The sequence below is a fragment of the Streptomyces sp. NPDC002867 genome, assembly GCF_053591895.1.
The window spans coordinates 113,993-171,663 of record NZ_JBSFUR010000006.1; the positions used below are offsets into that span (position 1 = coordinate 113,993).

The 57,671-nt window shown below is 73.2% G+C and carries 42 protein-coding genes and 1 pseudogene (2 of these 43 running past the window's edge); 11 read left to right on the forward strand and 32 right to left on the reverse strand.

What is annotated here, in order from left to right; genetic code table 11:
* The 3 genes and pseudogenes from ACWD0A_RS08000 to ACWD0A_RS08010 all read right to left on the reverse strand — a co-directional run.
* Positions 1-1,255 carry the 5' end (the start) of an ABC transporter permease gene (locus tag ACWD0A_RS08000; protein WP_451295730.1) on the reverse strand. It extends 1,562 nt beyond the left edge of the window, so the window shows 1,255 of its 2,817 coding nt (coding positions 1-1,255); the start codon lies at positions 1,253-1,255; its stop codon lies off the left edge, out of view.
* Position 1,256: 1 nt separating this feature from the next.
* A pseudogene (locus tag ACWD0A_RS08005) lies at positions 1,257-4,610 on the reverse strand (FtsX-like permease family protein).
* 167 nt (positions 4,611-4,777) lie between these two features.
* A complete protein-coding gene (locus ACWD0A_RS08010; protein WP_451295732.1) occupies positions 4,778-5,185 on the reverse strand; it encodes a globin in 408 nt (135 codons plus the stop codon).
* 294 nt (positions 5,186-5,479) lie between these two features.
* Between ACWD0A_RS08010 and ACWD0A_RS08015 the strand changes: the two genes are divergently transcribed.
* The gene (locus ACWD0A_RS08015; protein ID WP_451295734.1) at positions 5,480-6,463 is read left to right on the forward strand and encodes a methyltransferase domain-containing protein; all 984 of its coding nucleotides are present in this window, start codon (positions 5,480-5,482) and stop codon (positions 6,461-6,463) included.
* A gap of 71 nt (positions 6,464-6,534) precedes the next feature.
* Here ACWD0A_RS08015 and ACWD0A_RS08020 read toward each other — a convergent pair whose 3' ends face one another.
* The 14 genes from ACWD0A_RS08020 to ACWD0A_RS08085 all read right to left on the reverse strand — a co-directional run bounded on the left by ACWD0A_RS08020 (position 6,535) and on the right by ACWD0A_RS08085 (position 25,729).
* Positions 6,535-7,740, reverse strand: coding sequence for an FHA domain-containing protein (locus ACWD0A_RS08020; RefSeq protein ID WP_451295736.1), 1,206 nt, complete (start codon positions 7,738-7,740; stop codon positions 6,535-6,537).
* Between the two features lie 69 nt (positions 7,741-7,809).
* Positions 7,810-9,171, reverse strand: coding sequence for a vWA domain-containing protein (locus tag ACWD0A_RS08025; protein ID WP_451295738.1), 1,362 nt, complete (start codon positions 9,169-9,171; stop codon positions 7,810-7,812).
* Between the two features lie 185 nt (positions 9,172-9,356).
* Positions 9,357-10,679, reverse strand: a complete 1,323-nt coding sequence (locus tag ACWD0A_RS08030) for a PP2C family serine/threonine-protein phosphatase (protein ID WP_451295740.1) — start codon at positions 10,677-10,679, stop codon at positions 9,357-9,359.
* A 3-nt stretch (positions 10,680-10,682) separates the two neighbouring features.
* On the reverse strand, positions 10,683-13,337 hold the full coding sequence (locus ACWD0A_RS08035; protein WP_451295742.1) for a tetratricopeptide repeat protein: 2,655 nt from the start codon (positions 13,335-13,337) through the stop codon (positions 10,683-10,685).
* Positions 13,334-14,671, reverse strand: coding sequence for a hypothetical protein (locus ACWD0A_RS08040; RefSeq protein WP_451295744.1), 1,338 nt, complete (start codon positions 14,669-14,671; stop codon positions 13,334-13,336). Before ACWD0A_RS08040 ends, ACWD0A_RS08035 begins: the two co-directional genes overlap by 4 nt.
* Before the next feature lie 157 nt (positions 14,672-14,828).
* Complete coding sequence (locus tag ACWD0A_RS08045; RefSeq protein WP_451295746.1) at positions 14,829-15,947, reverse strand: glutamate ABC transporter substrate-binding protein; 1,119 nt, start codon at positions 15,945-15,947, stop codon at positions 14,829-14,831.
* 11 nt (positions 15,948-15,958) lie between these two features.
* Positions 15,959-17,347 carry a hypothetical protein gene (locus ACWD0A_RS08050; RefSeq protein ID WP_451295748.1) on the reverse strand — a complete coding sequence of 463 codons (1,389 nt, stop codon included), beginning with the start codon at positions 17,345-17,347 and terminating at the stop codon, positions 15,959-15,961.
* A gap of 320 nt (positions 17,348-17,667) precedes the next feature.
* The gene (locus ACWD0A_RS08055; protein ID WP_451295750.1) at positions 17,668-18,639 is read right to left on the reverse strand and encodes an N-acetylglucosamine kinase; all 972 of its coding nucleotides are present in this window, start codon (positions 18,637-18,639) and stop codon (positions 17,668-17,670) included.
* A gap of 92 nt (positions 18,640-18,731) precedes the next feature.
* Positions 18,732-19,997 carry a 6-phospho-beta-glucosidase gene (locus tag ACWD0A_RS08060; protein ID WP_451295752.1) on the reverse strand — a complete coding sequence of 422 codons (1,266 nt, stop codon included), beginning with the start codon at positions 19,995-19,997 and terminating at the stop codon, positions 18,732-18,734.
* Between the two features lie 3 nt (positions 19,998-20,000).
* Positions 20,001-20,912 (reverse strand): carbohydrate ABC transporter permease, encoded by a 912-nt coding sequence (locus tag ACWD0A_RS08065; RefSeq protein ID WP_451295754.1) that lies wholly within the window; start codon positions 20,910-20,912, stop codon positions 20,001-20,003.
* Between the two features lie 3 nt (positions 20,913-20,915).
* Entirely contained in the window at positions 20,916-21,869 is a 954-nt protein-coding gene (locus tag ACWD0A_RS08070) for a carbohydrate ABC transporter permease (RefSeq protein WP_451295756.1), read from the reverse strand.
* On the reverse strand, positions 21,869-23,206 hold the full coding sequence (locus ACWD0A_RS08075; protein ID WP_451295758.1) for an ABC transporter substrate-binding protein: 1,338 nt from the start codon (positions 23,204-23,206) through the stop codon (positions 21,869-21,871). Before ACWD0A_RS08075 ends, ACWD0A_RS08070 begins: the two co-directional genes overlap by 1 nt.
* A gap of 76 nt (positions 23,207-23,282) precedes the next feature.
* Positions 23,283-24,443: an ROK family transcriptional regulator gene (locus tag ACWD0A_RS08080; protein WP_451295760.1), complete on the reverse strand. Its 1,161-nt coding sequence runs from the start codon at positions 24,441-24,443 to the stop codon at positions 23,283-23,285.
* Positions 24,444-24,658: 215 nt separating this feature from the next.
* A complete protein-coding gene (locus tag ACWD0A_RS08085; protein ID WP_451295762.1) occupies positions 24,659-25,729 on the reverse strand; it encodes a mechanosensitive ion channel family protein in 1,071 nt (356 codons plus the stop codon).
* A gap of 258 nt (positions 25,730-25,987) precedes the next feature.
* Between ACWD0A_RS08085 and ACWD0A_RS08090 the strand changes: the two genes are divergently transcribed.
* On the forward strand, positions 25,988-26,524 hold the full coding sequence (locus ACWD0A_RS08090) for an HNH endonuclease (RefSeq protein WP_177150873.1): 537 nt from the start codon (positions 25,988-25,990) through the stop codon (positions 26,522-26,524).
* Positions 26,525-26,626: 102 nt separating this feature from the next.
* Here ACWD0A_RS08090 and ACWD0A_RS08095 read toward each other — a convergent pair whose 3' ends face one another.
* Positions 26,627-29,539, reverse strand: a complete 2,913-nt coding sequence (locus ACWD0A_RS08095) for a beta-N-acetylglucosaminidase domain-containing protein (RefSeq protein ID WP_451295764.1) — start codon at positions 29,537-29,539, stop codon at positions 26,627-26,629.
* 295 nt (positions 29,540-29,834) lie between these two features.
* Here ACWD0A_RS08095 and ACWD0A_RS08100 point away from each other — a divergent pair, with 295 nt between their 5' ends.
* The 5 genes from ACWD0A_RS08100 (at position 29,835) to ACWD0A_RS08120 (ending at position 34,640) form a co-directional block, all read left to right on the forward strand.
* Complete coding sequence (locus ACWD0A_RS08100; protein WP_307715463.1) at positions 29,835-30,104, forward strand: hypothetical protein; 270 nt, start codon at positions 29,835-29,837, stop codon at positions 30,102-30,104.
* Positions 30,105-30,114: 10 nt separating this feature from the next.
* Positions 30,115-32,262 (forward strand): 4-alpha-glucanotransferase, encoded by a 2,148-nt coding sequence (gene malQ, locus ACWD0A_RS08105; RefSeq protein WP_451295767.1) that lies wholly within the window; start codon positions 30,115-30,117, stop codon positions 32,260-32,262.
* A 23-nt stretch (positions 32,263-32,285) separates the two neighbouring features.
* Positions 32,286-32,516 (forward strand): hypothetical protein, encoded by a 231-nt coding sequence (locus ACWD0A_RS08110; RefSeq protein WP_177150869.1) that lies wholly within the window; start codon positions 32,286-32,288, stop codon positions 32,514-32,516.
* A 200-nt stretch (positions 32,517-32,716) separates the two neighbouring features.
* Positions 32,717-33,664, forward strand: coding sequence for a DMT family transporter (locus ACWD0A_RS08115; RefSeq protein WP_451295769.1), 948 nt, complete (start codon positions 32,717-32,719; stop codon positions 33,662-33,664).
* A gap of 67 nt (positions 33,665-33,731) precedes the next feature.
* Positions 33,732-34,640, forward strand: a complete 909-nt coding sequence (locus ACWD0A_RS08120) for a LysR family transcriptional regulator (RefSeq protein WP_451295771.1) — start codon at positions 33,732-33,734, stop codon at positions 34,638-34,640.
* A 41-nt stretch (positions 34,641-34,681) separates the two neighbouring features.
* Here ACWD0A_RS08120 and ACWD0A_RS08125 read toward each other — a convergent pair whose 3' ends face one another.
* From ACWD0A_RS08125 to ACWD0A_RS08165, 9 genes are all read right to left on the reverse strand, one after another.
* Positions 34,682-35,827 carry a selina-4(15),7(11)-diene synthase gene (locus tag ACWD0A_RS08125; RefSeq protein WP_451295955.1) on the reverse strand — a complete coding sequence of 382 codons (1,146 nt, stop codon included), beginning with the start codon at positions 35,825-35,827 and terminating at the stop codon, positions 34,682-34,684.
* A gap of 246 nt (positions 35,828-36,073) precedes the next feature.
* Entirely contained in the window at positions 36,074-36,694 is a 621-nt protein-coding gene (locus ACWD0A_RS08130) for a GTP-binding protein (protein WP_451295773.1), read from the reverse strand.
* Positions 36,675-37,034, reverse strand: coding sequence for a DUF742 domain-containing protein (locus ACWD0A_RS08135; protein ID WP_451295775.1), 360 nt, complete (start codon positions 37,032-37,034; stop codon positions 36,675-36,677). Before ACWD0A_RS08135 ends, ACWD0A_RS08130 begins: the two co-directional genes overlap by 20 nt.
* The gene (locus ACWD0A_RS08140) at positions 37,031-37,447 is read right to left on the reverse strand and encodes a roadblock/LC7 domain-containing protein (protein WP_451295777.1); all 417 of its coding nucleotides are present in this window, start codon (positions 37,445-37,447) and stop codon (positions 37,031-37,033) included. Before ACWD0A_RS08140 ends, ACWD0A_RS08135 begins: the two co-directional genes overlap by 4 nt.
* Positions 37,444-38,913 carry a sensor histidine kinase gene (locus ACWD0A_RS08145; protein ID WP_451295779.1) on the reverse strand — a complete coding sequence of 490 codons (1,470 nt, stop codon included), beginning with the start codon at positions 38,911-38,913 and terminating at the stop codon, positions 37,444-37,446. The genes ACWD0A_RS08140 and ACWD0A_RS08145 overlap by 4 nt, the downstream gene beginning before the upstream one ends.
* A 190-nt stretch (positions 38,914-39,103) precedes the next feature.
* Entirely contained in the window at positions 39,104-41,716 is a 2,613-nt protein-coding gene (gene pepN / locus ACWD0A_RS08150; protein ID WP_451295781.1) for an aminopeptidase N, read from the reverse strand.
* A gap of 240 nt (positions 41,717-41,956) precedes the next feature.
* Positions 41,957-42,985, reverse strand: a complete 1,029-nt coding sequence (locus ACWD0A_RS08155) for an aspartate-semialdehyde dehydrogenase (protein ID WP_451295783.1) — start codon at positions 42,983-42,985, stop codon at positions 41,957-41,959.
* A 171-nt stretch (positions 42,986-43,156) separates the two neighbouring features.
* Positions 43,157-46,477, reverse strand: coding sequence for a S8 family serine peptidase (locus ACWD0A_RS08160; protein WP_451295785.1), 3,321 nt, complete (start codon positions 46,475-46,477; stop codon positions 43,157-43,159).
* A 170-nt stretch (positions 46,478-46,647) separates the two neighbouring features.
* Positions 46,648-47,187, reverse strand: a complete 540-nt coding sequence (locus tag ACWD0A_RS08165) for a CGNR zinc finger domain-containing protein (RefSeq protein WP_451295787.1) — start codon at positions 47,185-47,187, stop codon at positions 46,648-46,650.
* A gap of 133 nt (positions 47,188-47,320) precedes the next feature.
* On the opposite strand from ACWD0A_RS08165, the gene ACWD0A_RS08170 reads away from it, so the two are divergent.
* From ACWD0A_RS08170 to ACWD0A_RS08180, 3 genes are read left to right on the forward strand one after another with little or no spacing between them, the layout of a single operon-like run.
* A complete protein-coding gene (locus ACWD0A_RS08170; protein ID WP_451295789.1) occupies positions 47,321-47,776 on the forward strand; it encodes a VOC family protein in 456 nt (151 codons plus the stop codon).
* A gap of 33 nt (positions 47,777-47,809) precedes the next feature.
* Positions 47,810-48,778: a pyridoxamine 5'-phosphate oxidase family protein gene (locus ACWD0A_RS08175; RefSeq protein ID WP_451295791.1), complete on the forward strand. Its 969-nt coding sequence runs from the start codon at positions 47,810-47,812 to the stop codon at positions 48,776-48,778.
* The gene (locus ACWD0A_RS08180; protein WP_451295793.1) at positions 48,729-49,196 is read left to right on the forward strand and encodes an NUDIX hydrolase; all 468 of its coding nucleotides are present in this window, start codon (positions 48,729-48,731) and stop codon (positions 49,194-49,196) included. The genes ACWD0A_RS08175 and ACWD0A_RS08180 overlap by 50 nt, the downstream gene beginning before the upstream one ends.
* Here ACWD0A_RS08180 and ACWD0A_RS08185 read toward each other — a convergent pair.
* Entirely contained in the window at positions 49,172-50,176 is a 1,005-nt protein-coding gene (locus tag ACWD0A_RS08185) for a hypothetical protein (protein ID WP_451295795.1), read from the reverse strand. The two genes, ACWD0A_RS08180 and ACWD0A_RS08185, sit on opposite strands and share 25 nt — an antisense overlap.
* A 389-nt stretch (positions 50,177-50,565) precedes the next feature.
* Positions 50,566-53,157, reverse strand: coding sequence for an aminopeptidase N (gene pepN / locus ACWD0A_RS08190; RefSeq protein WP_451295797.1), 2,592 nt, complete (start codon positions 53,155-53,157; stop codon positions 50,566-50,568).
* A gap of 134 nt (positions 53,158-53,291) precedes the next feature.
* On the opposite strand from pepN (ACWD0A_RS08190), the gene ACWD0A_RS08195 reads away from it, so the two are divergent.
* A complete protein-coding gene (locus ACWD0A_RS08195; protein WP_451295799.1) occupies positions 53,292-53,930 on the forward strand; it encodes a mycothiol-dependent nitroreductase Rv2466c family protein in 639 nt (212 codons plus the stop codon).
* A 111-nt stretch (positions 53,931-54,041) separates the two neighbouring features.
* Here the strand turns inward: ACWD0A_RS08195 and ACWD0A_RS08200 are convergent, their stop codons facing one another.
* From ACWD0A_RS08200 to ACWD0A_RS08210, 3 genes are all read right to left on the reverse strand, one after another.
* Entirely contained in the window at positions 54,042-55,124 is a 1,083-nt protein-coding gene (locus ACWD0A_RS08200; RefSeq protein ID WP_451295801.1) for a glycerophosphodiester phosphodiesterase family protein, read from the reverse strand.
* Positions 55,125-55,232: 108 nt separating this feature from the next.
* On the reverse strand, positions 55,233-56,639 hold the full coding sequence (locus ACWD0A_RS08205) for an FGGY family carbohydrate kinase (protein WP_451295957.1): 1,407 nt from the start codon (positions 56,637-56,639) through the stop codon (positions 55,233-55,235).
* A gap of 31 nt (positions 56,640-56,670) precedes the next feature.
* On the reverse strand, positions 56,671-57,671 hold the 3' portion of the coding sequence (locus tag ACWD0A_RS08210; RefSeq protein ID WP_451295803.1) for a 2-hydroxyacid dehydrogenase. It continues 13 nt past the right edge of the window; only the last 1,001 of its 1,014 coding nucleotides appear in the window; its start codon lies beyond the right edge, outside the window — the gene reads right to left on this strand; it ends in the stop codon at positions 56,671-56,673.

Genomic DNA, 57,671 nt, shown 5'->3' on the forward strand with positions numbered 1-57,671 from the left:
CGGCCAGGAGTCCGGCGGCCGCGGCGGGCACGGTGACGACGGCGGTCTCGGCGAGCAGCCGGCCGCCGATGCCCCGCAGCGATCCGCCGCGCGAGCGCAGCAGGGCGATCTCACTGCGTCGGCGGGCGGCGAACAGCCCGCCCGTCATGAGCACCACGACCGTGGCGACGGCGCCGACGCCGATCGCGGCGACGGCGACCACCGGCGCGATGGCGGACCGCATCGAGCCGTAGGACGCGAGGATGCCGTCCAGGTCCGTCGTCAGCTCGGCGTTCTCGTCCACGGCCTCCTTGAGTCTCAGCAGGTCGGGGCCGTCCTCCAGGGAGGCCACACGGCTGGTCAGCCGGGGCAGGTCGGCGGCGGTGAGATGCGCGGTGGCGGGCGCGATTCGCCAGTAGGGCTGCGGATCGCCGGTGGTGCCGAGCAGCGCGGGCGCCGCCTCGGGGGCGATCAGGAGCGCGCCCTTCCAGTAGACCTGGGGCAGGGTGGTCGGCGTGGAGTCGAGTCCGGGGGTGCGCAGCAGCGAGTCGTGGGACCAGTAACCGCCCCCGGGCTCACGGGGTTCGACGATTCCGGTCACCCGTGCCGACAGGACCGCCCCGGCCGGGTCGCCGAGGTGGACGACCGAACCGGTCCTGATGTTCAGCGTCTTCGCCGTCTGGGCCGTGACGACAGCCTCGACCTCCCTCGTCGTGGCGGTCACCTTGCCCGTGACGCGGGGCAGCCGGCCCTCGCGCACAGTGGCGTGCTCGGCGACGCCGCTGTGCGCGGCCAGCGTGAACTCCGGGTCCTTGGTGTCGGGCCGCGGCAGCCACCGGTCGCGGGCGACCAGAGTCTTCGTGGTCCGCACCCCGTACGCCGACTGGCCGGGATCGGCGCGCAGCGGATCGGGGAGCAGACCGAGCACCCGGCGATGGAGGGGGCCGAGCCGAGCGGGCAGCAGTGACGCCTCCCGCGCGGCCTCGGGCAGTTCGACGGGAGGCGGGGGCGTGGTCAGTTCCAGTCCGCTCCGGGACGGCGCCGCCGCGGTGACGTCGTGGCGCAGGCCGCGGTTCTCGTAGGCGTCCACGGTACGGGGAAACGCGGCGGCCAGGAACGACGTGAGCAGCACGAGGAGGCCGAAGGCGAGGGCCGCCACGGGCGCCGTGCGCAGCCGGGTCCTGACCCAGGGGGCGACGAAGCGGCGGTGCGGGCCCACGGGGGGTCTCTCCTTCGGCTGCGTCCCGGGCGGCCGGCCGGCGGGGTTCGTGGTCATGTCAGTTGTCCCCCTGGTGGCGCAGCGACACCGCGGGATCGGCGCGGCGCAGGGCGATGAGGGCGACCGTCACCAGCGGCAGCGCGGCGACGGCGGCGAGCAGCAGACCCACCCGGTCCGCCGGCAACTCCACCAGGACCCGCGGAACGGGCTGCGTGGCCTGCGCGGTCAGGACCAGAAGGGGCACCACCGCCCGGGTCAGCACCGTGCCGAGGGCCAGGCCCACCAGCAGCGCGATGCCGATCAGCACGCTCTGCTCGGCGGCCACCAGCCGGGCCAGCCGGCGCCGCGGCGTGCCGAGTGCGCGGAGCACGGCGAACTCCGCCGCCCGCTCGCGCAGCGACCCCGCCGCGCTCACCGCGAAACCGACCGCGGCCAGCGCCACCGCCCCCACGGCGACCGCGAGCAGCGCCGAGCGCGGCCCGGCCCCGAGCGGGTCGCCCAGCAGTTCACCGGCCGTGTCGTCGCGTTCCAGCACCCGGCCCGGCTCCGCGTCGGGGCGGGCCCGCAGCTCCGCGGCCGCCGGGGCTGCCTTGCCCGCGGCGGTGCTCAGCCACCACTCGGTGGGCCGCAGCGACGTGCCCGAGAGCCGGGCGAGCGCCTCGTTGACCGTACGGAGGTCGAGCAGCAGCCCGCCGCCGTCCGCGGCCCGGTCACCGTCCTGCCCGGACGGGACCCGGCCGCCGGCCGTCACGGCCGCGGGTCCGGTCGTCGGCAGCTGCCGCACGGCCCGGACGATCGTCACGCGGACTTCCTCACCGCCCAGGGTGACGTCGACGCTGTCGCCGCGTTTCGCACCCGACGCGTCGAGGAAGGCGTCCGTTGCCACCGCCGGGATCCGCTGCGGCGCCGCCGGGCGCACCGCGCCGACCTGGACGGCGAATGCGGCCACGGGACTCCACGGGGCGTCGTTCACCGGTTCCGGGCCGGCCCCGTACACCACGCTCAGTGGCGTCGCCCCCGGCTCCTCGGCGCGCACCGGAACCGGCTTCTGCGCCTCGCCGCCCCATGTCTCGGTGTACGTGCCCGCCCAGCGCAGCCCCGAGGGGACCTCGACGGGGCGGAAGCCCCCTTCCGGGCCCGCCGCCAGGACCCGTTCGACGCTCAGGCGGTGCCGCTCGGCCTGTGTCGGGACCGGGGCGTCGAGCAGCCGCAGGCCGGTCAGCGCGAGCGGCCCGGCGGGAGCGGCCCGCCCGCCGGAGGCTGTCGCGTCCAGGTCCAGGGTCACCGGATGGACGCGGCCGTCGACGGGCAGTTCGCCGGCGGACGTCCGGTAGGCCGTCCCGTGACGGTCCTCGAAGACCGCGACGGCCCTGAGCGAGAGACCGCCGGGCGACGTCCCGGACGGCGTGTCCTCGTTCGTGAGACGCAGGTCCAGCGTGACGCGGCGGGTGTCGTCCGGCAGGAGCAGGCCCGCCCTGGCGCTCTTCGCCGGGGCGAGGGCGGCCAGCAGCGCGGCCGGTTCCTCCTCCGCCAGGTCGCCGCGCATCAACAGCCCCTCGTCCGCGCCGGCCGTGTCCAGCGCGAGCACGGTGGCCGTGCGGTCGCCGGACAGCGGGAGCGCCGCGCGGTGCGCCGGAGCGGCCGTACGCACACCGGCCAGGGATACGTACCGGCCGGCGTCCCCCGGCCCGCCCGTCCCGTCGTCCGTCACACGGACCGACGCGCCCGCCCGGAAGTCGGCCTGGTCGCGCTGCGAACGGTCCCACGACGCGCTCTGCCCGACCGCCAGCATGCCCATCGCGACCGCCAGCACCAGCAGCAGGACAGGGCCCGCGCCGCGCAGTGGCCTGCGGCTGAACTGCCAGCCCGCCAGCGCCACGGACAGACCCCGGCCGCCGGCCGCCCGGCGTTCGGCGAGCTTCGCCACGGGCGGCAGCAGACGCAGCGTCAGCACCGTGCCCGCGAGGAGCGCGAGGGCGGGCGCCGCCACCAGCAGCGGGTCGACGCCGAGGTCGCCCTCACGGTCGCCGCTGAGCGCGCCCCCGCCGGCGGCGCCGGTCCGGCGGTCGAGCTGCCAGTACGCCACCACCGCGACGGCCAGCAGCGCCACATCGGCTCCGGCCCTGACCGGCGCCGGCAGGGCGCGGCCGCGCCCGCGCCGCGGCCCGTCACCCGTCGCGGCCAGAGCGGGGGCGACCACCGCCGCGGCACAGCACACCGCGACCGCACCGGCCACCAGCCAGACCTGCGCGGTCGGCGCCTCGCCGAGGCGCAGTCCGGCACGCGTCAGCGCCGAGTGCTCGGCCAGCAGCCGCGTCAAGGGGCCCGCCAGCAGCGGCGCAGATTGCGGCGGGCAGCGCCAGCAGCGCCGCCTCGATCGCGGCGAGCGCCGTGATCCGGCCCCGGGACGCGCCCCGGGCGCGCAACAGGCCCGTCTCGCCCGCGCGTTCGCTGCTCAGCATCCGGGCCACCAGCAGCAGGGTGTACGCGGCGAGCACCACCAGCTGCACGGCGACGATCAGCAGGGTGGAACGCGCCACCAGCAGTGCGCGCTCGCTCTGTGCCAGGACGGTCGGCAGCTCCGTCCGCACGGTCGGCGCGCCCCCGAACGCCGGGTCGTGGGCGAGCCGTTCGGGTCCGCGCTCGGCCGCCGAGCGCAGAGCGCGGATCCGGTCGGTGCCGACCGTGCGGAAGTCCGCGGTGGCCAGCCACGCCGTCTCCCCGGCAGTGGCGCGGCCGGAGCGAGCACCGACGGATCGGCGAGCAGAGGCCCGTAGGTCGTGAAGACGACGGTGCGCACGCCGCGCCCGCCGAGCGAGTCGAGCTGCCAGTACGGATCGGCCGGGTCCGTTGCCCGGTACACGCCGGTGACCCCGACCTTCAGCGGCTTCTCCGTGAGCCGGTCGGTGAGGGTGAGCAGCGCCCCCGGCCGCACATCCAGCAGCTCGGCGGCCGTCTCGGGCAGCGCCACCGGGACGGAGCCGTCGCCGGCGGGGCCGGGCAGCGCACCGGCCACCGCCCTGACGCGGGTCGCGTCGAGGGTGGCGAAGTGCGTCAGGTCCGGTTCGCCCTTGCGGGCCTCGGGCGCCTGGAGCGAGCGCGGCAGCGCGTACGGCCCCGAACGCTCCAGCTTCCGTACGGTCACCGGCAGCCCGCCGAACGACGTCCGCGCGCCGCGGACGACGGCCTCGTGGGCGGACGCGCGCCGTTCGCCGGGGACCTGGGCGGTGACGACGAGCGAGGCGTTCGCCGCTTGCCGGCCGCCGAGCGTGTGGCGCAGCGCGGCGTCGCCGACCGAGCCGGAGAACGCGGTGAGCGCGGCGAGGACGCAGGTCGTCAGGACGACCGCGAGCAGGGCCGCGGCGAGAAGCAGGCGGTGTGCTCCGACGCGCAGTAGTACGAACCCCGTCACACGTCCCCCACCCAGCCGGATTCCCCCGAAGCCACCCTTGGCGAAATGCTTTCAGAGGACACCGGCCCGTGGAAACCGCTTGCAGCCCGACCTTGATCTGATCGTGACCGTTATCCGGCGACGGACGATCGGATTCCGCGCGGATGGGACCCCGGTGGCTCGGTGGGTTACTGGTCCGGCGTGTTGACCATGGAGGCCGCGGCGTAGGCGAGGTAGCCCCAGAGCTGCTGCTCGTGCTCCTCGGACAGGCCGAGCTCGTCGACCGCCACCCGCATGTGCCGCAGCCACGCGTCGTGCGCCGCCCGGTCGACGGTGAACGGGGCGTGCCGCATCCGCAGCCGGGGATGGCCGCGGTTGTCGCTGTAGGTGCGCGGTCCGCCCCAGTACTGGATCAGGAAGAGCGCGAGCCGTTCCTCGGCGGGACCGAGGTCCTCCTCCGGGTACATCGGACGCAGCAGCGGGTCCTCGGCGACGCCCTGGTAGAACCGGTGGACGAGGCGCCGGAAGGTCTCCTCGCCGCCGACCTGCTCGTAGAAGGTCTGCTCCTGAAGCGTCCCGCGCGGAATCTCGTTCACCTGGATGAGCCTCGCAATGTGTCTCTGGCACGCCCCGAGTGGTGTCGGCCGGGGGCCGGGGGGCCGTCCCCCGGAGAATGCGGCACCGTCCATGCTCTCAGACGCACCGGCCGAGGACGGAGGCCCTAGGTCCGCCCCTTCCGGCCCGCTCGCCCGTGCCGGACCCGCCGCGGCCCGCCCGTGCCGGGTCCGGTCCGGTCCGGTCCTTCCGGGCAGCGCGAACGCGCCGGGGCCGCGACGCCGCGCCCGGCCGGGACGCTCGCCTCGCCGCCACGGGCGCAGGAGAGTGGAGGCATGGCTGCACACGCGGACCGATTCGCCGAGCCGGGCGCCGAGGCGCGCTCCGCTCTCGTGCGCCGCATCGTGGCCGCCGGCGAGCTGACCGATCCCGCCTGGCGGACCGCGTTCGAGGAGGTGCCGAGGCATCTGTTCGTGCCGTACTACTTCATCGGCCGGACCGGCACGTACGAACGCCTGTGGTGCGAGGACCCCGACCCCGAGCAGCAGGCCCGCTGGCTCCGCGGGGCCTACGCGGACCAGCCGCTCGCCACCCGGGTCCGGGACGGCGAACTGGTCTCCTCCTCCAGCCAGCCCTCGCTGATGGCCGAGATGCTCCAGGCCCTCGGCGTACGCGACGGGGACAGGGCCCTGGAGATCGGCGCGGGCACCGGCTACAACGCGGCCCTGCTCGCGCACCGCCTCGGCGACGAGGCGGTCACCACCGTCGACCTGGACCCCGAGATCACCGAGGCCGCCCGCACGCATCTCGCCGCGGCCGGCTACCGGCCCACCGTGGTCACCGGCGACGGAGCGAGGGGGTGCCCGGAGCGCGCGCCCTTCGACTGCGTCATCGCGACCTGCACGCTGCCGTCGGTGCCGCGCGAGTGGCTGCCGCAGTGCAACCCCGGCGCCCGGATCGTCGCTCCGCTGTCGACCGGGGTCATCAGGCTGCGAGTGCGCGAAGGTCCGGAGGGGCGCAGCGCCGAGGGGCGCTTCCTGCGGACGTCGGCCTTCTTCGTACCGCTGCGCGGCGGGGCGGCGCCGCCGGAGACGCGAGCGGGCGGACTGCCCCGGCGCGCGATCGAGAACGACCTGTTCCGCTTCCTGCTCAGTCTGACCGCGAACAGCCTGGACCCCCGCGAGGCCATGTCGCTGTGGGAGCGTGAACGCCGCCCCGAGCGCAACCGCTTCGGGATCACCGTCACCGCCGACCACCAGTGGGCCTGGCTGGACGACCCCGAGGGCCCGTACGTCTGGCCGCTCGGCCCGTCCGCCTGACGACAGGGGGGCGGGGACCGGCAGCACGTGGCCGCCCCCGGACCGGTGGCCCGGTCGGGGGCGGGGGGACTTCAGCCGCGGTGGACCGTGATCGTCGTCCAGGCGCCGACGTGGACCCGGTCACCGTCGTTCAGCGGGACCGGGACATAGGGCTGGATCGGGTCCTCGGCGCCGTTGAGCGTCGTGCCGTTCGTCGAGTTCTGGTCGACGACGGCCCAGGAGCCGTCCGGCTGCTGGACCAGCACCGCGTGCTGGTGCGAGACGCCCGGGTCCTCCGGCGGCACGGACAGGTCGATGTCCGGGGACTCGCCCGTCGAGTGCCTGCGGCGGCCGATGGTGACCTGCGTGCCGCTGAGCGGCAGGCGCTGCTCGGGGGAGTACGCGGGCAGGTTGAGCCCCGTGGCCTCCGGGCCGCTGCGCTGCATCATCGCCATGAAGTACTCGCGGTCGGGCCCGATCACGGCCGTCCAGCCCATCGGGGCCGGCCCGCCCGGGAACTGCGGAGAGGACCCGCCCTGCTGCTGGAACGGCGCCGGCCCCGGTGACCCCTGGGGTGGCTGTGGGCTCGGGGGCGCCGGCGGCGGGGGCGACTGCGTGCGCGACGGCGGCGGCAGCATCCAGTCGTCGCCCCCGCCCGTGTGCTGAGGCTGCGGCGGCGCGGGCGGAGCGGGGGGACCGGACTGCTGGAACGCGGGCGGAGCGGGGGGACCGGACTGCTGGAACGCGGGCGGCGGGGGCGGACCGCCCTGCTGGAACGCCTGCGGAGGCTGCTGCGGCCCGGACGGCTCCTGGCCCAGCGGCTCGGCGGGCCGGTTCATCTGCGACGGCCGCGAGCCCTGGTACTCGAACGGGTCACGCTGCTGCGGCGGAGGAGGCGGCCCCTGGTGCGGCGGCGGACCTTGATGCGGCGGCGGCCCCTGGTGCGGCGGCGGCGCGGGCGGCCCGGGCTGCGACTGGAAGCCGGGCGGGAGGTTCAGTCCGGGCTGCTGAGGCGGCGACAGCGGCGTGTACGACGTGGCCGTGTTCGTGAGGAAGTTGTACCGGCACTCCTCGCAGAACGGGGCCATGGCCTCACGGGGCGTACGGCACTGCGGGCAGAGCTCGGCCTGGGCCGTGGCGTTCGGATCGCCGCCCGGGCCCGGGTAGCCGTAGGACGGCGGTGGCGTAGGCGGTGGCGGAACGGCTCCCGGGGGAGCGCCAGGACCGGCCATGCGGTGGCCACAGACCTCGCACCAGTCGTCGGAACCCGACTGGTGTCCGTTCGGGCAGGTCGGCATGTCGGCGCGTCCCCCTCTCCCTCTCCGGCCCCAGGGCCGATCACGTCTGCTCGTGCGTGCTGTTCGTGTCTACTTCTTCACGCGAACCGTCTTGGTGGAGCGCGTCTCGAGAGTCATCTCGTCCGCCTCCGCGACCTTCGCCTTCAGTCGCACAGTACCCGTCGCCGCGTCGACGACGTCCACCACCTTCGAAAGCAGTTTCGCAGTGTCCTCGTTTCCCGAATGCGCCGCGAGCTGCACGGCACGCCCCAGTTTCGCCGTCGCGCCGTCGACGTCGCCCGCCTTGCGGGCGTCCAGACCCTGCTGGATGACCTGGGCCAGTTCCGCCTGGCCGGTGTAGTGCGCGACCTGCGGGTTGATCGAGGTCGACGCCGCCATGTCGTCCGTCCAGACCGCCCGTACGAGCCCCTGGGACAGGACCTCGGGAGCGCCGCCGTCCGCCGCCGGGACGATCAGCGAGACGCGGGCCGCCAGCATCTCCTGGCCGATTCCCGCCTCCGGGACTCTCACGCACACGTGGTAGTCGCGCGACTCGTCGCCCCAGGAACCGGTCGGATAGTCGCCGGCCCGGGGCCCGGCCTCGGTACGCCGCCCGGTGAGGTCCTCGACCGTCGGCGCGACCTGCTTGACGAAAGCGATCTCCACACCGACGGGCGTCCACAGCCGCAGCGCCACGTCCGCGACCCCCTTGCCCATCGCGTTCTCCATCATCCGCGTGAAGTCGGCGGTCAGGCCGCTGGGATCGGCGACGATGTCGGCCGTGCCGAGCAGCGCGGAGGCGATGCCGGTGACCTCCTTGACCTCCCAGTCGGTGCCGACGCCGCGGGCGTCGCAGGTGAACCGTCCCGCGCACGCCTCCAGCGCGGCCCGCAGGTCCTGGGGCGACTCGTGCTCGTTGCGGCCGTCGGTGAGCAGGATGCCGTGGCGGATGGCCAGGTCCGCGGAGGAGAGCAGCCGGTCGGTCAGCCGCAGCCAGGTGCCGATCGCGGTGCCGCCGCCCGCGCTCAGCCGGCGCAGCGCCTCCTTGGCCTGGGCCCGGGTGGCCGGATCGGCGACGGCGAGCCGCCCGCCGCCCGGGTAGACATCGACGGCCTTGTGGGTGCCCGCGACCACGGCGAACGCGACGCCGTCGCGCAGCGTGTCGACGGCGGCGGCCGTGGCGTCGCGGGCGTTGCGCATCTTCGTCGGCGGGTAGTCCATGGAGCCGGAGCAGTCGACCATGATCACGACCCCGGCGGCCGGCGCCGCCCGGTCCGGCACGGACGAGGGCGTCGGCGTCGCCCGGGGCAGCGGCACGCCGCCGGTGGTGCCGCCACCGGTCGCGGTCACGGTGACGATCGCGTTGACCTCGCGGCCGCCCTCCGGAAGGTATTCGTTCTGGTAGACGTCGACCGAGAACTGCGGCACCTGGGACTTGGAGAAAACGGCCATCTGTATCGGCTCCTCGGGGCTCCACCTGGGCAGAGAGTCGGGACAGGTCAGGACGGTCGGGACAGGTCGGGCCGGGGCGCGAGGCGCGGCCCGGTGGACCGTTGCGGCCTGGTCGTGAGGACGGGAGGGCGGAGCGGTCAGGGCGTGGTCGACGGGGGAGCGGGCAGGGCCCGGGCGGCCACCGCTCAGGCCGGTGCCGCCCCTTCGGCCGGGACCGCGAACGGCAGCACCGCCACGGTGACGTTGTCGTGGCCGCCGCCGTCGAGGGCGTGGCCGACCAGCACCTGGGCGCTGCGCAACGGCCGTTCGGCCGCGTCGGCGGGGACGGCCCGGGCCATCTCGTCCGCGCCCTCCGCGTAGTTCCACAGGCCGTCCGTGCAGACCACGACCACGCCGGAGCGGTCCGGCTTGAACGACGCGGTGTGCGGCTCCAGTTCGTACGCGTCGGCGCCCAGCCAGCCCGTGATCGCGTGCGCGCGCTCGTCCGCGTACGCCTCGGCCTCGTTCATCAGGCCGGCGGCGACCATCTGCGCCGCCCACGAGTCGTCCTCGGTGAGCCGCGCGGGCGGGCCGCTGCGGTCGTCGGGCACCCAGTAGGCGCGGCTGTCGCCGACCCAGCCGACGACCAGCAGTTCGCCGGCCGCGACGGCGCTGACGATCGTGCACGCCGGCGCGTTCTGCCGGCTGCCCTGGTCGGGCTCCTCGCTTCCGGCGTCCGCGGCAAGGGAGTTGACCGCCGTGGCGGCGGCGACGATCGCCTCGTGCATGGCCTGCTGCGGATGGGTGCCGCGCGGCAGCGAGTCGAGCAGCTGCTCGCTTGCCGTGCGGGCGGCCGCCGCCGACGCCTCGTCCGGGCGGGTCGCCGACGAGACGCCGTCGCAGACGACCGCGACGACGGCGGGCGAACCGTCCGGCAGGGAGGTGGCGGCGACCGCGAACGCGTCCTCGTTGCGGTGGTGGCGCAGACCGCGGTCGCTGACGGCGGCGACCGACTCGAGCTCCTGCTCCATGTGGTCGCGTTCCCGCGGCTGGGCGTGGCCGCAGTGCTCGCAGTAGCCGTCGGGATCGACGTGGCCCGACCGGCAGGCCACGCACAGCTTGCCGCCCGACGCCCCCGACGCCCCAGGGGTCCCCGAGGCCGGCGGGAGCTCGGCGGCGCGCGGGTCGGCCGGCGCGGCCCTGGCAGGGTCCGGGGCCGCCAGCTCGAAGTCGCCCGAGGGCGGGGTGTCGTAGCGGACGCCGGGGCCCGACAGCTCACCGCCGTCGGAGTCGGTGCCGGGCAGGTCCCCGGGCTGCTGTGTGCGCGGTGACAGGCCCGACGTGTCGGCGCCGGTGGCGGCCGGCCACTCCACCGGTGTCCCGATGGCCAGGGTGGGGCGGTCCGGCGACGGTACGGGAACGGCCGACAGGTCGTACCCGCAGGCTCCGCAGAACCGGTCGCCGGGCTCCACCGGCTCCTCGCAGCTGGGGCAGGCCGTGGCGTCGGCCGGCTGGTGCATCTGCGCCATCAATCACACCCACGTCCGGGGGCGGTAGCGGTTGGCCCGCTCCACCAGCTCTATCCGCTCCTCACCGCGCTGGGCGAGCCGGGCCAGGACCCGGTAGGAGCGCTCCAGGCCGAAGCGCAGGCCGCGCTCGTCCAGTTCGCTGCCGAGCAGCACGGTCGGCGTGCTCGCGCTCGGCGCGGGGGGTGCGGTCGGAACGGACGGCAGGGCTCCGGGACTTCCGGAGAGTACCCAGTCGAGCGCCGTCCCGAGCACCTCGGTGGCCAGTTTCTCGCGTCGCACCGGGTCGAGACCGAAGCCTCCCAGGGCCTCCACCTGCGCGGCGGCCGCCGACAGGTCACCCAGAAGCGGCTCGTGCGCGGCGCGCCGGCGCAGTCTGGCCCGCACGGCGGCCACCCGCGCCGCCGTGTAGTGGATGGACACCTCCGGCACCGACTCCAGCGTCCGTACGGCCCCGGCACGGTCGCCCGCGGCGATCTGCACACGGGCGAGCCCGAACGCGGCGCTGACGAAGCTCGGGTCGGTCGTCCACACAAGGCGGTAGTACTCCGCGGCGTTGTCGAGCTGGCCGAGCACCTCGGCGCACAGGCCGAGCGCGAGCTTGGGCGCGCTCTCGCCGGGGAACGCGTCGTAGACCGCGTCGAACGACAGCGCCGCCGCCTCGTGGTCGCCCGTCACCAGCGAGGTGACGCCCCGGTACCAGACGACGCGCCAGTCGTCCGGCCGCGCACCCTCCAGGGTGGCGAGCGTCCCGGCCGCCGACGCGACATCGCCCATCTCCAGCCGGGCGCGCAGCTCCCGCAGCAGCGTCTCCGGCGAACTCGCCGCGGCCGCGTGCAGCGCGGCGATCAGCTCGGCGGGGGCCGAGGCCATCAGACCGGCGAGGAAGCCCGCGTTCGGGTCGTGGGGGTCGACCCGCGGGACCGGCAGTGCGAGGGCCGCCCCGCGCGTGTCGAGCACGGCGAGGTGCGGGGCGAGCGCCGGAAGCGCGGTCGCGCCGTCCGGTGTGCGCGGGGCGGGCACCGGGGCAGGGGCCGCGGGGCCGGGGAGGCCGGCCGGAGGCGGGGGCGCGCCGGGCAGCGACGGCGTCGGTGGTGCTCCGGGCGGCACGGCTGCCGGAGAGCTCCCGTGCGCCGTGGCCTTCGGGCGGCGCACGCCCGGGGCGCGACGGGCGCCCAGCACGGAGACGTCCTCGTCGAGCTCCGCGAACAACTCGGTGTCGGTCACGCGCACTTCGGGCCCGAACAGCGTCGACAGCGCCGGGCGGGGCCGGCCCGTCTGCATCGCGACGACCTCCCGCAGCACCCCGGTCAGCTGCTCGGCCATCTCCTGGGCCGAGGCGAACCGGCGCCCCGGATCCGGGTCGGTGGCGCGCACCAGCAGCCGGTAGAACGACTCGTAGGTGCGGAAGACCTGAATGTGCTCCGGGTCGGGCAGGGAGTCCACGAACACGTTCGTGTAGCCCTGGAAGTCGAAGGTCAGCACCGCGAGCGTGCGCGCGACCGTGTACAGGTCCGAGGCCACCGACGGGCCGACCTCGGCGACCTCGGGGGCCTGGTAGCCGACGGTCCCGTAGATGGCGGACTCGTCGTCGTCCATCCTGCGGACGGCGCCCATGTCGATCAGCTTCAGCTGGTCCTGCTGCTGGATGGCGTTGTCGACCTTGAAGTCGCAGTAGAGCAGGTTCCTGCTGTGCAGGTGGCCGAGCGCCTCCAGCGCCTCGATGCCGTATGCGCACGCCTGCTCGACGGGCAGCGGGTCGCGCCGGCCGTCCGGGCCGCGGCGCTCGTTGGCGATCTCCTTCAGCGACTTGCCGCCCACGTACTCCATGACGATGTAGCCGTCCAGGGAGCCGGTGCGCTGGTCGAGGTGCTCGACGAAGTTGTAGATGCGGACGATGTTGGAGTGCTCGATCTCGGCGAGGAAGCGGCGCTCCGAGATCGCCGCGGCCATCGCGTCCTGGTCGCCTGTGTCCAGCAGGCCCTTGAGGACCACCCACCGGTCGGACACCGCGCGGTCCACCGCCAGGTACACCCAGCCGAGACCGCCGTGCGCCAGGCAGCCCACGACCTCGTACTGGCCGTGCACGATGTCGCCGCCCTTGAGCTTGGGCACGAAGGAGTACGGGTGGCCGCACTTGGTGCAGAAGCCCTCCGTGCGCCCGGGGCGGTCACCGCGCGCGCGGCCCACCGGCGCCCCGCAGTCCGAGCGCGAGCAGAACCGCTTCCGCTCCGGCACCTCGGGGTCGGCCATCACCGCCGTACGCGGATCAGGCCGCGGCACCTCCGGCACGGCGACCAGGCCGGCGCCCAGCCTGCCGCGTCCCGAGGAGGCGGTGGACGAACCCGAGCTGCGCACCGAGACGGAGCGCGACGACGTGCTGCTGCCGCTCAGCGACCGCGACAGCCTGCCCGACACCGAACGGCGCGAGGACGACGACCGCGACGACGACCGCGACGACGCCCGTGAGGAACGTGAACCGCCGCGCGCCGACGAGGAGTTCCGGCCGCCGCCGGCGATGCCGGTGGGCTGCGAGCCGACCATGCCGGTGGGGGACACGACGGGCGCGAGACCGCACGTGTCGCAGTACATCTCACCGCCGCCCATGTCCTCGTACGAGCCCTCGCAGCCGGGCCGCTGGCAGTTCGTCGTCCCGTTCATGAATCCCCCCTGCGGTCCTCGGGCTCCGCTCCGCCCTGTCTCGGCACCAGCACCTCGGCGGCGGCCTGCTGGTAGCGCAGCACCGCCTGCTCGGCGGCCCGCAGATCGCACGGCGCACTCCACAGCATCCGCCGGGCCGCGTCGTACCGCTCGATCAGCAGCAGGTCCTCCGCCATGCCGTGCCGGGCGACCTTGGCCTTGTAGGCGTCGAGCCGGCCACGCAGCTCGGCGCGCACGGCCAGCGGCGCGGTGACGGCCGTCAACGACTCCCTGGCCCGGTGCAGTTCGTCCTCGGCCTCGCGCTCCAGCGACTCCAGCAGCGGCGACAGCCGGTGCCACTGGGAGTGCCGCCGGTACTCGGCGGCCGTGGCCAGCCTCTCCTGGAGCGCCGTGGGCGGCCCGCTGACCGCGGGCACCTCGGACGCGGCGATCTTCGCCAGCACCTCGCCGCGCGCCGAGCGGGCCTCGGTCAGCGTCCGGTCGGCGCGCGAGAGCACGTCGCGCAGCCTCATCAGCCGCTCCTCCGAGTCCTGCCGGACCTGGAGGACGGCCTCGATCTCCCGGCGCACGTCCTCCAGGGCGCGCGCCGCACGGTCGTAGCGGTCGGTGTCCGGGCGGCCGCCGCCCGGCGCCGAACTGCCGGGTGCGGGCCGCCAGAAGGCGAGCGGGTCGGACACCACCTGGGCACGCAGCGCGGACAGCTCGTGGGTGATGTCCTCCAGGTCGTCCCCGGAGGGGTGCTCCCCGGGCCGTACGCCCACGGAACGGGCGAGCGAACGGGTGCGCTGCAGCTCGGCGGAGAGCAGGTCGATCCGGGCGGGCAGCGCCGACCACACCGCGTCCGCGGCGACGACCATGTCGAGCGCGGCCGCGTACAGCTCGTTCATCCGGGCGACCAGCTCCTCGAGCGTGAACTGCTCGGAGAGCCTGGCGGGTCCGGTGAGCGACGGAGCCGGCGCCGCGGCCTGGCCGGCCACCGTCACGCTGCGGCCGCGCAGCCGCTCGGTGAGCTCGGCCAGGTCCTCGCGACTGGACCAGCGGCGGCGTGCGCGCAGTTCACGGATGTCCGTCAGCGCGTCGGTGTACGCGTCGAAGTAGTTCCACAGCAGCGTGATCGACTGCTCGGCGGCCGCCCAGCGCTCCTTGGTGACGCCGGTCAGCTCGGCCCCTTCGAGGAGCCGTCGCCCGGCGTGGTCCTGGAGGGCGAGGAGCGAGGTCTCGACCGCCTCGTGCTCCGCGCCGAGCCGCGCCAGCGCACGGTCCACCTCGTCCCGGTCCATCACCGGCCCGTGCGGCGTCCCCGCCGAGCCGGGGAAGGGTCCCGCGACGCCCATCGATCACCTCTCCGTTCGTCTCCGAACTTTTCCGAACTGTCCGAACTGTTGCGAACCGCTCCGGGACGCGTCCCGGACCGTGCCCGTCCTGCTGCTCGTGCCGTCGTGCCCGGCTCGCCCCCGGGGCCGCCGCCCGGCGCTCCTCACCGGCGCCGGCCTACTCCGCCCGGTACTTCGGCTCCGGCGGCGCCGTTATGCCGGGCAGATCGGCGGCCAGCCACTTGTTGTACGACTGCATCCAGGGTCCTCTGCGGTAGTCGACGAGCACCTGGTTGACCCGGCGCACCAGGTCGTCCTTGCCCAGCTTGGTGGCCACGCCGTAGTACTCGGTGGTGAACGGCTTGCCGCCCTTGAGCTCGACCGCCGGGTCCTGGGCGGCCTGACCCGCCGCCAGGGCGTTGTCCGTGACGATCGCGTCGACCAGGCCCTGCTGGAGCCTGACGAGGCAGTCCAGCTGGTTCGGCACGGTGTACAGGTCCTCGTCGGACGGCTGCCCGTCGTGCTCGTCCTGGAACGTGGCGCCGAAGCTGTTCTTCTCCAGCGCCTCGTACGCCGTCGAGCCCTCGGCCGAGCAAACCCGCTTGCCCGCCAGGGACGTGTCGTACCCGGTGATCGGCGAGCTCTTCGGCGCGAGGACCTGCTGTCCCGCCTGGAAGTACGCCGTGGAGAACGCGACCTGTTCGATCCGGGCGCAGTTGATCGTCATGGTGCGCACGACGATGTCCACCGCGCCGCTGTCGAGCGCGGCGATGCGCTGGTTGGTCGGGATCGCCCGGAAGATGACGGCGTCCTTGCTGCCGAGGATGTTCTCGGCGATGGCGCGGGCGAGGTCGATGTCGAAGCCCTCCAGGACGCCGCCGGTCCGATTGCCGGAGCCCTCGGAGCCCTCGGAGCCCTCGGAGCCGTCGCCCGCCGGACCGTCCGCGCCCTCCTGGTCGCCGCCCGGGTTGCGGTAGCCCCAGCGGTAGCTGTTCTGGTCGACGCCGACGATCAGCTTGCCCCGCTCCTTGATCGCGTCGATGTTCGGTCCGCCGGCCGTGGACGGGCGCAGCGACGCCTCCGGGTCCTTGCAGTCGTCCGTCTTACCGGAGACCGCCATGCCCTGACCGGCGGGGTGCGGGCTGAGGGCGTCCGCGCCGCCATGGGCCAGCGGCAGCAGTGTGACGGCCGCGGTCAGCGCGCACGCGGCGGCCATGCCCGCGACACCGCCCCAGCCCCGCAGGCTGCTCGGGCGCCGTGTGCGCCTCGGACGCGAGCCCGGCCTGGTGTCCGTCATCTCTCCCCCTCTCACCGGTACTCCGAAAGCCTGCGGTTGATACCCAGGATCGCGGCCACGGCCCCGAGCAGGGCCAGCAGCGCCGCTCCGGCCGGCAGCCCGCCGAGCGCCCCGCGCCCGTCCTCCGCGGCCTCGGTGAACTCCCGCTGCTCGTGCGCCAGCGCCTTGTCCAGCGCCTTGTCCACCTGGTCGAACGACTCGTCCGTGGAGCCCTTGCCGCCGATGACCTTGTGCACCGCGCCGTCGTAGTCGCCCGCCCTGTCGGTGGCGGTCACGTCCTTGTGGCGGGTCTGCCACTGCGACACGCTCCGCACGGCGTCCTCGACCGGACCGCGCCCCTCGCCGTCGTCGGCCAGCCGCTGCGCACGGCCCAGTTGCTCGCCGAGCCGTGCCATGCCGCCGGCGTACTCCGTCTCGTACTTGTCGCTCTTGCCGTCGTCGGTCAGCACCGCGCCCCGGGCGACCAGCGTCAGGTTCTCGTTGGCCCGGGCCTTCAGGGAGTTGATGCGGGCGTCGTTGAGGACCTTGAGGGACTGCTGGCCGTGCGCCTTGGCGTCGTTCAGCTGGGCGCGGGCCACCGTGTGCCCGACCGCCAGCCACAGCAGCAGCACGGTGGACGCGGCGGTGGCGGCGAGGAGTCCGTGGTTGAAGACCCGGTTCGTGCGGCGGTAGTTGCGCCGCTGGGCCCACACCAGCACGGCCAGGGCGGCCGCACCGGCCGCGAGCGAGAGCACCGGCCAGAAGCGCGCGTCCTCGTCGTCCTGCTCCAGCCGCGCCGTCTCCGCGTCGTACAGCCGCTGGGCTGCGGGCAGGAGCTGCTTGGTCATCAGCTCGTTGGCGAAGCGCAGATACGCGCCGCCGAGCGGCCTGCCGAGCCTGTTGTTCGCGCGGGCGGTCTCTATCAGTCCCGTGTACCGCGGGAGCTGCTCGTTCAGCTCGGCGATCTGACGGCCCGACTCGCTCGAACTGTCGGTGTTCGTCGCGGCCTTGACCAGCAGCCGTGACGCGAGCGCGATGTCCTTCTCGTACCTCTGGTGGACGTCGCGGGGCTCCTCGGCGCCTGCCAGGAAGCCGCTGGACGCCGCCGTGTCCGCGTCCGCCAGCGAGCGGTAGATGGAGGCGGCGTCCGCGCTGAGCGGCTGGCTCCGGCTCACCACGTCGTCGGCGGAGGCGGCCCGGTCGGAGACCTCCAGCGCCGTCACCGCGCCGAACAGCACCACCAGGCCCGCGAGCACGGCCCCGATGATCTGCAGCCGCCCCGGCTCGGTCGTCGCCGCCGCCCGCAGCCGTCGCTTTCCCTCGGCCCAGGCGCCGCCGTGCGCCGGTCCTGCCGGAGGCCGTGCGGGCACGGGCGCCGCGGCCGGCCGGGGCGCGGTGCGCACATTCGGCGGGTGTGTCACGTGACCTCCCCCTCGGTCGCCGACGGCCCGCCCCCCGGCGGGTCCTGGGACAACTCCCGGCCAGCAGTATGGCCGCAGGGGACTGCTTCACACCACAATTGACTGGATCTTGTTCGACTCTTCGCGTCCCGGGCCCTCCGTCGGCGTCGTGCCAGGCCCGTCCCCCACCCTTGTCCCCTCAGTGAATACGCTTCCCGGCCCGGCCCGGTTCCCACCGAACGGGTGAACGTGCGGCCACCGGGCCGGGCCCACGGCCGAAAATGTGTACGCCGCCCGTCCGGGCCAGGGGAGCGGACGGCGGTACATGCCCGCCGAGTGTCTCAACCCCCGTACCGGGCCCGCAGCGTGCGATGCGCCTCGGGCGGTGCGGCGACGTGGTCGAGTCCGAGCAGCGCCGCGCCCAGCACCGGCGCCGCCGTCACCACGCGCACCACTGCCTTGGGGGCCTTGACGGCCAGCAGTTCGGCGAGGTCCGCGTCCAGTTGGGGGTGCCTGGCCGCGAGCACGCTGCCGCCCAGCACCAGCGGCGCCTCCTCGTCCAGAAGGTCCAGCCGTCCCAGCGCCACCGCGGCCATGGCGACCACCTCCTCCGCGAGCCGGCGCACCAGACCGCGCGCCACCGGGTCGCCGTCCGCGCCGGCGGCGAACAGCAGCGGAGTCAGCTCGTGTTTGCGCACGGTGGCGACGCGGCCCAGGTGCAGCGCCTCGATCAGCGCGTACATGGAGTCGAGACCGAAGTGCGCGGGAAGCGTGCGCGCCAGTGCCGTCGGCTCGCCCCGCCCGTCCTCGGCGCGCGCCGCGAACCACAGTGCCTCGTCGGCGAGTCCCGCCCCGCCTCCCCAGTCACCCGAGAGCTTCCCGATGGCCGGGAAGCGTGCGGTGCGGCCGTCCGGCAGCATCCCCACGCAATTGATGCCCGCGCCGCACACCACGGCGACGCCCCGCGGCTCGTCGACCCCGGCGCGCAGAACGGCGAAGGTGTCGTTGAGCACCTGCGTCGTGCGCCCCCATCCGCGCTCGTGCAGGGCCGCCGTCAACTGCGCCTCCTCCACCGGCAGATCGGCGTTGGCGAGGCAGGCCGAGACGTGCTCGGCGGCGTCGATCGGCGTGCCGCGGGCCCGAGCGCTGGCGAGCGCCTCGCCGACCGTCGACGCGAGCGCGTCGACAGCCGCGGTGACGCCGACCCTCGGCGGCTGGAAGCCGGGCCCCCTGGCCGATGCCAGGACGGCCCCGTCGGTGCCGACGCAGGCGACGTCGGTCTTGCTGTTTCCCGCGTCGATGGCGAGGACCACGCCGCGGGGTCCACGGGAGCTCCCCCCGGCCGGTCCGGTGGACGGGGTCCCCGACGCGCCCGCGGGACCGGGGCGGCTTACGGGGATGCCGGTCACGCCCACGCCAGGTGCTCCCGGTTGTGCGCGATCAGCTGGTCGGTGAGCTTGTCCGCGTAGGCGTACTGGCCGATCAGCGGGTGCGCCAGCAGGGCCTTGAAGACCCGGTCGCGTCCGCCGCGCAGCGCGGCCTCCAGCGCCAGGTCCTCGTACGCCGTCACATCGGCGATCAGCCCCGCGTACAGCGGATCGAGGTCCGGCACGGCCAGCGGTGCGGCGCCGTCCGTGCCGACGCGGGCCTGCACCTCGATGACGGCGTCGTCCGGCAGGAACGGCAGCGTGCCCCTGTTCCAGGTGTTCACCACCTGCACCGGGCTGCCCGCGCCGCCCAGCAGCGACGCGGCGAGGTCGACGGCGGCCTCGGAGTAGAAGGCGCCACCGCGCTTGGCGAGCAGCTCCGGCTTCTCGTCGAGGGCCGGGTCGCCGTACATCTCCAGCAGCCGGCGCTCCATCTCCGCGACCTCCGCCGCCCGCGAGGGCTTGGTGCGCAGCTCCCGCACGACTTCGTCGTGGGCGTAGAAGTAGCGGAGGTAGTACGAGGGGACGACGCCGAGCCGGTCCAGCAGCGGGCGCGGCAGCCGCAGATCGTCGGCGATGGCGTCGCTGTGCTCGGCGAGCAGCTTGGGCAGCATGTCGGCGCCGTCGGGGCCGCCGAGGCGCACACCGGTCTCCCAGGTGAGGTGGTTGAGCCCCACGTGGTCGAGGTGGACTCCGGCCGGGTCCACGTCGAGGAGCTTCGCGAACTTGCGCTGGAGCCCGATGGCGACGTTGCACAGGCCCACGGCCCGGTGACCGGCCTGGAGCAGAGCCCGCGTCACGATGCCGACCGGATTGGTGAAGTCGACGATCCACGCGCCGGGGCTGGCGCGGCGGACGCGCTCGGCGATGTCGAGCACCACCGGAACGGTGCGCAGCGCCTTGGCGAGGCCGCCCGCGCCCGTCGTCTCCTGGCCGACGCAGCCGCACTCCAGGGGCCAGGTCTCGTCCTGTTGGCGGGCGGCCTGACCGCCGACGCGCAGCTGCAGCAGGACCGCGTCCGCGTCGGCGACGCCCGCGTCGAGGTCGGAGGTCGTGACGATGCGTCCGTCGTGGCCCTTCTTGGCGAAGATCCGCCGGGCCAGGCCGCCGACGAGTTCGAGCCGGCCGGCGGCGGGGTCGATCAGCACCAGTTCGGAGACCGGCAGCGTGTCGCGCATCCGCGCGAAGCCGTCGATCAGCTCGGGGGTGTAGGTGGAACCGCCCCCCACAACAGCGAGTTTCATGGATCAGCCCTTTACTCCGGTCAGGGTGACGCCCTCGATGAAGGCCTTTTGTGCGAAGAAGAAGACCACGATCACCGGTGCCATGATCAGCACCGTGGCCGCCATGGTGAGGTTCCAGTCGGTCTGGTGGGCGCCCTTGAAGGACTCCAGGCCGTAGCTCAGGGTCCAGGCGGCCGGGTTCTCGGAGGCGTAGATCTGCGGTCCGAAGTAGTCGTTCCAGCAGAAGAAGAAGTGGAACAGCGCGGCCGCGGCGATCGCCGGCCTGGCCATCGGCAGCACCACGCGGACCATCGCGCGGAACTCCCCGCAGCCGTCGATCCTGGCCGCCTCGGTGTACTCGCGGGGGATCGTCAGCAGGAACTGCCGCAGCAGGAAGATCGTGAACGCGTTGCCGAAGGCGAAGGGGACGATCAGCGGCCACAGCGTGCCCGCGAGATCCATCTGCTTCGCCCAGAACAGGTACATCGGCACGACGATCACCTGCGGCGGCAGCATCATCGCCGCGATCACCAGCATCATCATCACGTTGCGCCCGCGGAAGCGGAATCTGGCGAGCGCGTACGCCACCGGGAGGCTGCTGGCCACGGCGAGCACCGTGCCGAGCCCCGCGTACAGCAGTGTGTTGCGCCACCAGGTCAGGAACCCCGGGGTGTTCCACACGGTGGCGAAGTTGCCCCACTCCCATGTGCGCGGCCACAGGTCGCGGGTCAGCGCCTGGTCGTCGCTCATCACGGCGGTCAGGAACACGAAGACGAACGGGAGCACGAAGAACAGCGCGGCGGCGATGCCGAGCGCGTGGACGGCGACCCATTCCAGAGCCGCCCTGCGGCGCGCGGTGCGCCGGGCCGCGGTGCCCGTCCGGGGCACGGCCGCTGGCGGGACGGGCGGGCGCACGGTTGGTGTCGTCCGGGTCATCGCTCAGTCCTCCGGCGACATGAAGCCGCTGCGCCGGCGCATCAGGAACGCCGTGAACACCATGGCCAGGGCGAACAGCACCAGCGCGACCACGCACGCGGCTCCCGTGTCGAAGCGCTGGAAGCCCAGGTTGTAGACGACCTGCGGGACGGTGAGCGTGGACTTGTCGGGGTAGCCGGGTTCGAAGTGCTGCCCGGAGCCGCCGATCACACCGCTGGCGACCTTCGCGGCCACCAGGGGCTCGGTGTAGTACTGCATGGTCGCGATCACTCCGGTGATCACCGCGAAGAGCACGATCGGCGAGATGGTGGGCAGCGTCACGAAGCGGAAGCGCTGCCAGGCGCTCGCGCCGTCCAGCTCGGCCGCCTCGTACTGCTCCTTGGGCACGTCCAGCAGCGACGCCATGAAGAGGACCATCAGGTCGCCGATGCCCCACAGCGCGAGCAGCGTGAGCGAGGGCTTCGACCAGGCCGGGTCGGTGAACCACTCGGGCTGCCCGAGCCCGAGCGCGCCGAGGACGGTGTTGGCCGGGCCCGTGCCGGGGTTGAGCAGGAAGACGAACGACATCGTCGCCGCGACCGGCGGGGCCAGGTAGGGCAGGTAGAACAGGGTGCGGAAGACTCCCGCGCCCGTTCTGATACGGGTGACGAGCAGCCCGATGCCGAGCCCGAAGGCGACACGGAGCGTCACCATCACCAGGATGAGCCACAGGGTGTTGGCCAGGGCGGGCCACAGATGCGGGTTGTCCCGGAAGACGTACACCCAGTTCTTCAGGCCCACGAAGGCGGGCGGGGCGAACCCGTCGTACTCCATGAAGGAGAAGTAGACGGTCGCGATCAGCGGGTAGGCGAAGAAGACGCCGAACCCGACGAGCCAGGGGGACAGGAAGCCGAGGGTGCGCAGCGCGGAGCGGCGGCGCTTGGACCTCAGTCCCGGTGCGAGGGGGGCCGTGGTCATCAGCGGGCCTGCTCGTTGTCCTTGTCGACCTGGATGTCGTTCTTCTTCAGCAGGGCGTCCAGGTCCTTCTCGGTGCCCTTCTCGTACTTCTGGGCGTAGTCCTGGAGGGTGAGCAGGAAGGCGCCGCCGTTGACGGACGAGGGGGCGTGCGAGCTCTTGGGGTGCTGCGCGATGTCGACGAACGTGCGGTACAGAGGGTCGTCGCTCAGCTTCGGCGACTTCAGGGCCGCCACGGTGGAGGGCACGTTGTGGATGGCGTTGGCGAAGGAGACGACCGCGTCGGTGTCGGTGGACAGGTACTTCACGAGCTCCCACGCGGCGTCCTTGCGCGGGCTGTTGCTCGCGATGCCGAGGATTGTGCCGGAGAGGTAGCCCTTGCCGTAGTCGCCCGCCCGGTCGTCCGGGACGGGGAAGGGCGCCGCGCCGATCTCGAAGGGGAGCTTCGCGTCGGAGGCCATCTTGCCGCGCCACTCGCCGTCGAGCTGCATGGCGACCTGGCCGGTGTGGAACGGGTGCTTGGGGCCCCACTCGTCCCCGAGCGCCGTGCGGAACCGGTTGAGCTTCGCGAAGCCGCCGAGGTCGTCCACGAGCTTCTTCTGCCAGGTCAGCATCGCCTTGACGGCCGGGTCCTTCGCCGTGTTCGACCTTCCGTCCGCGTCGACGTACTGGATGCCGAACTGGCCGCCGTAGTGCTCGACCGTGGTCTCGTAGCCGAGGTACAGGGGCATGAAGCCGAGCCGTTCGAAGCCGTCGCCCTTGGGCCTCGTGAGCTTCTTGACCGCCGCGTCGAACTCGGACAGCGTCTTCGGCGGCGCCTTGATGCCGGCCTCCTCGAACGCGGTCCTGTTGTAGTAGAGGCCGTACGCGTCTCCCAGCAGCGGCACGGTGCAGCGGGTGCCGTCGTGCTCGGTGTACTCGGCCATCTGCGGCAGGAACGTCTTCCGCGGGTCGATCCCGGACTTGTCCAGGAACGGCTTCAGGTCGGTGAGCGCCTTGGAGGAGCAGAACCGGCCGACGTTGTCGGTGGTGAAGGACGAGACGACGTCCGGGGCGCTGGAACCGCCCGCGCGCAGGCCCTGGTTGAGCTTGTCGTCGGTGATGCCCTTGACGACCTCGACCGTGATTCCGGGGTGCTTGTCCTCGAAGGCCTTGATGTTGGCCTCGATCGCCGCGACCTCGCCGGGCGCGGACCAGCCGTGCCAGAAGGTCAGCGTGGTCTTCCCGTTCGGGTCGTCGGCGGCGTCGTTCCCGGCCGCGCCGGTACAGGCCGACGCGAGGAGCGATATCGCGGCCGCCGCCGCCAGCGCGGCGGCCGTGGTCCGGCGGTTTCTGGGCATGGCGGTGTCTCCCTGTGACGAGGACGGAGTCGACGAGGACGGAGTCGGGGCGGAGGGGAGAAGCGGAGACGAGGGATCAGCGGGCGGTGTCGAAGACCTCGTCGCGGGTCGTGGCCAGAGCGCTTTCCAGCGCGCCCCGCAGTACCGGGCTGCGGCGCACCGAGCCGAGCACCAGCCGGGGCCGGGAGGCCGCCAGTTCGGTGAGCTCGGCCTGGACGCGCTCGCGCAGCGGCTCCCCGCCCGCGACGATCGCCTCGCCGGACAGGACGACGAGCTCCGGGTCGAGCACGGCGACCATGGACGCGAGCCCGGTCGCGAGCCCGGTCGCGTACGCGTCGAGCAGCTGCCGGTACGGCCCCGAGTCCGCCTCGGCGGCACGGGTGACCAGCGCGGTAGCGACCTTGGTGTGCGGGCCGCTGCCGACACCCTCGATGCCGAGCTCCCGCGCGAGCCGGGGCAGCGCCTGGGCGCCGGCCAGTTCCTGGAAGCCGCCGCTGTTCGCCTTGGTCACCTGGCGGACCAGCGGGGTCCCGGGCACGGGCAGGAAGCCGACCTCGCCGGCGCCGCCCGTGAAGCCGCGGTGCAGCCGGCCGCCGATGACGACGGCGGCGCCGAGGCCCTCCTCGTTCCACAGCAGGACGAAGTCCTCGTGGCCGTGGGCGGCGCCGCCGCGCTGCTCGGCGACGGCGACGAGGTTGACGTCGTTCTCGTACTCGACGGGCATCGGCAGCGCCGCGGCGAGCTCGTCCAGCAGGGTGGGGGAGTGCCAGCCGGGCAGGTGCGAGGCGTAGCGCAGGCGGCCCGTCGAGGGGTCGAAGGCGCCGGGCGTGCCGACGACCATGCGGTGGACGTCGGCTCGGGTGACGCCGGCGGCCTTGACGGCGCCGTCGAGCGCGTCGGTGACCTGCCGCACGACGCTCTCCGCGCGCCGCCCGGGGGTGGGCAGCTCGGACTCGCCGACGGTCGCGCCGGTGATGTCGGCGACGGCGGCGCGGATGCGCTGCGGGGTGACGTCGAGCCCGGCGGCGTAGGCGGCGCGGGCGTTGACGGCGTACAGCTGGGCGCTCGGGCCCGGCCGTCCCGCGGTGGTGCCGGTCGCGACGACGAGGCCCGCCGCCTCCAGCCGGGCCAGCAGCTGGGAGGCGGTGGGCTTGGACAGTCCGGTCAGCTTGCCGATCCGGGTACGGGAGAGGGGGCCGTGCTCCAGCAGCAGATCGAGTGCGGCACGGTCGTTCATGGCGCGCAGCACACGTGGGGTTCCGGGCGTCGCTCCGGCCACGACGGTTGCACCTGCCCTTCGATCTGGACTGTTAGGAAACTTTCCTATTCTGTAGGGAAAAAATAGGCCGCCCGTCAGCGGGGCGTCAATGGCAAACGCCCCCTGGGCAACCAAAGCGTTACCGAGGGGGCGCTGCGAGCGGTGCGGCCAGGCGTCCGGGGCCCGGCGGGCGGCTACTTCGTCAGGTTGGCGGGCGGCGGGATCGGGGACGCGGCCAGCGACTGCGGCGACGTCGTCGACGCGTAGGCGGACGGCGCCGCCATGCCGGCGGCCGGGTCGGCGGCCGCCTCCGTCGCCTGCTGCGGCAGACCGCCGACGATCCGGATGCCCGCGGCGTCGAAGGCCCGCTTGATCCGCCAGCGCAGCTCGCGCTCCACGCCGAACGACTTGCCCGGCATGGTCTTCGCCGACACGCGGAAGGTCATCGACTCCAGCAGCACCTCGGTCAGGCCCAGCACCTCGACCGGGCCCCAGAGCTGCTCGTTCCACGGCTCGTCCTTGGCGAGGTCGTCCGCCACCTCCCCGATCACGGCCTTGACCTGGTCCAGGTCCTCGGACGAGCGGACGGTGACGTCGACGCCGGCGGTCGCCCAGCCCTGGCTGAGGTTGCCGATCCGCTTGATCTCGCCGTTGCGGACGTACCAGATCTCGCCGTTGTCGCCGCGCAGCTTCGTGACGCGCAGGCCGACCTCGATCACCTCGCCGGAGGCCACGCCCGCGTCGACCGAGTCCCCGACCCCGTACTGGTCCTCCATGATCATGAAGACGCCCGAGAGGAAGTCGGTGACGAGGTTGCGCGCGCCGAAACCGATCGCGACACCGGCGACACCGGCGGAGGCGAGCAGCGGCGCGAGGTCGATCTGGAACGCCCCGAGGATCATCAGGAACGCGGTGCCGAGGATGACGAACGACGCGATCGAGCGGAGCACCGAGCCGATGGCCTCCGAGCGCTGCCGGCGCCGCTCCGCGTTGACCAGCAGGCCGCCGAGCGTCGTGCCCTCCACCGCCTGCGCGGAGCGGTTCATCCGCTCGATCAGCTTGGTCAGGGCCCGGCGCACGAGCATGCGCAGGACCAGGGCCACGACGAGGATCAGCGCGATGCGCAGCCCGGTGTTCAGCCAGGTCGACCAGTTCTCCTCGACCCAGCCGGCGGCGTCGCCGGCCTGCTTGGCGGCCTCGTCGAGCGTGACGGGTGCGGGCGAGGGATCGGCGTCCGTGCGGACGGCGGACCAGAACGCGGTCACGGGGGAGAACCTCCAGGCGAGCGATGAGACCCAACCACCCTAACGGGGGACGAAGCCTGTCACCCCGTGGTCGGCCGAGGGAGAGACAAGGCTCACCCGGGGGAAGAAAAGGGGAGGAACGTCCCGAGGCCTGTGGCGGAAAACACCTCCAGCCCGTTACGCGCACGTGGTGGCGCCGGGACCGGCCATGAGGACAAACTGAAGACAGATCGTCCCGGCGCGAGCCACGCGCCGCCGGCGTACAAGGAGGCATCCACCGTGCCGCATGTCCTGGTCCTCAACGCGTCGTACGAGCCGCTTGGCGTCGTACCGCTCCGCCGCGCGCTCGTCCTCGTCCTGGAGAACAAGGCAACCTGCCTCGAGGAATCCGGCGCCTTCATGCACAGTGCGACCCGTGTCGTCGCCGCTCCCAGCGTGGTGCGGCTCAAACGGTTCGTGCGGGTCCCTTACCGGGGGCCCGTTCCTCTCACCCGCAAAGCGCTCTTCGCCCGCGACGGCGGGCGCTGTATGTACTGCGGTGGCGTCGCAACCAGCGTCGACCATGTCGTTCCGCGCAGTCGCGGGGGACAGCACGCCTGGGACAACGTGGTGGCCGCCTGCCGCCGCTGCAACCACGTCAAGGCCGACCGGCACCTGCGCGAACTGGGATGGCGCCTGCGCCACCAGCCCGCGCCGCCGAGCGGACTGGCCTGGCGCATCATCGGGACCGGACATAGGGACCCGCGCTGGCTGCCCTACCTGCAGCCGTACGGCGCGGACGACGCGATGGCCCGGATCGACGGCATTTCCGCCTGACGACCGCAGGCCATTTTTTGTGCACCTCCCCGCGCGAGCGGGGAGGGCGCCGCACGCTCCCGCGCCGCCGGCCGCATGCCACTTTGCGGCCGCGCCCGCGCGTCACTCCGCGACCGCGTAGGTCTCCACCGAGAACAGCGAGTACCCGAACTCGGTGACCCGCTCGTCGCCCTGCACACGGACGAAGCGGGTGTCCCTGGCGTCCATGCGGACCGCCTCGCGACCGCCCCTGCCGTCCGTGACCGTCGCCGCCGTGCGCCAGACCCGGCCGTCCGGCGAGACCTGGATGCGATACCTCGTCGCGTACGCCTCCTGCCAGTGCAGCACCACCAGGCCCACCCGCTCCGGCCGCGACAGCTCCAGCTGCCACCAGGCCGTCGGGCCGAGCGTCGACGACCAGCGGCTTCGCGGGTCGCCGTCGACGGCCGCCGCGGCCGGGTAGTCCGCGGTCTCGTCGCCGGACGAGGAGGCGCGCACGCCGGCGCCGCGCGCGAGGTCCGTGGTGCCCGTCCTCGGGAAGGCGCGCACCGTCAGCGTGCTCTCCTGCCCCGCGAAGGACAGCGGCACCCGGTACTCGCCGGCCGGCGTGTCCTCGGGGACCGTCACCTCCACCGGGACCGTGGTCCGCAGCCCGCGAGGCACCGTCGTCTCCTTGGGCACCTTCACCTCGATGCCCGCCGGCGCCTTCGCGGTGAGCGCGCCGCGCACCTCACCGGGCCGCTGCGCCGTCAGGCGCACCCCGGCATGCTGCGGAGCACCGCCGATCTCGGCGCTCGTCTGGGTGCGGACGAGGTCGAGCCCCGCCGCGGGCTCGTCCGCGAACCACGGCACCACCGAACGGACCGGGACCGGCTCGTCCCCGTCCGGCGACACCCGTAGCGCGTCGACCTTCACGCCCCTGGCGTCCGTCTGCGTCCAGCCCCCGGCCGACAGCGGCCCCAGCACGCGCCAGCCCTCGCCGGGCACGTGCACCTCGAGACGCCCGCGCGGGGAGGCGGTGGGCCGGGTCATCGCCGTGACCGCCGTCAGCGGACGCGGCCGCTCCAGCCGGACGGTGTCCTCGCCCTCCCGGACCCGGTCGGCGCCCGTCCACGCCCGCGACTCCTTCGCCACGCGGTCGAGGAACGGGCCGAGCACGCCCTTGCCGACCGTGGCCCGGCTCGCCCGCAGTTCCTTGTGCCGCGCCTCCAGGTCGAGAGACGCCCGCCAGGCTGCCTGCCCGTCCCCACGCGCCTGGGCCTGCAGCATGTCGACCGCCAGCTCGCCGGCCCGGCCGTAACGCGCCAACTGGTCCAGCCACGGCCGCACTTCGTGTGCCAGCCGCCCGTCGGCCGTGTGCTCGAGCCGCTCGGGCGCGAGGCGCATCACCGTGAACGCCGAACGCAGCGCTGCCGCCGCCCGGTCCCGCGCCTTGGCGTCCGTCGTGGCGCGGGAGCTCCAGAACGCGTCCATCAGCGGCCGCAGGTACGCCGACTCGCTCTCGGGGCTGAGGATCGACGACGAGTCGTTCCCGGCCAGGACCGCCAGCGCCTCCCGCGTGCGCGGGTCGCCGCCCGCGAGGTCGTCCAGCGCGGCCTGCCAGGACTGCTCGGGGCGGTAGCCCTTGGGGTTCCAGGCGTAGTCGGCCGCGGTGAACAGGGGGATGCGGGAGGCGGACGCCTGCTCCATCGCGTTGGCCAGCAGAGCCGCCGAGCCGGTCGCGACCGCCGGCTCCCGGCCGGTGTACGGGCCGAGGAACAGCCGGTCCTGCGCGTAGTCGTTGACCGGGTAGTTGTCCATCGTGACCAGCGGATGGTCGAACGCGTCCCGCGCGCCCGCAAGTTCACGTCCCGTGATCGTGCGCGGCACGACGCCGACACCGGTCCACGCCACGCGCACCGCTCCGTCGAGCTCCCTCGCGAGCGCCGTGCGGTACTCCGTGGCCCCCTCCTGGTAGAACTCGGTCGGCATCACCGACAGCGCCTCGGCGCCCGGGTGGCGGTCGGCCAGGTGCCGCGAGACGGCGTCCGCGACCCGTGCCTGGGCCTTCGCCGCGGCCTCGGGACCCGACCCGTACGTCTCCGCGTCCTTGTCGCAGTGCCATTCGCTGTAGCTGACGTCCTGGAACTGCAGCTGGAAGGCGCGCACCCCCAGCGCCCACATCGCGTCGATCTTGCGGGTCAGCGCCCGTACGTCCCCGTCGTCGGCCAGGCACATGGACTGCGCGGGCGCGACGGCCCAGGCGAGGGTGACGTGGTTGCGGCGCGCCCGCTCGGCCAGTTCGCGGAACTCCGCGCGCTGCGCCGCCGGGTACGGCTCGCGCCACATCGACTGCCGGTAGGGGTCGTCACCGGCGGCGTACAGGTAGCGGTTCTGCTTGGTGCGTCCCATGAAGTCGAGCTGCGCGAGCCGCTGTTCGTGCGACCAGGGCTCGCCGTAGAAGCCCTCCGTCATGCCCCGCACGGCCGTTCCGGGCCAGTCGCGCACGACGACGCCCGCGACGCGGCCGTCCCGCACGAGCTGCCGCAGCGTCTGCACTCCGTGGAACAGGCCGTCGCCGCCCACGCCGTCGAGCGCGACCGTGTCGCGTCCGCCGGTGCGGCCCGCCGCCAGGCGGTAGCCGCCCGTCGGCAGGTCGGCGCGCTCCGCGGCGCGCAGGGCGCGCAGCGCCTCGTGCGCGCCCGGCCCTCCGAGCCGGAACACCGGCCCGCGGCCGGGCAGTGCGGTGTGCACGGTCCGTACACCGGCCTCGCGCAGCAGGTCCTTCAGCAGCCCGACCGCGTGCGGGTCGGCGGCCGGGTCCGCGACGACGGTCGCCTCGTCGCCGAGCGGGACGGCGCCGCCCGTGGTGCGCAGCGACTGGGGGCGCGGCCACACGGAGGGCGCCGCCGCGGCGCCCTCGGGGTCCTGCGCGGAGCCCGCCGGTGTGCCGGGGTCCGCGGGGGCCGCGACGGCCCCCGGCGCCCCGCCCAGCAGACCGCCGATGACGGCGACGGCGACGGCCGCCGCTGTACGTCTTCCGCCCCCGAGCCGCACGCCGGTCTCCCCTCGTTCTCCCCTGCCGTTCCGGTCGGTTCGAGCCCACCACCCCCACCGCGAGAGTGTCAATGCGCCTGGCCGTTGTGTGCCTTTTGCCTGGCGTGGCGGACGATCGGGGCGAGTCCGCAGACCTCCGGAGCGGATCGGCGCGTCGCCGTGGCCGACCGCCGGAAGGGCAACACCATGTGACCCGGAACACGTTGGCCGATCGTTTACGTCTGCGGTCGTGCCCACGGGGTAGGGCTGCTGTGACCCGTTCACGACCGTTCACGCCCGCTTGGAGTGATTTACCGTGGCCGCATCCGCGCACCTGCTGCTCTCCGCCTTGTCCAAACAGGTCCCGGCGCAGCCGGCGCATGCCCCGGCAGGCTGCCCGCTCACACACGAGGCACAGCTCACCGGCGAGCCCCCGCTCGCCCACGACGTGCCGCTCACGAGCGAGCCCCCGCTCGCTCACGCCGCCCCTCTCACCAGCGAGCCCCCGCTCGCCGACATCGCGCCCCTGACGAGCGAGCCGACCGCCCACGGCACGGCGGGCGGCGCCGAGTCACCGGGGGTCTGAAGGAGTCCGCATGGGCCTTGCCCGGCTCGCCGCGCTGCACGGAGTCGCCACCGCCTTCCAGCCCTCCGAGGGCGTGACCGTGGCGGTCCCTGACACCACCGTCGTCGCCGTCCTCGCCGCGCTCGGCATCGACGCGTCCACCCCGCGGGCGGTCAGCGCCGCCCTGGACCGTGCGGACCGCGCCGCGGCGGCGCGGCTGCTGCCGCAGACGGTCGTCGTCTGGCAGGACGGCGCGCGGACGCAGCCGCCGTCCGCGCTCGGTGACCTGCCCGGCGGCACCCGGCTGCGCGTCGAGACGGAGGACGGCGGGGAGGTCGTCCCCGGGACGGGACGGCCCGGCGGCTGGGACCGGATGCCCCACGGCGTGCACCGGCTCTGCGCCGAGACCCCCGACGGCCGGACCGCCGCCGCCACTCTCGTCGTCGCGCCCCGTGAGGCGCCCCGGCCCGAGGGCCGGTCGTACGGCTTCCTGGTGCAGCTGTACTCCCTGCTGTCCGCGCGCTCCTGGGGCATGGGGGATCTGGGAGACCTCGCCGAGCTCGCCACCTGGTCCGGCCGCGCGCTGGGCGCGTCCTTCGTCCAGGTGAATCCGCTGCACGCCTCGGTGCCGGGCGCCCCCGCCGACCCCTCCCCGTACCGCCCCTCGTCGCGCCGCTTCCCCGACCCCGTCCATCTGCGCGTCGAGGACGTCCCCGAGTACGCGTACGCGGACCCCGCGCGGCGCGCACGGCTGGAGGAGCTGCGGGACAAGGGCGCCGAGCTGCGTGAGTCCGTCCTCGCCAAGGGCGCGCTGATCGACCGGGACGCCGTGTGGGAGCTGAAGCGCGAGGCCCTGGAGATCCTGCACACCGTCCCGCTCGGGCCCGGCCGCCACGCCGCCTACTGCGCCTTCCTCGCCGAGCAGGGCCGGGCCCTGGAGGACCACGCGACCTGGTGCGCGCTCGCCGAGGTGCACGGCTCCGCGTGGCACAGCTGGCCGGCCGCGCTGCGCGACCCCCGTTCCCCCGAGACCGCGCGGGCCAGGAGCGAGCTGATGGACCGGGTCGACTTCCACAGCCGCCTCGTGTGGCTGACCGACACACAGCTGGCCGCCGCGGGCCGGGCGGCGCGCGAGGCGGGCATGGGCGTCGGCGTCGTGCACGACCTGGCCGTCGGAGTGCACCCCGGCGGCTCCGACGCGTGGGCCCTGCAGGACGTCTTCGCCGCCGGGATGTCGGTCGGCGCCCCGCCCGACGCGTTCAACGCCCGCGGCCAGGACTGGGGCCTGCCGCCCTGGCGCCCCGACGCGCTGGCCGCCACCGGGTTCGCGCCGTACCGCGGTCTGCTGCGGGGCATCCTGCGCAACGCGGGCGCGCTGCGCATCGACCATGTGATGGGCCTGTTCCGGCTGTGGTGGGTGCCGCAGGGCGCCCCGCCCACCGAGGGCACGTACGTCCGCTACGACGCCGAGGCGATGCTGGCGGTCCTCGTCCTGGAGGCGCACCGCGCGGGCGCCGTCGTCGTGGGGGAGGACCTGGGCACGGTCGAGCCGGGCGTGCGGGAGGCGCTCGCCGACCGTGGCGTGCTGGGCACCTCCGTGCTCTGGTTCGAGCGGGACTGGGCGGGCGACGGCCTGCCGCTGCCGCCGGAGCGGTGGCGGGAGGGATGCGTCGCCACCGCCACCACCCATGACCTGCCGTCCACCGCGGCCCGGCTCGGCGGCAGTCACGTGGAGCTGCGCCACCGGCTCGGGCTGCTGACCCGCGGCCTGGAGCAGGAGCGGACCGAGGACGCGGCCGATGTGCGGGAGTGGCTGGGCCGGCTGGAGAGCCTCGGCTTGCTGCCCGAGGGCGCGGGCGACGAGGAGGCCGGCATCCGGGCGGTCTACCGCTTCCTGCTGCGCACGCCGGCGCGCATGGTCGGGGTGTGGCTGCCGGACGCGGTCGGCGACCTCCGCCCGCAGAACCTGCCGGGCACCTGGGACGAGTACCCGAACTGGCGCCTTCCCGTCGCGGACGGCGAGGGCCGGCCGGCGTCCCTGGAGGACCTCGCCGCCTCGCCCCGCCTGCACCGGCTGATGACGGTCTTCGCACCTACGGAGAGCGGCGCCGCCCCGCGTACGGCGCCCCCGCCGACCGGCTCCCGGTCCCGTACGGCACCCCCGGGCGCGCGGCCCTGAAAGGCGTTCGCTACGTTGGCACCGTGGACAAGAAGAACGCCTTGCGCGCCGGCGCCGTCGCAGCCGGTACGACGCTGATGATGCTGCTGATGTCGTCCCCCGCGCTTGCGCTCACCCCGGACGACGGCGACGACCCGGGTCCCGGCCTGAGCGTGGCCGAGACCCTCGGCCTGTATGTCGTGGCGCCCATCGCTCTGTTCGTGGTGATCGCCGGTCTGGTGATGGTGCTCGACAAGTCCAGGAAGCAGAGCTGACTCCGCGCTGAACCCAGCCTTCGAGGCGCCCCGGACGCTGACGCGTCCGGGGCGCCTTTTGTCGTGCCAGGGGGCTTGTCGTGCCAGGGAGGCGATCGTTCAGATCTGCTGAAAAGAATCGTCGTAAGTATTCGATGGACCTGAGGAGTCTTCCCGGGTGACGGTGGACGCACCGGCCCACCCCGACAGGAAGGCACAGGATGCCCGTGACGGCCCCGGAGCACGCCCTCACCACGAGGGGGACGACCGCCGCGCGATGGGCGCGGCGCGGAGCGGCGCCGGGGCTGCTGTGCGCGGCGGTGGCGACCGTCGTCTGGTCCGGCAGCTTCGTCACCTCCCGGGCCCTGCACGACTCCGTGCCGCCGGTGCAGGCCGCCTTCTGGCGCTGGATCGTGGCCGTCGTCGCGGTGGCGCCCTTCGCGGTGCGCGCCGCCTGGCGGCAGCGCGCGCTGATCCGCGGCCGTCTGCGCTTCCTGCTCGCCGCCTCCCTGCTCGGCGTCACCGTCTACAACACCCTCGTCAACCAGGCCGGACTCACCACGTCCGCGGGCAACATGGGCATGATCATGGCCGCCTCGCCCGTGGTGATGGCGCTGTACGAGAGGCTGGGCGGGACACGGCTCGGCGCGCGCCGCACCACGGGGATGCTGGTCGCCTGCGGGGGTGTGCTGCTGCTGGTCGGCGACGGCTCTCTGGCGGTGGACTTCTCCGCCGGAGACCTGTGGATGTTCGCCGCGGCGCTCAGCTTCGCCTCGTACAGCGCGCTGCTGCGACGGCGTCCCGCCGGGATCGACGGGCTGGTCCTGCTCTTCGTCACCTTCGTGCTGGGCGCGCTGCTGCTCGCGCCCGTCTTCGCCGTCAGTCTCGCCCTCCAGGGCGGCTTCGCCCCGACGGCGGGAACGGTGGGTCCGCTGGTGTACGTCGGCGTCTTCTCCTCGGCGGTCGCCTTCTTCGCCTGGAACCGCGCCATCGCCCTGATCGGCGCCGCCCGCGCGGGAGCCGTCTACTACCTGCAGCCCGTGTGCGTGGCGCTGCTGTCGTACGCCGTGCTGGGCGAGTCGATGGGGCCGGCGCAGTTCGTGAGCATGGGGCTGATCCTCGGCGGAGTGATGCTCGCGGCGGCGAGAGGCGCGACGGCCGCCACGTGACCGCCGGGGAAAGGGCCGCGCCGCACCAGGGAGCGGTGGCCGTGCCCGGCCCGGATAGCGTGCGGGCATGACCGGTACGCGGGAGTGGGACATCAGGAAGTTGCGGATCCTGCGCACGCTCAGCGAGCGGGGGACCGTGACGGCGACGGCCGAGGCGCTGCTGATGACGCCCTCGGCCGTCTCGCAGCAGCTGTCGAACCTGGCCTCGCAGCTCGGCGTCCCGCTCCTCGAGGCGCACGGCCGCCGTGTCCGGCTCACCGACGCCGCCCACCTGGTGCTGCGTCACGCGGAGTCGGTGTTCGCCCAGTTGGAGCGCGCGGACGCCGAACTGGCCGGGTACCTGCGGGGCGAGACGGGCACGGTGCGCGTCGGGGCGTTCTCGACGGCGGTGCCCGCGCTGGTCGTGCCCGCCGTGCGGAGGCTGCGGGCTGCGTATCCGGGGCTGGAGGTCCGCGTCAGGGAGGCGGAGGCGGCCGAGGCGTACGACCTGCTGTCCTCGGGCCGGGTGGACCTGGCGCTCTCGCTGGCCGCCCAGGCGCCGACGGCCCGCGATCCCCGGTTCGCCCTGGTGCCCCTGCTCGCCGACCCGCTGGACGTGGCGCTGCCGGCGGACCACCCGCTCGTGGGGCGGGACGGGCTGCGGCTGGCCGACCTGTCGGACGAGCCCTGGATCTTCGGCGGCAGCGGTCCCTGGTCGGAGATCACACTCGCGGCCTGCGAGAGCGCCGGTTTCGTGCCCGAACAGGCGCACAGCGCGGCGGGCTGGACCGCCATCCTGGCGATGGTCGAGGCCGGGATGGGCGTCGCGCTGGTGCCGCGCATGGCGGCGGAGCGCCGGGGCGGCGTGGTGATGCGCGTGCTGGAGCGGGACCAGCCGCGCCGTCACGTCCTGGCGGCGGTACGGCGCGGCTCGGAGACGTCCCCGGGCATCGCGCGGGTGCTGTCGGCCCTGCGTGAACCGTCACGGGGAAGCTGAGCCGCGGCGGCCGGCCGTCGGCGCGAGGGCCCGCGCCCGTCTCACGCGTCCCGGGGCGTCACGACCATCGGCACGAAGTCCTCTGGGTGCCCGTTCCAGGCGGCGCGCGCGGCGTGCCGCCCGTGCACGATGGGGACGGCGCCGGGCACGAGGTCCCACCACCAGGCGATGGCGGGGATGTCCAGCGGCTCGTGGCGGTCGTCCGTCGGGGCGTCGCTGAAGACGGGCGGCAGGTTCGCCGGGTCGTCGTGGGTGGTGCAGCGCACCGAGCTGATGCCCCAGTCCTGGGCCCCGCGTATGAAGCTGGACAGGCTGCGCAGGTACTGGCGCAGCTGGGGGCTGCCCTGCTCGGACAACTGCCCGCACAGGCGCATGTACAGGCACATCACCCGGTCCCGCTGGGCTGTCGCGGTCGTGAGCGCCTGTTCGGTGCTCATGCCCTGCTGCTCCAGCACGCGCAGGGCGTTGAGGCAGTAGCCGGGGGCCCTGCGCTCCTTGTGGTGGGAGAAGATGTCGTTGTCCCAGGTGATGACGAACGACGCCATCTCGGCCGCGGCGCGCACCGCGGTGCGGTCCCGCTCGTGGGGCTGGAGCTCGTAGCCGTGGCCCATCTCCAGCATGGGCAGGACGACCGACGTCGCGCCGTCGTACAGCCGCATCAGGGTGTAGTCGTTGAGGTCGGGCAGGGTGCCGGCCCGGCGGTGGGCGGCCTCCCACACCACCGAGAAGAAGTATTCGCGCAGGGCGTCCACCCAGCGGGCCGTCTGGCCCGCCGTGCCGTACCGGTCGACGCGCATCCGCAGGTCCCGCAGGCCCGCGGCCAGCGGGTCGTCCTGCATCATCGGCGCCTCGGGGTTCTGCGCCACCCGGACCAGGCGGTGCAGCAGGCCGGCCAGGTCGCCGGGCCGGTGGCCCGGTTCGCCCTCCTCGCAGCGGCCGTCGTCCACTCCGAAGAGCCACAGGACGAAGTCGGCGAGGAGCGAGACGACCTCCTCGCGGCCCTCGGGCAGGATCCGCGCCGAGAACGTGCCGATGTCCTGCGCCACCAGCTTGGCGCGCAGCGCCTCGGAGCCGATGCGGTACGTCTCGGCCCAGGCCGCGGTCTGGACGTCTATGTCCGCGTGCCGCGGGTGTATCGCCGGTGGAATGGGCGAGAAGATCGGGGGAACGGTCAGCTCGGACTCCACTGCGGCCTGCCTCTCGATGCGGGTGCGGCACGTCAACTCCGTTGTCACACGCGCAACTTGCACCTCAGGATGATCATCTAGCGCATCGTACTCAGCAGGATTGGCTGATCCAATGGGGCGAATCCCCGGCATACCGGAGCGCAACGGCCCATCGGTGGCCGGATCCGAGGCGTGACCACCACCACCGGCGGCGGCCCGCCTGCGCGAGACCCTCGCCGGCCCCGGCCGCACGGGGCCGGCGACCGGTCACGACGCCGCCTGGGCCTGGGCCAGGCACTGCAGGTAACGCATCAGGGTCATCAGGACGTCCCGGCTGGACGCGCGCTGCCGCGCGTCGCACAGCACGATCGGCACCGACTCGGGCAGGTCCAGCGCGGCGCGCAGCTCCTCCACCGGGTAGTCCGGAGCGTCCGGGAAGGAGTTGACCGCGACCACGAACGGGACGCCGCGCTCCTCCAGCCGCCCGATGACGTCGAAGCTGACCTCCAGCCGGCGGGTGTCGACCAGCACCACCGCGCCGAGCGCGCCCTCGAACAGCCCGCGCCACAGGAACCAGAAGCGCTCCTGACCGGGAGTGCCGAACAGGTACAGCACCAGTTCCTCGTTGATGCTGATGCGGCCGAAGTCCATCGCGACGGTCGTCGCCGTCTTGCGTTCCACGCCCTGGGTGTCGTCCACGCCGACCCCGGCCTGCGTCATCGTCTCCTCGGTCGTCAGCGGCCTGATCTCGCTGACCGAACCGACCAGGGTCGTCTTGCCGACACCGAAGCCACCCACGATGACCACCTTGACGGCGGCCGTGGCGGTCGACGGCAGCACGTCCTCGCTCCGCGGGCCGAGAGCCTGCTCAGAGCTTCTGAAGTCCATCGATCACTGCCTCAATCAAAGCGCGGTCGGGGAGGTGAGCGGCCCGGACGGGTGCGCGTGCCAGCACCTTGTCCCCGGCCAACAGGTCGCTGAGCAGCACGGTGATCACACTCACCGGCAGGCCCAGATAGGCGGATATCTCGGCCACCGAGAGCGGCGCCTGGCAGATGCGGATGATGGCCGCGTGCTCCGGCTGCATCCCGGGTTTGGGTCCCGACCTGGCCACGATCAGTGTGACCAGGTCTAAGGCGGTCGGCGCGAAGGAACCGCTGCGGCCGCCGGTGATGACGTACAGCCGCTCCGGACTGCTCGGTTCCCAGTCCTCGTCCGCTTCGCTCACGCGGTCTGCCCCTCGTGCCGCGGCGGCGTGCTCAGGTGCTCTCCGATCCGCAGCACGAGGTCCCGCATGCGCTGGCCCATCAGCCCGGCGTCCACGCCCTCGTCGGCGAGCACCGCGAGGTAGGCGCCGGCGCCGGCCGCCATCAGGTAGAAGAAGCCGCCGTTCATCTCGATGACGACGAGCCGCATCTGGCCGTCGCCGTGCGGGAGTTCGGAGGCGACCGCGGCCGCGAGGCTCTGCAGTCCGGCGCAGGCGGCGGCCAGCCGGTCGGCCGTGTCCGTGTCCGCGCCGTACTGCGCCATGCGCAGTCCGTCGGCGGACAGCACGACGACGTTTCGGGTCTGCGGTACGCCCTCTGCCAGGTCCTTGAGCATCCAGTCCATGTTGCTCTGGTGGGACTGCCGCTGAATCATGGCTGCTCGTTTCCGTTGTTCGTCGGGGGGGTGTCGCCGGACAGGCCGCTCTGGAAGGCGGCCAGCCACATGCCGGGCTGCACCGCCGGTGCGGCGTCCGCCGCGGCGCCCGGCCGGGTCGCGGGAGCCGCAGGGGTCGTCGCCGCCCCGGCCGCGGGGACGGCGGGAGCGGTCACCCGGTTCTTGCGGCGCCGCTGGGGCAGGCCGTTCGCCGTCCGCTCGGTCACCTGCGGTGCGTCCTCCGCGGGCAGGGGCGCCGTGGGGCCGGTGACCGGCCGCGGCAGCCGCTCGTGGGTGTCGGAGCCTTCGAGGCGGGGGCCGGAGGCGGCGCCGATGCCGTGCGCCAGACCGGTCGCCGACGCGGACGTGGTGATCAGCGCCTGGGGGACGACGAGGACGGCGCGCACGCCGCCGTACGCGGAGGAGCGCAGCGACACCTGGAAGCCGTACGCCTGCGAGAGCCGGCCGACCACGGCGAGCCCGAGGCGCGGGGTCTCGCCCAGGTCGTTGACATCGATGCCCTGCTGCGCCTGGCGCAGCATCCGCTCGGCGCGCCTGCGCGCCTCCTCGCTCATGCTGACGCCGCCGTCCTCGATCTCGATGGCGATGCCCGACTGCACGTCCACCGCGGTCAGATGGACCTTGGTCTGCGGCGGCGAGTAGCGGGTGGCGTTGTCCAGCAGCTCGGACAGGGCGTGGATCAGCGGTTCGACGGCGGTGCCGACGACGGCGACCTCGGAGACCGAGTGCAGTTCCACGCGCTGGTAGTCGATGATGCGGGACATGGCGCCGCGCATCACGCTGTAGAGCGGGACGGCCTTGCTCCACTGGCGGCCCGGGCGGGCACCGCCGAGGACGGCGATGGAGTCGGCGAGCCGGCCGATCAGCGCGGTGCCGTGGTCGATGCGCAGCAGGTCGCCGAAGACCTCCGGAGTGCCGCCGTGCCGGTCCTCCATCTCCCGCAGTTCCTGGGCCTGCTGGTGGACGATGGCCTGTACGCGGCGGGCGATGTTCACGAAGGCGCGCTGCGCGGACTCGCGCAGGTCCTCCTCGGCGCTGACCGCGTCGACGACGGAGCGGAGCACCGCGTGGTGCTCGGCCGGCGCGTCGACGGCGGCGAGCACGTCCTCGGGAAAGCCGCCGTTGCGCAGCGCCTCGACCACCTGGGGCAGCAGCTCGCCCGCGAGGCGGCCGGTCTCGGCCGCGCGGCGGGCGAGCAGCGCGTCCTGGGCCGCGACCCGCTCGCGCAGCTCGGCCACCAGTCTGTTCCGGCGCGCCACCACGGCGCAGGCGACGGCGACCATGGCGACGGCCACGGCGGAGACGATCAGTACGGGGGTGCGAGCCGACGCGGAGACCAGGAACGCGGCCGCGATCGCGGCCACGGTGGTCACGGCGACGGGCAGCTGCCAGACGAGGCTCGCCCTCGTCCGCGGACTTCCGGTCGACGTTCCCTGTCGAACCATCAGCATCCTCAGAATCGAACGGGAAAGATCACATGAAGCGACGGGCGGGAGCATATCCCGGTCGGAGCACGGTTGTTGACTCAGGGTTTCGGTCTGGCGCGTTGTCGACGGCCGAAAATACAAGGAGGCGCGCCGGGCCGAACGGGCCCCGGCGCGCCGCCAGTTGCAGAGGTTTTCTATTCCTCTTGTGTCACTCCGCTGCCAATGCCGCTGCCGCTGCCGCCGCCGCGTCCGCCGCCTGCGCCTTCAGCGCACGCTCGACGCCCGCACGCGACTCCGAGACGAGCCTGCGCAGCGCCGCGTTGGGCTCGGCCGCCTTCAGCCAGGAGTCGGTGGCGTCGAGGGTCTCCTGCGAGACCTGGAGCGAGGGGTAGAGACCGACGGCGACCTGCTGCGCCATCTCGTGGCTGCGGGACTCCCAGACGCCCTTGACCGCCGCGAAGTACTTCTCCGTGTAGGGAGCGAGCAGATCGCGCTGGTCGGTCTGGACGAAGCCGCCGATCACGGCCTCCTGCACGGCGTTCGGCAGCGCTGTCCCCGAATCGGACGCAGGGGACTCGACGACCGACGCCCATGCCTCCGCCTTGGCCTCCGGCGTCGGACGCGCGGCCCGCGCGGTGGCCGCGTGCCGCTCACCGGCCGCGGTCCTGTCCCGCTCGTACTCGCCGGCGATCTCCTCCTCGTCGAAGACGCCCGTCGCCGCCAGCCGCTCCACGAACGCCCAGCGCAGCTCCGTGTCGACGGCCAGGCCCTCGATCGTCTCGGTGCCGTCGAGCAGCGCCTGGAGCAGGTCCAGCTGCTGCGGCGTGCGCGCGGTCGCGGCGAACGCCCGTGCCCAGGCCAGCTGGTGGTCACTGCCCGGCTCCGCCGCCCGCAGGTGCGCCAGCGTCGCGTCCGTCCACTGGGTCAGGCCGGTCTCGCGCCAGGCGGGCGCCGCGTACAGGTCGATGGCCAGCTTGACCTGGCGGTGCAGCGACTGGACCACACCGATGTCGGACTCCTTGCCGATCCCGGACAGGACCAGCGCCAGGTAGTCGCGGGTGGCGAGCTCGCCGTCGCGGGTCATGTCCCAGGCAGAGGCCCAGCACAGCGCGCGCGGCAGGGACTCGGTGAAGTCGCCCAGGTGCTGGGTGACGTTCCGCAGGGACTCCTCGTCGAGGCGGACCTTCGCGTACGACAGGTCGTCGTCGTTGAGCAGGACGACGGCGGGGCGGGCCCTGCCCACCAGCTCCGGGACCTCGGTCAGTTCACCGTCGACGTCCAGCTCGACGCGCTCGGTGCGCACCAGCTTGCCGGACCCGTCCAGGTCGTAGAGGCCGATCGCGATCCGGTGCGGCCGCAGGACGGGCTCGCCCTTGGCGCCCGCGGGAAGCGCCGGGGCCTCCTGCTTCACCGCGAAGCCGGTGACGACTCCCGAGCCGTCCGTGGCGATCTCGGGCCGCAGGATGTTGATGCCGGCCGTCTCCAGCCACGCCTTCGACCAGGTCCTCAGGTCCCGGCCGCTGGTCTCCTCCAGCGCGCCCAGCAGGTCCGACAGCCGCGTGTTGCCGAAGGCGTGCGTCTTGAAGTACGCCTGCACGCCGCGGAAGAACTCGTCCATGCCGACGTAGGCGACGAGCTGCTTGAGAACCGACGCACCCTTGGCGTACGTGATGCCGTCGAAGTTCACGAGAACGTCATCGAGGTCGCGGATCTCGGCCATGATCGGGTGCGTCGACGGCAGCTGGTCCTGCCGGTACGCCCAGGTCTTCATCGAGTTCGCGAACGTGGTCCACGAGTGCGGCCACTTCGAGCCTGGCGCGTACGCCTGGCACGCGATCGAGGTGTAGGTGGCGAACGACTCGTTCAGCCACAGGTCGTTCCACCACTCCATGGTGACGAGGTCGCCGAACCACATGTGGGCGAGCTCGTGCAGGATCGTCTCCGCCCGCACCTCGTACGCCGCGTCCGTCACCTTCGAACGGAAGACGTACTGGTCGCGGATGGTCACCGCGCCCGCGTTCTCCATCGCGCCCGCGTTGAACTCCGGCACGAAGAGCTGGTCGTACTTCGCGAACGGGTAGGCGTAGTCGAACTTCTCCTGGAACCAGTCGAAGCCCTGCCGCGTGACCTCGAAGATCGCGTCCGCGTCCAGGAACTCGGCCAGCGAGGGGCGGCAGTAGATGCCGAGCGGGACGGACTGCCCGTCCTTCTCGTACGAGCTGTGCACGCTGTGGTACGGCCCGGCGATCAGGGCCGTAATGTACGTCGAGATGCGCGGCGTCGGCTCGAAGCGCCAGATGTCGTCCTGCGGCTCCGGCGTCGGCGCATTGGAGATCACGGTCCAGCCCCCGGGCGCCTTCACGGTGAACCGGAAGGTCGCCTTGAGGTCGGGCTGCTCGAAGCTGGCGAAGACGCGGCGCGCGTCCGGCACCTCGAACTGGGTGTAGAGGTAGGCCTGCCCGTCGACGGGGTCGACGAAGCGGTGCAGGCCCTCGCCCGTGTTGGTGTACGAGCAGTCGGCGACGACCCTCAGCTCGTTGTCGCCCGCCTGCAGGTGCTTCAGCGTGACCCGCGAGTCCCGGAAGACCGCGGCGACGTCGAGCGACTTCCCGTTCAGCACGACCTCGTGCACGGCGGGGGCGACCAGGTCGATGAAGGTCTCCGCACCGTTCTCGGCGGACGCGAAGCGCACAGTGGTCTCGGACCGGTAGGTCCCGCCGTCCTGCGCCCCGGAGAGATCGAGATCGATCTCGTACGAGTCAACGGTGAGCAGGCGCGCCCGCTGCTGCGCCTCTTCACGGGTCAGGTTTGTGCCAGGCACCCGGTCATCTCCTCGGTCTGCGATGTTTGCGGCCATCCTTCCACGCGCCCAAGGGGCTCCGCCCGGGAGATTTCGACCCGGTCACCGCGCCGCCGCACAGGGTGCCGGCCGTCGGCGGTGGTCTCCGGCTCCGCCCGCGCCCGGCCCCTGACCAGGGACGTCACGGCGGCAGCCCGCCATGGCACGCACAAGGGGGCTATCACCTTCCGGCGATCGCCCCCTCGGCTCCGGTCAGGGCCTTCAGCCGCGCAGCTCGTCCGCGACCAGCTCCGCGATCTGCACGGCGTTCAGCGCCGCGCCCTTGCGCAGGTTGTCGTTGGACACGAACAGCGCCAGGCCGTTGTCCACCGTCTCGTCCACGCGGATGCGGCCCACGTACGAGGCGTCCTTGCCGGCCGCCTGGAGCGGGGTCGGGATCTCGGAGAGCTCCACGCCCGGCGCGTCCTTCAGCAGCTCGTACGCGCGCTCCACGCCGATCGGACGCTCGAAGCGGACGTTGACCTGAAGCGAGTGGCCCGAGAAGACCGGCACGCGCACACAGGTGCCCGAGACCTTGAGCTCCGGGATCTCCAGGATCTTGCGGGACTCGTTGCGGAGCTTCTGCTCCTCGTCCGTCTCGTGGGAGCCGTCGTCCACGAGGTTGCCGGCGAGCGGCAGGACGTTGAAGGCGATGGTGCGCTGGTAGACGCCCGGCTCGGGGAAGACGACGGCCTCGCCGTCGTGCGTCAGCTCGGCGGCACGGTCGGCGACCGCCTTGACCTGGTCGTCCAGCTCCGCGACGCCCGCGAGACCGGACCCGGAAACGGCCTGGTAGGTGGTCGCGACCATCGAGACGAGGCCGGCCTCCTGGTGCAGCGGCTTGAGGACCGGCATCGCGGCCATCGTGGTGCAGTTCGGGTTGGCGATGATCCCCTTGGGGCGGTCCTTGATCGCGTGCGGGTTCACCTCGGAGACGACGAGCGGCACCTCGGGGTCGCGGCGCCAGGCCGAGGAGTTGTCGATCACGACCGGGCCCTGCGAGGCGACCTTCTCGGCGAGCGCATTGGAGGTCGCGCCGCCGGCCGAGAACAGGACGATGTCCAGTCCGGTGTAGTCCGCCGTGGAGGCGTCCTCGACCGTGATCTCACGGCCCTCCCACGCGATGGTGGAGCCCGCCGAACGGGCGGAGGCGAAGAGCCTGAGCTCGTCGACCGGGAACTTCCGCTCGGCAAGGATCTTGCGCATGACCGTGCCGACCTGCCCGGTGGCTCCGACGATTCCGACCTTCACGGGGACTCCTCCGTACGTTTGTGCACCATCTTGCGGCATGGGGTGCCGCTCCATGATGCGTATGTCCCCGGCCGCCTTGTCCAATCGATTGTCCGCGGAACGGGACGCACGCCACACACACGGAAGGGCGGGCGCCTCTCGGACGCCCGCCCCCCCCACCGCATCACACCGTTATGGTGCGACCTTCCCGATCACGACGCTGCCGGTGCCCGCGGCCGTGCCGCGCGCGTTCAGCAGCCGCACCTCGCCGAAGAACTGCCGTCCCTCGGGAGCCGCGCTGTTCACGAGGACCTCGGCGGTGACCTGCGCGGTCGCGCCGTTGGCGAGCTTCACGGGGTCCGCGCCGACCTTGACCTGGCCGAGCGAGGGCGCGAAGTAGACGTCGCGGTAGTCGTACGTCGTGGTCTTGGCCGGGACCGAGTAGCCGTCGACCTCGATGGTGTACGTACCGGCCGCCGGCTTCACCAGGCTGACCGCCTCCTCCGAGTCGCCGTCCGCGGACGAGCCGACCGTCACGCCGTCCTTCTTGACCGCGAGGTCGAGGTCGGCGGCCTTGTCGGAGACGTTGCCGATGGCGACGTCGAAGCGCTCGACGCCCTCGCCGATGACGACCGTGGTCGTCTGCGTCTCGCGGTGGGCGATCGTCGGCTTGGCGACCTTCGAGGAGCCGAGCGAGCCGCCGGCCAGCTTGCCGTCGATGGCGGCGAAGCCGTTGGTCACGTTCCACCGCACCGCGGCCGGGGTGCCGATCTTCGCCTCGGCCAGGGTCTGGACGGCCGGGTCGAAGGAGGCGCCGAGCACGGCGACGTCCAGCTGGTACGGGTTGTCGAGCAGCGGCGACGTACGGCGCGACTCGACCTCGACCTCCCAGACGCCCGGCTGCGGGTTCGCGTACGACCGCAGGTCGGGGCGGCAGGTGTTCGCCGGGTTGGTGTAGTTCGGGTAGCAGTTCACCGTCGACGTCGGGTCCGACGGCACACCGTACGGGTGGAGGGAGACGAACCGGGTCTGGCTGCCCGCCGCGAGACCGCCGAGCGCGATCTCCAGGCTCTTCGCACCCTTCGGAACGGTGACGAAGTAGGACTTGTGGCTGTTGCGCTGCACCGAGCCGGACGCGGACAGCGTGTACGAGGGCTGCGCCAGCTCGTGCGAGGCGACCACCGTGGTGAGGACCTGCTTGTCGATGCCCTCGGTCCGGTGGTCGTCGACCTCCAGGATCGCGCTGTGCACACCGGCGGACCGGGGCGCCGCGGCGACCTTGACGGTGACCGGCCGGTTCAGCGGGAGCGCCACCTCGTCGTCACCGACGATCCGGAAGGTGCCGTCGTTGTTCTCGAAGTGCAGCTCGTGCCGCACCGGACGGTCCGGGCCCGTGGTGCGGGTGACGACGACGTCGTACGTCTTCTTCCCGCCGGCCTTGAGGCCGCCCTCGCGGTCGTACAGACCGGTGCCGAAGCCCGGGGTCTTCAGGAACTGGTCGATCGCGGTGTCGACCGGAGCCTTGACGCTGTACTCGTGGGCGGTCGCACCGTCCTCGATGGCGTCCCAGGCGTCCACGATGTTGATCAGGCCGGCGCCTTCCTCGTGCGCCTGCGTGCCGCGGATGTGGTCGGCGGTGCTGACGAGCGCCGTGCGCAGCTTCGCCGGGGTCAGCTCGACGTCGTTCTGCTTGGCCGCCGAGATCAGCAGCGCGGCCGCGCCCGCGGCCTGCGGGGAGGCCATCGAGGTGCCCTGGAGCATCGAGTAGCCCGGCGGGAGCCGGTAGCCCGCCTCGGCGACCGGGCCGCCGGGCGCCCAGGTCTGCGTGGTGTTGATGGCGGCGCCGGGCGCGCTCAGGGTCGGCGTGAAACCGCCGTCCTCGCGCGGACCGCGGGAGGAGAAGGGCAGCATCGCGTACTTCTTCTCCACGACCGAGCCGTAGTTCGCGGCCCAGGTCTCGCGGGAGATGGTGGCGCCGACGCTGATGACCTTGTCGGCCAGGGACGGATCGCCGATGGTGTTGACGCCGGGGCCGCTGTTGCCGGCCGAGACGACCAGCTGGACGCCGTAGGTGTCGATCAGGCGGGTGTAGAGCTCCGCGCGGGCGTTGTTGCCGTCGTTGAGCGCCGGCAGGCCCCCTATGGACATGTTGACGATGTCCACGCCGCGGTTGATGACCAGGTCGGCCATGCCCTCGGTCAGGGCCACGTTGGTGCAGCCGCCGGACCAGGTGCACGCGCGCGAGGAGACGAGCTTGGCGCCGGGCGCGGCGCCGTTCATCTCGCCGCCGAAGAGGCCGTTGGCGGCGGTGATGCCGGCGACGTGGGTGCCGTGCGAGCCCTCGATCACACCGATGCTGACGTAGTCGGCCTTGGCGCCGGCGGCGTTGTGGACGACGTCCTTGCGGACCTCGATCACGAACGGGATGCGCTCGACGACGTCGGTCGCCGGGTTGTCGGTGCCGAAGTAGCCGACCTGGAAGCCGTTCTTGTACGGCTTCATGACGGTGTCGTTGGTGAAGTCGCCGTCGTTGTTCAGGTCCACCCGGGCGGTGCGGGTGCCCGCGTCGTACAGCACACCCCACTTGTCCGTGGTGTCGCCGTCACGGTTGAGGTCTCCGGCCATGTCGCCGCCACGGGTGGCGGACTCGGCGAAGGTCTGGAAGCCGTACGACCCGGCCGGGGCGGACCAGGTGCGGCCGCCGGCGGTGAACGTCGGGCCGCTGACGGCAGTGTCCATCCGCAGCCAGGTGCCGTCGCCGTCGGCCACCGGGTCGGTCGCCGTGACCCAGTCGACGATCTTGCGCTCGCCGGTGGTCGTCTTCTGCAGCGCGGGGTGCCCGAGGTCGACGCCCGAGTCCAGGATGCCGATGGTGACCCCTCGGCCGTCGGCCTCGGGATTGTCCTCGACGAACTCGACCGCGCCCGTCTCGAAGGACGGGTTGTACGGGTTCTCGGCGGGCGTGTCCTTGCCGGGAGCCGGGTAGGTGCCCTCGGCCGCGGTGGCCGCTCCCTCGGCGCGGTCGCCGGCCGGCGTCGGGTCGTCCAGCTCGATCTCGTGCTTGAGGTCGATGCCGTGGACGCTGGAGAGCTTGGCCACTGCCGTCAGGGCGTCCTCGGCCTCGGCGGTGGGCAGCGTCGCACGGACATAGCCGAGCTTGTCGAACGTCCTGCCGACCGTGGCGCCCTCGACCGCGTCGAGCCGGCCGGCGACCTGCTCGGTCTCCCCGGGGGCGGTGGCGACCATGACGGTCACGGTCTTGCGGCCGTCGGCCTCGGCCTCGGCGAGCAGTTCGGCGTCGGCCGTGCCGAGCTTGTCCGTGGGGGACGCCGCGGTCCTGAGGCCCTTGGTGGCCGAGGGGTCGTCGACGGGCGCCGAGGCGACGGCCGGGACGACGCCCGCTGCGGCCAGTGCGGCCACGAGCGAGGCGGCCGCCGCCACCCGGGCAGCGCGTCTGTGCCCGGGTGCGGAGCGCTCTGTGCTGGAGCTCTGGGGCTGGGGGGTCATCTGCATCCCTGTTCGTGGAAGAGAGGGTCCGGAATTCGGTACCGGATGACCGCTCAGCCTTTCGTAAAGAACAGCGGTTTGTGGAGACTTGATCGAGTCGTGAAGCCGACGTGGCGGAGATCCGCCAGCGCGCCGGATGCGTCAGCGCGGTCAAATCAGGCGATGCCGCCCGCTGTTCACCCCTCGCGGGTCCGCGCGTAATGGCGCGAGGCCTTCGCCCGGTTGCCGCACAGGGCCATGGAGCACCAGCGGCGGGTGCCGTTGCGCGACGTGTCGAAGAAGTGCAGGACGCAGGCGTCGTGCGCGCAGGCGCGGATCCGGTCGGGCGCGGTGCGCAGCAGGTCGAGGTGGTCCCGGGCCGCGATCCAGCCGGGTCCCCAGGCCGTATCGGTGAACTCCGCCTCCTCGCCGGGGCCTTCGTCCGTCAGCGTGGCGCGGATGCGGCCGTGCGCGAGGACGGCGTCGACGCGTGCGGCGGCCTTCGCGTCCGTGCGGTCGACCAGCGCGGCCAGTGCGTCCCGGGCGACGAGGGTGTTCTCCCGCGTGGCCGCGTCGGCGGCGAACCGGTCCGCGAGGCCGTTCGTCCGCAGCCAGATCTCCAGCCCGCCGGTGTCCTCGAGCAGGTCCTGGAGCTCACCGTCCTGCATCCAGCGGGTGTTGAGGAGGTCGAGCGAGACCGGCTCGCCGAGGAGGGGGCGTGGGTCGGCGGCGGTCATGCGTGTTCCTTCGCTCCGTTGCGTCTAACCCCTCAAGGGTACGTGTCCGGTTGCGCCTCTCGAACCTAACCGTTAAATTGAATGTGAGTGGTTAGCCATCGAGGCGGAACCGCACGACGCAGAGAGGTCTTCCATGACGTCCAGCAGCGCGCTTGCCAGCGGCCACATCGGCCTCAACGTGACCGACCTCGGCCGGTCGCTTCCCTTCTACGCCGACACCCTCGGCTTCGAGGTCATCGGCGAGGGCAAGGAGGACGGCCGGCGCTTCGCCTTCCTCGGCCGCGACGGCACCCTCGTCCTCACCCTGTGGCAGCAGGCGGAATCCGCCTTCGACGCCACCCGTGCGGGGCTGCACCACCTCGCCTTCGAGGCCGCGTCCATCAACGAGGTCCGTGCGGCCGAGGCGCGCCTGAAGGACCTCGGCGTCGACTTCGCCCACGACGGCGTCGTCGCCCACCGGGAAGGCGCGGCGTCCGGCGGCATCTTCTTCCACGACCCCGACGGCACCCGGCTGGAGATCTACGCGCCGTCAGGCGCCGAGGAGTCGCCCGCACCCAGCGCCGCAGCGCCCACCTGCGGCTTCTTCTAGGCCGTCCGCCGCCGCCCTCAGGAGCTGACTCCCATGGACCTCGCACCGGGCCCCTACCACCACGGCTCCCTCGCCGTGCAGCGCCGCGTCGGCGTGCGGGAGCAGGCGGCGCACGTCGGACGCTCGATCGGCTCCGGCATCAAACCGGTCGCCGCGGCCTTCCTCGGCCTGCAGCCCATGCTCGTGCTCGGCGCGGCGGACGAGGCGGGCCGGATGTGGGCCTCGCTGCTCACCGGACCGCCCGGATTCCTGCGGGCCACGGGAGCGCACCACGTCTCGATCGCCGGGAGCGTGCGCGGCCACGACCCGCTCGCCCGGACACTGTCAGGTCCTCCCGTGGCGGCCGGCGCGATCGTCCTGGACCCGCGCACACGCCGGAGGATGCGGATGGGCGGCACCGTCCGCCCGTCCGCCCGCGGGCTGCTCGTCGAGACCGAGCGGGTCTTCGCCAACTGCCCCAAGTACCTCCAGAAGAGGGAGCTGTACGAGACCGGCGCGGACACGCCCCCGGCCGGTCCCGTGCGGCGCGGCGAACGCCTCGACCCCGACCGGACGGCCTTCGTGCGCGCCGCCGACACCTTTTTCGTCGCCACGGGCACACCCGACGGCGCCGACGCGAGCCACCGCGGCGGGAACCCGGGCTTCCTCCGGGTCGTCTCGCCGACCGAGCTGAGCTGGGAGGACTATCCCGGCAACGCGATGTTCCTGACCCTCGGCAACCTGGAGCGCGACCCGCGGGCCGGACTGCTGCTGCTCGACTGGAGCACCGGGACCACGCTCCAGCTCACCGGCACGGCGCGCACCGAGCACATGCCGGACGGCGGCCGCACCGTCCGCTTCACGGTGTCCGGCGTCGTGCACGCCGAGGCGGCGTCGCCGCTGCGCTGGTCCGGCCCCGAGTTCTCCCCGGCGAACCCGCCCGTCCCCGACGACCCGCCGGTAGCCTCACCGGATGAACAGGGAGCTGAGGGTGGCGGCGTACGCCGTGTGCATACGGGATGAACAGATCCTGCTCGCCCGCTGGGTGGCGGGTGACGGCACCAGGAAATGGACGCTGCCCGGCGGCGGGATGGACCACGGTGAGGACCCCCTGGACACCGTCGTCCGCGAGGTCGAGGAAGAGACCGGCTACGCGGCGGAGATGACCGCCCTGCTCGGCATCGACTCGATGCGCCGTCGCTACCCGCGCAAACTCGGCATGTTCGCCGACTTCCAGGGCCTGAGGATCGTCTACGAGGGCCGCGTCACGGGTGGTGAACTGCGGTCCGAGACGAACGGGTCGACCGATCTGGCCGCGTGGCACGCCCTGGGCGCTGTACCGGGACTCGACCGGGTCACCCTGGTCGACATCGGACTCGAACTGTGGCGCTCCCGGCCGGCGCTCGGTTCCGTCCCTCAGCGCGGCAGCGCCATCACATAGGCCGCGGGCTCCCGGTCCGCCGCCGCCATCAGGGCCGTACGCACCACGACCGCCTGCTGCTCGGGCGCGTCCCGCAGCTTGCGGGGCGTGATGTGGACGACCGTGATGCCCAGGCGTTCGAGTACGTCCCGCTTGTGGGCGTACTCCGACCGCAGGACGTCCTCGTCGTGCCGGGGCGCGCGTGTGTCCAGCTCGACGGCGACGGCCTGGTCCGGCCAGTACGCGTCGACCCCGCCGAGGTGGGGGCCGCCGGGCAGCCGCAGATCCACGTTCCACAGCGGCTCGGGCAGGCCGCTCGCGCGCACCAGCGCGTAGAGCCGGCCCTCGGCCAGCGCCCGGCCCTCGGCGAGCAGCAAGTCGACGGCGTCCATGACGTGGGGCTGGTCGAGCAGCCGGGCGTCGCTCAACTCCCTGACGACCGCAGCGGGTTCGCAGCCGCGGCGGACGGCCTCCGTCATCAGCAGCCGGACCCGCTGGGGGGCGTCGGTCAGCCCGGCGACGGCGTCGGCGAGGGCGCGCGCCACCGGGGCGACCGGCACGCCGCCGGCCTCCTCGGCGATCGGCAGCACCTGCCCGCGCACCAGCCGGACGCACCCGGTGGACCGCAGACGCCGCGTACGGGGCACGAGCACGTCGATCACGTCGAGCGTGCTCAGCGGGGGAACGCCGGAGAACCCGTGCAGCGCGAGCGCGGCGAGCCCGGTGACCATCGCCTGGCCGTACGGCGCCGAGTCGTTCCGCTGGGCGGGGACCGCGGGCCGCCCGGCGTACAGGAGCGCGGCGCGCAGCCGTTCCTCGCCGGTCACCGCCCCGGACCGCAGGAGGTACACCCCGGGCAGCAGCACCTGCCAGGGCCCACCGGCCCTGCACTGCTGCGCGGCCCGTCCCGGCGTGACACCGCGTGAGCGCAACTCGGCGCCGGACACGAGTTCGGGGAGGTGGTGGGGGTGGAGGGGGAGGGGAGTGTCGCACTGTTCCATGCGGAGGGAATGCCCGGGGGTGAGCGGGTCCCTAACCCCTGTTACACGCTCGTCGGAATTTCGGGACAAGACCGCACTAAAGTACGCGCGTTCGAGTGCCGATGGGGGTGCCGGTGGGGGCCGCTGCGCGGGCTAGTCCCCTACCCGCCCCTTCCCGAACCGGGGGCTCCGCCCCCGGACCCTCCCCCTACGGCCTGGCGGCCGTGGGAGGGACCCTCACCTACGCCCTGCGGGCGTGGGGGACCCCCGGCGCCTCATTCGCCGGCGGGGCTGACTTTGTCAGCCCGTCCGGCGTTTGAGGACACCGCGCGAAACGCGGTACGGGGTCTGGGGCGAAGCCCCAGTTCCGGGAAGGGGCGGGGTGGGGAACGCGCAGCGCCCCCCGTCCCCTACGACCCGTCCCGCTCCTGCGCGCGCAGTGCCCTCGCCAGGTCGTCGCGGGCCTCGAGGACCAGTCGGCGCAGCGCCGGCGCCGTCGACTCGTGCGCGGCGAGCCACTCGTCCGTCGCCGCCAGCGTGCCCGGCGAGTCCTGGAGCGACGGGTACAGGCCCCGCACCACGTCCATCGCGATCTGGATCGACCGCTCCGACCAGACCCGCTCGATCGCCTCGAAGTACTTCGGGGCGTACGGCGCCACCAGGTCACGCTGCGAGGGCTGGGCGAAGCCCGCGATCGTCGCCTCCACCAGCGCGTTGGACAGCTTGTCCGACTCCACCACCGCGGCCCACGCCTGGGCCTTCACCGCAGCGGACGGCCGCGCCGCCAGGCAGCGCACCTCGTGCCGCTTGCCCGACGCCGTGTCGTCGCGCGCCAGCTCCGCCGCGATCACGGACTCGTCCGCCCGGCCGTGCGCGGCCAGCGGCCCCAGGAACGCCCAGCGCAGCTCCTGGTCCACGTCCAGGCCGTCGATCTTCTCCGTACCGTCCAGCAGACCGGACAGCAGCCGGAAGTCCTCGTCCCGCGCCGCCACCGACGCGAAGAACCGCGCCCACGTCAGCTGGTGCTCCGTGCCCGGCTCCGCGCGCCGCAGCTCACCCAGCGCGCCCTCGGCCAGCAGCCGGGAGCCCTCCTCGCGCCACGCGGGGGCCGCGTAGTGCACCAGCGCCGCACGGGTCCACGCGTGCAGCATCTGCAGGACGCCGATGTCCGACTCCCGCCCGGCGAACCGCAGCACCAGGTCCACGAAGTCCCGCGCCGGCATCAGCGCGTCACGCGTCATGTTCCACAGCGCCGACCAGGCGAGCGCCCGGGCCAGGGGGTCCTCGATGTCGCCCAGGTGCGCCCGCAGCGTCGCCAGCGAGTCCTCGTCGAAGCGGACCTTGCAGTACGTCAGGTCCTCGTCGTTGACGAGGACCAGCTCTGCCCGCTCCGTGCCCGCCAGTTCGGACACCACCGTGCGCGCCCCGACGACGTCCACGCCGGCGCTCGCGTACCGCACGAGCTTCCCGTCCTCGATCCGGTACAGCCCGACCACCACCCGGTGGGGCCGGAGCGTGTCGCCGTCCTGGGCGATCGCGAGCTCGGTGATCCGGCCGTCCTCGCCGTACAGGACCTCCGGCGTCAGCGAGTCGACGCCGGACGTCTCCAGCCAGGAGCGCGACCACTCCTTCATGTCCCGTCCGGAGGTCTCCTCCAGCACGGACAGCAGGTCGTCGAGGCGGGTGTTCCCGTACGCGTGGCGCTTGAAGTAGCGCCGCGCCCCCTCCAGGAACGCCTCCCGGCCCACGTACGCCACCAGCTGCTTGAGCACCGAGGCGCCCTTGGCGTACGTGATGCCGTCGAAGTTGAGCTTGGCGTCCTCCAGGTCACGGATGTCGGCCGTGATCGGGTGGGTCGACGGCAGCTGGTCCGCGCGGTAGGCCCACGCCTTGCGGTTGTTGGCGAAGGTGACCCAGCCGTTGGTGAAGCGGGTCGCCTCCACCATGGAGAACGAGCCCATGAAGTCGGCGAACGACTCCTTGAGCCACAGGTCGTCCCACCAGCGCATGGTGACCAGGTCGCCGAACCACATGTGCGCCATCTCGTGCAGGATCACGTTCGCCCGGCGCTCGTACGACGCCTGCGTCACCTTGCCCCGGAAGACGAACTCCTCGCGGAAGGTCACACAGCCGGGGTTCTCCATGGCGCCCAGGTTGTACTCGGGCACGAACGCCTGGTCGTACTTCCCGAACGGGTACGGGTAGTCGAAGTGGTCGTGGAAGAAGTCGAGGCCCTGCTTGGTGACGAGGAAGATGGCGTCGGCGTCGAAGTGCCTGGCCAGGGCCTTGCGGCACATCGCGCCCAGCGGGATCCGCAGCACCGTGCCTGCCCCGGAGCCTTCGGCCCGGGAGGTGCCCCCGGGGAGCTCCCGCTCGTACACATCCGTCTCGTAGTGGTACGGGCCGGCGACGACCGCCGTGATGTACGTCGAGATCGGCCGCGTCTCGGCGAAGTGCCACACTCCGTCCTCGGCGCGGGCGCCCTCCCCGTTGCTCCACACGGTCCAGCCCTCGGGCGCGGTCACCGCGAAACGGAACGGCGCCTTGAGGTCGGGCTGTTCGAAGTTCGCGAAGACGCGGCGCGCGTCGGCCGGCTCGTACTGCGTGTAGAGGTAGACCTCGCCGTCCTCCGGGTCGACGAAGCGGTGCAGGCCCTCGCCGGTGCGGCTGTAGGCGCACTGCGCGTCCACGACGAGCACGTTCTCGGCGGCCACCGAGTCGAGCGCGATCCGGGAGCCGTCGAAGGCGGCGGCGGGGTCGAGCTCCCGGCCGTTGAGTGTGATGCCGCTCACGGACGGGGCGATCAGGTCCACGAAGGTCGGCGCACCCGGCTCGGCGGCACGGAAGCGGATCGTCGTCACCGAGCGGAACGTGCGCGGCCCGGCCGCCTCCTCGGCGTCCCCGACCGCGGACCGTACGTCGAGGGCGACTTCGTACCCGTCGACGGTCAGCAGCTCGGCCCGGATGCGGGCCTCGTCGCGGGACAGATTCTCACCGGGCACGGGCACTCCTTCGTGTCTCGTTCGAACAGGAGCGATCCTCCCATGTGCTCCTGGCAGCCGGTACGGGGGAATCCCTCGCGGGCGGGTCGCGTTGCCCCTAGCAGGCAGGGCGCCGCACCTTCACGAGGAGTGACATGTCCGACAACGGCAAGACGCCAGTCGACTTCTGGTTCGATCCCCTGTGCCCCTGGGCATGGATGACCTCCCGCTGGATGCTGGAGGTCGAGAAGGTCCGCGACGTCGAGGTCCGCTGGCACGTGATGAGCCTCGCCGTGCTGAACGAGAACAAGCTGGACGAGCTCCCGGAGGAGTACCGGGAGATGCTCGCGACCAAGGCTTGGGGCCCGGTGCGGGTCGTTGTCGCCGCCGCGCAGGAGCACGGCGAGGAGGTGCTCGGCAAGCTGTACACCGCGCTCGGCACCCGCTTCCACAACAAGGGCGAGGGGCCGACCCAGGCGGCGATCCGCGAGGCGTTGGAGGACGTCGGCCTGCCCGTCTCGCTCGCCGAGTACGCCGACAAGGACACGTACGACGCCGAGCTGCGCGCCTCCCACGACGAGGGGATCAGCAAGGTCGGCCAGGAGGTCGGCACGCCGGTCATCGCGGTCCCGGGCGCCGACGGCGAGCAGATCGCCTTCTTCGGCCCGGTCGTCACCCCCGCCCCCAAGGGCGAGGAGGCGGCGAAGCTGTGGGACGGCACGCTGCTGGTGGCGTCGATCCCGGGCTTCTACGAGATCAAGCGCACCCGCACGCAGGGGCCGATCTTCGACTGAGACCGGACACCGGAGGACGGTCCCCGCCGCATCGTTCCCCCAGAGCTTCGCCCGGGAGGACCCCCACGGGGCCGTCCTCCTTCCGCCTGTCCGGTGAGGGCCGGGCCGTGATCAGCCCTGGTCCTGGGACCCGGCGGTGAACTCCTCGCGCGCGGCGACCGCGAGGTCCGGGAAGTCGGTGACGACGGCGTCGACGCCGAGCCCGTAGTGCAGGGCGTACTCGGCGAACGCGTCGCCGAAGCCGTTCGGGTCCGTCCCCCGCCGCAGGTGCGCGGGCAGGAACTGGTTCTCCGCGCGGAACGTGTACGCGCCGACGCGCAGCCCGGCCGCGTGCGCGTCCGCCAGCAGCGTCGACGGCGCGACGACGGACGACTTGTCCGGGCCGATCCAGTCGGCGTATCCGGCGATCTCGCGCAGCCCCTCGGGCGTCATCATCTGCGCGTAGGTCTTGTCGTGCCCGAACGGGCCGCCCCGGGTGCCGAGCGCCTGCCACAGCGGGACGCGCAGCTCCGCCTCGGCGACGCGCAGCAGGCTGGACGGTTCGAAGGACTGGACGACGCACTCGCGCCCGTCCAGCCGGTTGCGCCGCACCAGGCGCACCAGCTCCTCCTCCAGCGGCAGCCCGACGGAGCGGAAGTAGCTCGGGTGCTTGGTCTCCGGGAACACGGCGATGGTGCGGCCGTGCTCCTTGGACAGGGCGCGGGCGAGGTCGACGACCTCCTGGAACGTCATGACGGTCTCCCGGCCGTCGAAGACGGTGTTGTGGTTGCGCACCAGCGGCAGCCGCTCGACCGCCCGCAGCGTCTTGAGCTCGGCGAGCGTGAAGTCCTCGGTGAACCAGCCGGTCACCGCGCGCCCGTCGACGGTCTTCGTGGTGCGGCGGTCCGCGAACTCGGGGTGCTGTGCGACGTCCGTCGTCCCCGATATCTCGTTCTCGTGCCGCACGACGAGCACATGGTCCCTGGTCGGCACGAGGTCGGGCTCGATCCAGTCGGCTCCGGCCCGGACGGCCGCGGTGTACGAGGCGGCGGTGTGCTCGGGCCGCCAGCCCGCGGAGCCGCGGTGGCCGATGACGAGCGGGCCCTTCGGCCGCTTCCCCGTCTGCGTCGCAGCGGCGGGCGTGGCGGCGAACGCGGTGGCGGCGGCCGCCCCGGCGGCGAACAGTACCGAACGGCGTCCTGGAGTTGCGGACATACGGATCTCCCTGTGAGAACTGCTCGGGCACGAGTGGGGGGCGCTGTGCACACGCTGGTCACACGAGGTTGCGGCGGGGCGGCGGCGAGGTGTCCCCCTGATGGCCGGTCAGGTCCTGCGGGCACGGGCGCGGGCCGCCGCCAGCCGGTCCAGGTGATCCTCGTACGCCTTGGCGTAGTACGCGGCCCGTTCCGGGTCGGGCGCGACCACGGACGTCGGGGCCGTCCAGGACGCTACGTCCAGCTCCACGCCGTGCCGTGCCGCCGATGCCAGGACCGCGCCCCTGGCGCCCACCTCACCCTCCACGATGCGCAGTTCGCGTCCGAGGGCGTCCGCGAACAGGCGCGTCCAGGCGGGGGAACGGGTGCCGCCGCCGCAGATCGCGAGAGTGCCGGTCAGTCCGGCGGCGTCCAGACAGTGACGGGCGGCGAAGGCGATCCCCTCGCAGGTGGCCCGGATCAGATCGGCCTTCGACGACTCCAGGCTGACACCGGACAGTTCGGCGCGCAGCCGGGGCTCGACGAAGGGCGCGCGTTCACCGGAGGGCGCGAAGTAGGGCAGGACGTGCACCCCGTGCGCGCCGGGCGGAGTGGCAGCCAGCAGGGCGTCCACCTCGGTGTGGCGCACGCCGGTGGTGGCGAGCACCCAGTCGAGGGCGGCCGTGCCCACCATCGCCGGCATGGCGCGCAGGAAGTCGCCGGGCCGGTCGGTCGAGATGTACAGGCCGGCGGGCTCGCCGGCGAGGTCGACGTCGCGGGTGGCGACGAGCGACGCCAGACAGGTGCCGACGATCAGCAGACCGTCGCCGGGCGTGGTGACGCCCGCCCCGAGGGCGCACGCCGGGAGGTCGTAGGGGCCGTTGGCGATGGGGGTCCCGGAGGGCAGGGTGCCGGTGGCGAGGGGGTCGGCGACCGGCGGGAGCAGGCCGCTGCGGTGCGACAGCCCGAGCGCGTCGACGACGTCCGGCGCGTAGCTGCGGGTGTGCGGGTCGAGGAAGGGCATCGACGCGTCCGACACGTCGGTCGCCCGCAGCCCGGTCAGCCGCTGGAAGACCATGTCCTTGCAGTACAGGGCGGTGGCCGCGGCGTCCAGCGAGTGCGGCTCGTGCTGCTCCAGCCAGGCCAGCACCGGGCCGGGGCAGCCGGGGAACATGGCGCTGCCGGTGCGCCGGAACACCGACTCGAAGACGCCCGAGGCCAGCCATTCGCCGACCAGCTCGTGGGCCCGGCCGTCCATCCAGGAGATGGCGGGCCGCACGGGCCGGCCGCTCTCGTCGACCAGCCACACGCCGTCGCCCTGCCCGGTGAGCCCGACCAGGGCGACCTCCTCGCCCCCGGCTCTCAGCGCGCCGAGGACGTCGACGACCGCGTCGTACACCTCGTCCATGTCCTGTTCGACATGGCCGCCGCGGATGTCCAGGGCCACGGGGCGGGACTCGACGGCCAGCGCCGCCCCGCTCGCGTCGAAGGCAGCGGCCTTCACCACGGACGTGCCCACATCGATGCCGATGAACATCGCCATTGCCGCAGCCTCCTCGGCTCAGGTGTCAGGTCAGTGCGTGAGCGAGCGGTTCGCCGCGGAGGTGGCGCGCCACCTCCGCCGCCGCGATCGCCGCCGCCTTGTGCGCCACGGCCCGGCTCGCTCCGCCCAGATGCGGGGTGAGCACCAGGTTCGGGGTGGTGAGCAGCCGTGATCCCGGCGCGGGCGGCTCCTGTTCGTAGGTGTCCAGCGCGGCCGCGGCGATATGGCCGCTGTCCAGCGCGTCGCACAGCGCCTCCGTGTCGAGGAGGCCGCCGCGGGCCGCGTTCACCAGGACCGAGCCCTGCGGCATCAGCGCCAGTTCCCGGGCGCCGATCAGGTGCCGGGTCTCGGGCGTGAGCCGGGCGTGCAGCGTCACCACGCGCGAGCGGGTGAGCAGCGCGTCCAGCGACGAGGCGCGCATCCCGTGCACGTCGCCGCGCACGTACGGGTCGTACACCTCCACCTCGGCGCCGAACGCGCACAGCACCCGGGCGACGCGGCTGCCCACCGCGCCGTAGCCGACGAGACCGACCGGGGCGTCCTCCAGCTCGGGTCCGCACCGCTCGTACGTGTAGTACGAGGCGTCCCAGCGGCCCTCGCGGGCGAGGGAGTCGTGCGCCTCGGGGATGCGGCGCAGCGCGGAGATCATCAGCCCGATCGTGAACTCGGCCGTGGCCGCCGCGTTGCGGCCCGGTGCGAAGCAGACGCGCACCCCGCGGGCGCGCGCGGCCTCGGCGTTCACGTTCACCGGCCCGCCGCGGCAGACGGCGATCAGACGCAGGGCGGGCGCCGCGGCGAGCACCCGCTCGGTGAACGGCGCCATCTGGGTCACGCAGACCTCGACGCCGTCGAGCGCCTCGATCAGGGCGTCCTCGGCGTCGCTCGCCTCGTCGACCTCGCCCACCTTGCCGAACGGCTCCAGCGGCCAGGGCAGGGCCAGTTCGGTCAGTTCGAAGGGATGGCCCTCGAGGTCGTGGCGCAGCGCCGCCGCGATGAGGGCGTTGCGTACGAACAGGTCACCGGCGG

What these genes read in the sequence shown, in the direction of transcription:
- ACWD0A_RS08015 (WP_451295734.1), top strand. Translation starts at nt 5,480, where the DNA reads ATGGCTGCACACGCGGACCGATTCGCCGAGCCGGGCGCCGAGGCGCGC.
- ACWD0A_RS08020 (WP_451295736.1), bottom strand. Translation starts at nt 7,740, where the DNA reads ATGCCGACCTGCCCGAACGGACACCAGTCGGGTTCCGACGACTGGTGC.
- ACWD0A_RS08025 (WP_451295738.1), bottom strand. Translation starts at nt 9,171, where the DNA reads ATGGCCGTTTTCTCCAAGTCCCAGGTGCCGCAGTTCTCGGTCGACGTC.
- ACWD0A_RS08030 (WP_451295740.1), bottom strand. Translation starts at nt 10,679, where the DNA reads ATGGCGCAGATGCACCAGCCGGCCGACGCCACGGCCTGCCCCAGCTGC.
- ACWD0A_RS08035 (WP_451295742.1), bottom strand. Translation starts at nt 13,337, where the DNA reads ATGAACGGGACGACGAACTGCCAGCGGCCCGGCTGCGAGGGCTCGTAC.
- ACWD0A_RS08040 (WP_451295744.1), bottom strand. Translation starts at nt 14,671, where the DNA reads ATGGGCGTCGCGGGACCCTTCCCCGGCTCGGCGGGGACGCCGCACGGG.
- ACWD0A_RS08045 (WP_451295746.1), bottom strand. Translation starts at nt 15,947, where the DNA reads ATGACGGACACCAGGCCGGGCTCGCGTCCGAGGCGCACACGGCGCCCG.
- ACWD0A_RS08060 (WP_451295752.1), bottom strand. Translation starts at nt 19,997, where the DNA reads ATGAAACTCGCTGTTGTGGGGGGCGGTTCCACCTACACCCCCGAGCTG.
- ACWD0A_RS08065 (WP_451295754.1), bottom strand. Translation starts at nt 20,912, where the DNA reads ATGACCCGGACGACACCAACCGTGCGCCCGCCCGTCCCGCCAGCGGCC.
- ACWD0A_RS08070 (WP_451295756.1), bottom strand. Translation starts at nt 21,869, where the DNA reads ATGACCACGGCCCCCCTCGCACCGGGACTGAGGTCCAAGCGCCGCCGC.
- ACWD0A_RS08075 (WP_451295758.1), bottom strand. Translation starts at nt 23,206, where the DNA reads ATGCCCAGAAACCGCCGGACCACGGCCGCCGCGCTGGCGGCGGCGGCC.
- ACWD0A_RS08080 (WP_451295760.1), bottom strand. Translation starts at nt 24,443, where the DNA reads ATGAACGACCGTGCCGCACTCGATCTGCTGCTGGAGCACGGCCCCCTC.
- malQ (WP_451295767.1), top strand. Translation starts at nt 30,115, where the DNA reads ATGGGCCTTGCCCGGCTCGCCGCGCTGCACGGAGTCGCCACCGCCTTC.
- ACWD0A_RS08115 (WP_451295769.1), top strand. Translation starts at nt 32,717, where the DNA reads ATGCCCGTGACGGCCCCGGAGCACGCCCTCACCACGAGGGGGACGACC.
- ACWD0A_RS08120 (WP_451295771.1), top strand. Translation starts at nt 33,732, where the DNA reads ATGACCGGTACGCGGGAGTGGGACATCAGGAAGTTGCGGATCCTGCGC.
- ACWD0A_RS08130 (WP_451295773.1), bottom strand. Translation starts at nt 36,694, where the DNA reads ATGGACTTCAGAAGCTCTGAGCAGGCTCTCGGCCCGCGGAGCGAGGAC.
- ACWD0A_RS08140 (WP_451295777.1), bottom strand. Translation starts at nt 37,447, where the DNA reads ATGATTCAGCGGCAGTCCCACCAGAGCAACATGGACTGGATGCTCAAG.
- ACWD0A_RS08145 (WP_451295779.1), bottom strand. Translation starts at nt 38,913, where the DNA reads ATGGTTCGACAGGGAACGTCGACCGGAAGTCCGCGGACGAGGGCGAGC.
- ACWD0A_RS08160 (WP_451295785.1), bottom strand. Translation starts at nt 46,477, where the DNA reads ATGCAGATGACCCCCCAGCCCCAGAGCTCCAGCACAGAGCGCTCCGCA.
- ACWD0A_RS08165 (WP_451295787.1), bottom strand. Translation starts at nt 47,187, where the DNA reads ATGACCGCCGCCGACCCACGCCCCCTCCTCGGCGAGCCGGTCTCGCTC.
- ACWD0A_RS08170 (WP_451295789.1), top strand. Translation starts at nt 47,321, where the DNA reads ATGACGTCCAGCAGCGCGCTTGCCAGCGGCCACATCGGCCTCAACGTG.
- ACWD0A_RS08175 (WP_451295791.1), top strand. Translation starts at nt 47,810, where the DNA reads ATGGACCTCGCACCGGGCCCCTACCACCACGGCTCCCTCGCCGTGCAG.
- ACWD0A_RS08180 (WP_451295793.1), top strand. Translation starts at nt 48,729, where the DNA reads ATGAACAGGGAGCTGAGGGTGGCGGCGTACGCCGTGTGCATACGGGAT.
- ACWD0A_RS08185 (WP_451295795.1), bottom strand. Translation starts at nt 50,176, where the DNA reads ATGGAACAGTGCGACACTCCCCTCCCCCTCCACCCCCACCACCTCCCC.
- ACWD0A_RS08195 (WP_451295799.1), top strand. Translation starts at nt 53,292, where the DNA reads ATGTCCGACAACGGCAAGACGCCAGTCGACTTCTGGTTCGATCCCCTG.
- ACWD0A_RS08200 (WP_451295801.1), bottom strand. Translation starts at nt 55,124, where the DNA reads ATGTCCGCAACTCCAGGACGCCGTTCGGTACTGTTCGCCGCCGGGGCG.
- ACWD0A_RS08205 (WP_451295957.1), bottom strand. Translation starts at nt 56,639, where the DNA reads ATGTTCATCGGCATCGATGTGGGCACGTCCGTGGTGAAGGCCGCTGCC.